Genomic DNA, 57315 nt, shown 5'->3' with positions numbered 1-57315 from the left:
CGGCTGTGCGATACCCTGGGCCTGGGCGTGCCCTATCCCGGCGCCGCGCTGCCGCGTTCCATCCCCCGGCTGGTGCGCACCTTTATCGAGGAGGCCGGCATCCCCGGCGAAAACCTGGAGTTCCACGGCCACAACGATCTGCACAAGGCCCTGGTAAACACGGTGACGGCATGGCTGTACGGCGCGGCCGGCGCCAGCGGCACGCTGCTCGGTTTCGGCGAACGCACGGGCAACGCCCCGGTGGAAGCGCTCTGCCTGGAGCACGTCTCCCTCACCGGCCAGGATGCGGACTGCGATTTGACCGCCGTGCCGGAGATCGCGCGCGTGTTCGAGCAGCAGCTCGGCCTCTCCGTACCGCCCAACTACCCCCTGGCCGGCAGCGAGGTCTCCACCACGGCCGCCGGCATCCACGCTCACGGCATCGCCCGCAACCCTGAAACCTACGCCGCCTGGGACGCCGGCGCACTGCTGAACCGCCCGGCCCGCGTGGCTCTGACCGACCGCTCCGGCCTTGCCGGCGTGGCCATGTGGCTCAACGACCGCTTCGGCCTGGAAGGCGCGGCCATGGTGGACAAGTCCCACCCCGGCGTAGCCGCCATGCAACGCGCCATTGTGGAAGCTTACGGCGACGGCGGCCGCGGCCGCCTGACAGACGACGAGCTCGTGCACATTGCGCGCGCCAGCATGCCGGAGCTCTTTTCGCCCCCGGAAACCCCTGGCCTCAACGGAGACTGATGACCATGCGCCCTGTCCCCGGAACCCTTCGGATTCCCGCCCTTCTCCTCGCGCTGCTCGCCCTGGCTCTGCTCGCCTCGGCCTGCGGCTCCTCCAGCGTCCGCTCCACGCCGCCCAGCCAGAAGCCCGGCACGTACAGCAAGGCTACGCAGCGGCCCTACACGATCAAGGGCACGACCTACCACCCCATCGCCTCGGCCGACGGCTTTACGGAAGAAGGCCTTGCCTCCTGGTACGGCCACCCGTTCCACGGCCGCAAGACCTCCTGCGGCGAGATCTACAACATGAACGACATGACCGCGGCGCATAAGATTCTGCCCATGGGCACCGTGGTGCGCGTACGCGACCTCAGCTCCGGGCGTTCCGTGGACGTGCGGATCAACGATCGCGGCCCCTTTGTCCGCGCCAGGATCATCGACCTCTCCCGGGAGGCGGCCCGCCGGCTGGGCATGTTGGAAAAGGGTACGACGCGGGTGCGCGTCTCCTCGCTTTCCAGCCTGCCGCAGCTCAAGGACGGCGACCTGCAGGGCCGGTTCTACGTGCAGATCGGCTCGTTCACCGTGCAGCAGAACGCCAACAGGCTGCTCGCGCAGATCCGCAGCCGCTACCCTGGCAGCCGCATCCAGTACGCCGTGGTGGGCGGCATGTCCTTCTGGCGCGTACAGGCGGGCACGTTCTCCAGCCTGCATGCCGCGGAACGCCAGAGCGACATGCTCGAGTCCAGCTACCCGCAGTGCTTCGTCATAGCGGAGTGATGTATGGAAGATACGCCGCGGCGTCCTGCGCCGGGCTTTCTGTCTAGCGGCAAAGAGATGGCGCGGGGATAGACTCGGCCAGCGTACGGCCTGGCCCGGCTCTCAACCGACAGAAACACGACAAACGGCCTCCCGGCGCCGCACCGATGGCGGTTCCGGGAAGCCGTCTCCTGCACCCAAAAAATACGTGTCCTCAGACGCGACCGGTAAAGGGCGCGCCAGCGCTGTGCGTCATACCTCTACAGTGGCGTCGCACAGCGGACAGCGTCTCCTACTGGTTGTTGAGCTCCGAACGGAACTTTCTGGAAAGGCGGAAGACCACCACCTTGCGCGGCGGCAGAGTTATGGTCTCGTCCGTCTGGGGGTTGCGTCCCTTGCGCGCCTTTTTGTCGTACGCCTCGAACTTGCCGAAGCCAGAAATCAGCAGCGCATGGTCTTTTTTGATGGCCTGCTTCATGATGCCAAGCAGGGATTCCACGATGGCCTTCACTTCGGCGCGGTTGCGCTGTGTCTTTTCGTAGATGGCGTCGACGATGTCGGCTTTGGTCAGTGTCTTGCTGCTCATGGATTACCTCCGATACACGAAATCCACAGAAGGCCGTTATTTGGTGATGGTTGCTCGCATTTTGTCGGCCACTTCCTGCATGGCCGCGTCACTGTCATACGGGCTCTGCGCCCAAAGGGAAAGCCCGTCGTCCTCATGCCGAGGTATGATATGGTAATGCACGTGAGGCACAAGCTGTCCTGCAACCTTATGCGTGTTCACCTGCAAGTTGAAGCCCTTGGCGCCCGTAGCCTCCATGGCTGCGGCGGCGATCTTCTGGACGGCCTCGTGCATCGGGCCGGCCAGGGCCGCGTCCATCTCCAGCAACGTGGCGAAGTGCTCCTTGGGAATCACAAGCGTGTGGCCCGGTTTGACCGGTGCGATGTCCAGAAAAGCAAAGACCGTGTCGGTCTCGAACACCTTCTGGCTCGGTATCTCGCCTGCCACTATCTTGCAGAAAATGCAGTCGGCATCACGTTTCATGTCGTGTCTCATTCCGGCCTGCTTCAGGAAAATCATAGCTCCCTAGCGGCCGTCACAAACAAAAACTCTGTGCCTCCGTCCCGTCTCGAAAACCGTTCCGGGAACACTGGACGGAGTGCGCGTTTTCAACCATTTTTGACACATCCGGACACGGTGGAGGGCTACCGGCCATGCTTCCAATGTTACCCGTTGACATAACTGAACCTTTTAACAAGATCAAGCGTTTCTGTGAAAATTTCCAGGACGATGTATTCTCCCAAATCTGCAAAAGCCTGTCCCTCTTACCTTTTAGCCTGTTTTACCGCATTGAGTGCTGAGAACATACCCACCATGTCCCCTTCTTCTTCAGATTTCTTAACAATTCGTCATCCAGAGCCGAAACCCCTCGCGCACCCACCCGTATATCCGGTGTTTTTGCCTTTTATTGGCTGTAGTTATCGCTGTATTTACTGCGCCCAGGACGTCCAGACCGGTGTGGGAAATCGTGCGATCGCGCCCGGCAGCCTCCGCAGCCTTCTCTTCAAGGAGCTCGCAGGCAGCGAACCCGTTGAGCTCGCCTTTTACGGCGGCACCTTCACTGCCCTACCGCAGGAGCTCATGCTCGCCTACCTGGACGTGGCCGCCGAGCTGCGGCAAGCCGGTCTTGTCTCGCGGGTGCGTTGCTCCACCCGGCCGGACTGCCTGGCCCCCGAGGTACTGGCATTGCTCGCCCGCTCCGGCATGGACCTTGTGGAGATCGGCATCCAGTCCTTCGACAACGACGTGCTCGCCGCCTCCGGACGCGGCTACAAGGCGGACGCCGCCGTACAGGGCTGCAAGGCCGTCCGCGCATCCGGCCTGGAGCTTGGCATCCAGCTTTTGCCCGGCCTGCCGCGCATGACCCCGGCCGTCTTTGCCCGCGATGTGGCCGCCGCCGCGGCTCTGGCGCCGTCCGTGGCGCGGCTCTACCCCTTGCTCGTTCTGGAGGGCACAGCCCTGGCCAGGCGCTGGCGCGCCGGCTCCTACACGCCCTGGGACGTGGACCAGACCGTGGACGCCCTGGCCGACGCATTCCTCACGCTCTGGCGCGCCGGCATTCGTGTCATCCGCGCCGGACTCGCCCCGGAATCCACGCTGGACGACGCCTTCCTTGCCGGTCCACGCCACCCGGCCATGGGCCAGCGCGCCCGCAGCCTGGCGCTCTTCCGGCTGCTGGAGCCCGCCCTTGCCGCATGGCAGGGGCCTGTCCGGCTCGACTATCCCCGCCGCTTCCAGGGCGAGCTCTGGGGCCATCGCGGCGAGCTTGTGCCGGCCTACGCCGCCCTGGGCCTGATACCAGGGGCCACGACGCCGCATCCCGAACCCTGGGAGCCGGACTGCTTCCGCCTCTCTGCGGTCGAGGCCCCAGCCGGCAAGCTCCCAGACTAACCGCGATGACCGCCAGCATTCTCATATATAATGATATCGGTCCGCTTTGAATGTGCGTTGCGCCGGCCCCGGAGCCGGCGTTGAGTTGCGCATGAAGAAATATTAGATTGCCGGCAATGAACATCCTGACCATCGAAGGGAGGCGGCTGGTGCGCGACCTCCGCGCCCTGGGCTGCGACGTGCTCGACATCAGCGGCTGCGACCGCGCAGCCGACGTCCTTCTGGAGCGCCCCCTCTATTATAAAGGGCTCCGGGCCCTGCTCGACTCCCGCGGGTTCCGGCCTGACGCCGTGATCTGGATGGACCAGGGCAACCTGCCCGTGGTCTTCGGCCTGGAAGCGCTGGACTGCGTGGTCCTGGGCTACACCATCGACGACTACTGCAACCCGTGGCACGTGCCGTTCAGCGCCTGCTTCGACGCCGTGTTCGTGGCCCAGCGCGACTATGTGCCGCTGTTCGAGGCCGAGAACCTGCCCCGGCCTGCGCGCTGGACCCCGCTTTTCTGCGACCACGAGCGCGACGTGGACGCCGGCGCAACCCGCGACATCCCGGTTTCCTTCGTGGGCACGCTCCAGCCCAAAAACATTCCGGACCGCTTTCCCTTTCTGGAAGCCTTCAAGAAGCGCCACCCTCTCTATACCAGGCAGGGCGACTACCGACCCATCTTCCACCGCAGCCGCATCGTGCTCAACCAGTCCGCCATCGGCGAGCTCAACTACCGCGTCTTCGAGGCCCTGGGCTGCGGCGCCGCCTGCCTCACCGAACAAACCGACAACGGCCTGGACGACATCTTCACCGCCGGAGAGACCATTCTGCCGCCCTACCCCAAGGGCGATGTGGAGGCCGCGGCTGCCGCCGCGCGCTTCTGGCTCGACCGGCCCGAGGCGCTGGCCGCCATTGCCCGCGCCGGCCGCGACCTGGTCCGCGCCGAGCACACCTCCCGTTCCCGCGTATCCCTGCTCCTCGAATGGGCGCAACTGTTGGCCCGCGAAAACGCCCCGGCGCGGCGTCTCGCCATCCGCCAGCGCGCCGCCGTGGGCGTAGCCACGGCCATGGCCTTTATCGCCGCCGAGCTCCTCGATCCCGCACTGGCCCGCAGCCGCCAGACCTACGAGAACCTCGCCCAGGGCTACACCTCTCTCTGGAGCAGGCTGTAATATTTATAGTATTCAGCACTTGGTGGTCGAGGGGCGAGGAATGCCTCCGGCGGGGAGATCGAGGGGCAGAGCCCCTCGGCTATTTACTTGCCCCCTTTGAAGGGCTTGGGTATTGAATCAAATATGAACGCGATCGTACTATTGACGGATTTTGGATTGGCGGATGCGTATGTGGCGCAGATGAAGGGCGTGCTGCTCTCGGAAGCGCCGGACATCCCGGTGGTGGACCTGACCCACGAGGTGGAGCCGCAGAACGTGGCCCAGGCGTCCTTTTTGCTGGCCACCACGCTGCCCCATTTCCCGGAGGGCGCGGTGTTCTGCTGTGTGGTGGACCCCGGCGTGGGCACGGACCGCCGATTGGTCTGCGCGGCCAGCCGCGGCCGGATCTGCCTGGCGCCGGACAACGGGTTGCTTTCGCTGGTGCTGGAGCAGGACCCCAACGCCCGTACGTACGATCTGACCCGCTTTGCCCGGCGGCGGCCGGATACCTGCGCGACCTTCCACGGCCGGGACATCTTCGCCCCGCTGTCGGCACGTCTGGCGCGGGGATCGTCGCCGGACTCCATCGGCTCGCGCATCGACCGGAACGAGCTGGTGACGCTGGAACCGTCCAGGGCAACAGCCGACGGCGACGCCGTGGACTGCCATGTGTTGCATGTGGACCGTTTCGGCAACGCGATTCTTTCCCTGCCGGTCGAACCGTGGAACGAGACGCTGGGCGCATGGCCGTCCGTCAGCCTGCACGGCTCCGAGCCCGGCCCGGCGGTTCGGGTGTCCTCGTATGCGGAGCTGGGCCGGCAATCGCTGATCCACGTGGCCACCTATGCGGAGCTGGCCTCCGGCCAGGCCGGCATCCTCGCCGGCAGCCAGGGCTTCATGGAGATCGCCATGAACGGCGTCAGCGCGGCGCAGCAGCTCGGCTTGCACCCGGGCGGACAGATACGGCTCTCCTCCACCAGCGCATGTGGGACGGGGAGCAAATGACCCCCGGCGAGCAGCCCACACCCGATTCTTCATCCACTACCGACAAGACGGCGCCTCCCGCGAGCCGGATGGACGGCGCGGCCATTGCCCTCGGCTTCCTGACGCGGCTCGGCCCGGCGCGGGTCTTCTCGCCCGGCGCTCTGGCGCGAAGCATCGTCTGGTTTCCGTTCGTGGGCCTTGTCGTAGGCGCGATCTGCACGGCCGCGGTCTACGGCCTGGAGATCCTTGCCGCCGGAGCACCCTTGGGGGCGCGAGCAACGGCCGGCGCGGTTCTGTACGTAGCGCTTGCGGCGTGGCTCACGCGCGGCTTGCACTGGGACGGCTTGGCCGACGTGGCCGACGCCTGGGGCAGCGGTGCGCGCGGCGAGCGGTTCTGGGAGATCATGAAGGACAGCCGCAGCGGGGCATTCGCCGTGTTCGGCCTGGTGCTGGTCGGCGGCGGGCAGCTTCTTCTGGTGCGGGAGGTGATCTCGCTTGGCGGATGGGGCGCGCTCGTCTTCGCGCCCATTGCCGGCAGAGCGGCCTGTGTCTGCCTGGCGTGGGCCGGGCGCACGCTGGGACGGCCCGGACTGGGCCAGATGCTTCTGGCCGGAGCCACGCCGCTGATCACCATATTCTGCGTGCTCCAGGCCAAGGTGGTGGGGCTCATGCTCATCCGCTGGGAAGCATACGTACTCTCGTTCATCCTGGGCCTGGTCGTTGTCGGCGGGCTGGCGCGGCTGGGCAAGCGCAACGGCGCCATGAACGGCGACCTCATGGGCGCGTCCATTGTCTGCATGGAGACGGTCGTCTTTTTCTCGGTCTGCGTTTTTGCGTGATCGTCGCGGCCGGACGATAGGTGCCTGAATGTTTTCCACCCTGCTGGGCGGCAAACCGGCGGCCGGAGTCTGCGCAACAGGATTTCAACCGTCCCCCCAGGCTTTTGGGGGGATTGACCGCCTGAAGTTTTTTCGGCGCATCGTTCCTCTTGGAAAATCTCAAATCTCGGTGTACTCTTCCGCGAATTTGCATAGGGCTCCAAACCCCTGTTTTCCACAGCACCGGCGCACGTCTTTCGCATGCGCGGAAACACGCCGCCAGAGCACCCGACATGAACGAAACCAGCACTGCGTCCTGGCCACACAAAGACCTCCTCGACGTCTCCCAGCTTTCCGTCGCCGAAACGCTGCATCTGCTCGATACGGCGACGTACTTTCAGGAGATCAACACCCGGCCGGTCAAGAAGGTCCCCACCCTGAAGGGCAAGAGCGTGGTGCTCTTTTTCGCCGAGCCCTCCACGCGCACCAAGACCTCCTTTGACATGGCAGGCAAGCGCCTCTCCGCCGACACCTTCTCACTCGGCGGCAGCTCCTCGTCCATCGTCAAGGGCGAGAGCCTCAAGGATACGGCGCTGACCCTGCAGGCCATGAACCCGGACGGCATAGTGATCCGCCACTCCTCCAGCGGGGCGGCGCAGTTTCTGGCGGAGCGGCTGCACTGCTCCGTGGTCAACGCCGGCGACGGCTGGCACGCGCATCCCACGCAGGCCCTGCTGGACGCCTTCACCCTGCGCGAGCAGTGGGGCGAGTTCAAGGGCAAGACCCTGACCATCCTGGGCGACATTGCGCACAGCCGCGTGGCCCGCTCCAACGTGCTGCTGCTCAACAAGCTGGGCGTCAACGTCCGGCTCTGCGCGCCGCGTACCCTGCTGCCCATGGGCGTGGAAAGCTGGCCCGTGGATGTGTACGGCGATCTGCACAAGGCCGTGACCGGCGTGGATGCGGTGATGTGCCTGCGGCTGCAGCTGGAACGCCAGGCCGCCGGCCTGCTGCCGGACCTGCGCGAGTACTCCCGCCGCTTCTGCCTGACGCCGGACGCCATGGCCAAGGCCAAAAAGGACGCCAAGGTGCTGCACCCCGGTCCCATGAACCGCGGGCTGGAAATCTCCTCGGTCCTGGCGGACGCCGACGGCAGCCTGGTGCTCAACCAAGTGGCCTCCGGCGTGGCCGTGCGCATGGCCATTCTCTACCTTCATCTCATGCGGCCGGAACGTTCCGGCGATACGCGATGACCACGGAGCGACCGATGCCCGATCTCATAGTACGCGGCGCGCGCTGGAAGCAGCAGGAGGTGGACCTCCTCATCCGCCGCGGCAAGGTGCTGGAGCTCACGCCGTACGAAAAGAGCGGCACCCCGGCCAAGAACGCCCGCGTGATCGACGCCAAGGGGCTGACCCTGCTGCCCAGCCTGATCGACGCCCACACGCACATGCGCGAGCCCGGCCAGGAATGGAAGGAAGACATTGCCAGCGGCCTTGACGCTGCAGTGCACGGCGGGTTCGGAACCGTGCTCTGCATGGCCAACACGGACCCGGTGAACGACAACGCCTCCGTGACCGAGCTGATGCTGGAGCAGGCGTCCCGGAGTTGGCCCAAGGGTCCGCGGCTGGCGCCCATCGGTGCACTCACCAAGGGGCTTGCCGGCCAAGAGCTCGCGCCCATGGAGGAGCTGGCCCGCGCCGGATGCGTGGCCTTTTCCAACGACGGCGTGCCCATAGCTTCTACGGAGCTCTTCCGCCGCGCCATGGAGTACGCCAGCGACCTGGGCATGGTCGTCATCGATCATTGCGAGGACCCGTTCCTGGGCAAGGGCGGCTCCATGAACGAGTCGCCGGTCTCCGGCCGGCTCGGCCTCAAGGGCCAGCCCTGGGCTGCCGAGACCATCCAGATCGCACGGGACATCGAGCTGGCGCGGTATCTGAACATTCCGGTGCACATCGCCCACGTCTCCACGCGCCAGTCCGTGGAGCTCCTGGCCTGGGCCAAGGACAAGGGCGCGCCGGTCACGGCCGAGACCTGCCCCCACTATCTGGTTCTGGATGAGAGCAGCGTGGAGGGCTACAATACCCGCGCCAAGGTGAACCCGCCTCTGCGCACGCCGGACGACTCGGCCGCGCTGCTGCAGGCCCTGCGCGACGGCGTCATCGACATTCTGGCCACGGACCACGCGCCGCACGCCGCGCATGAGAAGGAAGTGGAGTTCGACCACGCGCCGTTCGGCATCTCCGGCCTGGACACGGCGCTGAGCGTGACGTGGGGGCTGGTGGCAAGCGGTGACCTCGATCTCGACACCTTCCTGCGGGCCTGGTGCTACGGCCCGGCCTCCATCTTCAATATTGCGGCCAACACGTTCGAGCCTGGTTCGCCGGCGGACTTCGTGCTGTTCGATCCCGATGCGACGTGGACCGTGTCCGCCGAGACCATGCATTCCAAGAGCGCCAACACCCCGCTCCTGGGCCGCACGCTCTCGGGCCGGGTGGTCTCGCACTTCATCGGGGGCAAGAAGATCGTGTAGCGCGAGCTTGACCAGAGCCGCCCGATTTCTACAGAATGCTTCTGGCAGCCTCCGGCGGCCAGGGGATCGATGATCCCCTGGACCCCTTATATGGGGTCCACGATTCTCCAGAACAGGAGAATCGGAACGATGAGCAAAGCGAATCGGCCGAAGGCGAACCCCAGGACGGGGCGAGTCAGGGAGCATTGCTCCCTGGTGGGAGCCCGAGGGCAAGGCCCTCGGAATACTATACTTTGTAATTTCATAGCACGAGCCAAGGAGTGACGGGGATGCCCGATCCTTTCAAATCGGCCATAGGCCTTTGCAACACCATCGCCCGCAACGGGTATGAAGCGTACATCATCAATGCGCGTATGCAGCAGCGGCATCTTGCATCCGGCAACGGCGACAACGTGGAGATCGCCCTGGCCTCGGACCTCGCCTTTGACGAGCTGATCAAGATCTTTCCCCATGCCCTGCCCGCCAAGAGCAACGACCACGCCGTGGCCGTGGTGGACCAGGAAGGCATCCGTTTTCGCTTCTACCCGGCCGACTTTGTTGAAGGATCGCACCCGGAGATCACCGTGGCCCGCGTTACGCGCGGCTTGCTGGACAAGGGCGGCCCTGAGGCCATCAGCCTGACATGCCAGTATCTGCCCCGTCCCGCGGATCAGCACGAGGACTTCGAGGACCTGCGCGATGGCGAGATCGCCTTCAGGGGCATCCCGGACGAGACCCTGCGCCGCAACTATCTGCTGGGCATCCGCGCCATGCGCTTTGCCGCCAACTATCAGTTGCCCATCGAGGCGAACTCCTGGATCTCCATCATCCGCAACCGCCGGCGCATCCTGGACTACACGCCCATCAACGAGATCATGGACGAGTGGCGCCAGGTGGAGGCCGAGAACTTGCACTACTTCGTGGAGCTGCTCGATGCGAGCATGGTTCTGCACTCCCTCGTGCCGGAGGTGGCCGCGCTGAAAAAGCTGACCCGAAAGAGCGAGGACAACGAGCTGGCCACCGAGTTCGAGCTGACCCTGGAGATCATGCGCCGCTACCCCGAGGAGCTGCCCTACGACTGGTATGGCACCATGGCCTGCATGTTCCACGCTGTGGGCAAGCTGTACACGGCCGAGCTGTTCGAAGGCGAGTGGATGTTCCACCAGTACCCGCGCGTGGGCTCCAAGATCGCCCGCAAGATACTGCGCAGCCTCGGTATGGACCCGCAGGACACGGACCTCATCTGCCATCTCGTGCGCTACCACGACCGCTTCACGTACATGCTCAACGACAAGGGCATCCGCCGTTTCCGCGCCCTGGACGAGTATCCGCGGCTCATCGAGATCGCCCGCGCCATGATCAAGGCGTCCGGCGGCAACTACGCCGCGTTCAACCACAACATGAAGCTGCTCGACCGCGCCGACATCCCCGAGGAGATGCTGGAGCCCCTGCTCAACGGCAACGAGATCATGGACTTTGCCGGGCTCAAGCCCGGGCCCATGGTCGGCCGTCTGCGCGACGCCCTGCTGCAGGCCCAGATCGCCGGCGACGTGACCAATGTTCCCGAGGCCGTGGCCTTTGTGCAACAGCGCGCCGGGAGCTCGGAATAGGCTGCCGTATGGCCGACCTGTTGGATTATCCGCTCCCAAAGCTGGAAGAACGATTCGCCGCCATGGGCGAGCCGGCATACCGCGCCAGGCAGGTGTACCAATGGCTGTGGCAGAAAGGGGTGGTCGATCCCGAGAAGATGACCAACCTGGCCAAGCCGTTGCGTGCGCGCCTGGCCGAGGAATTGTCCGTTGTCCTGCCTACGGTCGCACGCCTCCAGGAGAGCGGCGACGGCACCATCAAGCTGCTCCTGGAGCTTGCCGACGGCGAGGCTGTGGAGACGGTGCTCATCCCGGAGAAGGACCACTACACCCTGTGTTTGTCCACGCAGGTGGGCTGCGCCATGGCCTGCGCCTTCTGCGCCACGGGCACCCTGGGCTTTATCCGGCAGATGCGGCCCGGCGAGATCCTTTCCCAGATTCTCCATGCGCGGCGCGTTCTGGAGGAGCGGGGCAGCGAGCTGGCCCTGCGCAACCTCGTGTTCATGGGCATGGGCGAGCCCCTGAACAACCTGGACAACGTGCTGGCCAGCCTGGAGACCATCACCAGCGAGCTGGGACTGAACTTTTCCACGCGGCGCGTCACCGTTTCCACCGTGGGCGTGCCGGACAAGCTGGAACGGCTCGGCGAGGCCGGGCTCGCATCACTGGCTGTGTCCCTGCATGCGCCCACGCAGGAGCTGCGCGAGCGGATCATGCCCCGCGCGGCCAGGGCCTGCCCCCTGCCGGAGCTCATGGACCGGCTGATGCGCTACCCGCTCAAGCCCAGGCAACGCATCACCTTCGAGTACATTCTGCTAGGCGGGATCAACGACTCCCCGGCCCATGCCCGCGACCTGGTGCGGCTTTTCTCCAGCTTCCGCGGCTCCAAGCCCAAGATAAATCTCATCGCCTTCAACCCCCCGGCCCAGGGGCCGAGCCTGGGGTTCCGGGCGCCCTCGCCGGAGGATGTTGAGCAGTTTCAAGAGCTTTTGCGCAACAAGGATATTACGGTTATGCTGCGCAAATCCAAGGGCCAGGACATCGGCGCCGCGTGCGGCCAGCTTCGCGCCGCGCACGAGTTCGCCCCGGAGCCATGACGTCTTGAAATCGTCACCGCCTCCAGATACCGTCTCTGGCTTATCGCCAATACTTGCGTAAATCGCCGCGCTTGGTTACAGGCGCAGATACTTTTCGTCACGTAAACACTAAACGATCACGACCATGACCCAACAGACGACAGATTTCGCGCCCGACTTCGAGAAGATGCAGGGCCTGCTCCCGGCCATCGTTCAGGACGCCGCCTCCGGCGAGGTGCTCATGCTCGCCTACATGAACGAGGAGTCCTACAACAAAACCCTCGAAACCGGCGAGGCCCATTACTGGTCCCGCAGCCGCCAGACCCTCTGGCATAAGGGCGGCACCTCCGGCCATGTGCAGAAAATCTGCTCCATGCGGCTGGATTGCGACTCCGACACCCTGCTGCTGCTCGTAGAGCAGGTGGGCGGAGCCGCCTGTCACGAAGGATATCGCTCCTGCTTCTACCGGGAGCTCAAGGGCGATGTGTGCGAGACGTGCTCGCCATTGGTTTTCGATCCCAAGGAGGTCTACAAATAAATGGCCAATCAACCCATTCTCAAGCTCGGCATTCCCAAGGGTTCACTCCAGGACGCCACCATCAAGCTCTTTGAGCGGTCCGGCTGGAAGATTCGCCAGCACCACCGCAACTACTTCCCGGAGGTCAACGACGACGACCTCAAGCTCTCCATGTGCCGGGCGCAGGAAATGTCCCGCTACGTGGAGGACGGCACCCTGGACGCCGGCCTGACCGGCAAGGACTGGATTCTGGAGAACTCCTCCGACGTGGTCGAGGTCGCGGATCTCGTCTACTCCAAGGTCTCCAACCGTCCGGCGCGCTGGGTTCTGGCCGTGGCCGGGGACTCCCCCTACAAGCGGCCCGAGGACCTCAAGGGCAAGAAGATCGCCACCGAGCTGAAGAACTTCACCCAGCAGTACTTCGACAAGGCCGGCATCCCGGTGGATGTGGAGTTCTCCTGGGGCGCCACCGAGGCCAAGGTGGTGGAAGGCCTGGCCGACGCCATCGTGGAGGTGACGGAGACCGGCACCACCATCAAGGCGCACGGCCTGCGGATCATCGCCGAGCTTCTGCTGACCAACACGAAGCTCATCGCCAACAAAGAGGCGTGGGAAGATCCGTGGAAGCGCGAGAAGATCGAGACCCTGAACCTCATGCTCCAGGGCGCGCTCTGCGCTGAAAAGCTCGTGGGCCTGAAGATGAACGTGCCCGAGGACAAGATGGACGCGATCATGGAGAAGCTGCCGGCGCTCACCGCGCCCACCGTGGCCCATCTCTACAACACCTCGTGGCTCTCCATCGAGATCGTGGTGGATGAGGGCGTTGTCCGCGACCTCATCCCCGAGCTCAAGCGCCTGGGCGCCGAGGGCATCATCGAGTACGCCCTGAACAAGGTCATCTAGGCGTTTTCGCCATCAGTGTGTCAGCCGCCTGCGGCCGGGCCACATCGGCTCCGGTCTGCGGGCGGCTTCTTTTTTATATACGTTTGGCCACATGGCTTGATCGGCTCGCCCAAAGATCGTATCCTTTTCCAAACTCAATGATCGGGAGAACGCCATGAGCGAAGACGTCACCACTGACCGCAACCAGTACCTGACTTTCACGCTGGAGGACGAGCTCTTCGCCCTCGACATCTTCTCGGTCCGGGAGGTCCTGGAGTTCACCAGCATCACCCGCGTGCCACGCACGCCGGAGTACATGCGCGGCATCATCAACGTGCGCGGCAACGCCGTTCCCGTCATCGACCTGAACATGAAGTTCGGCCGCACCAGGACCAGCCAGACCATCAGCACGGCGATAATCATCGTGGAGGTGGAGCTGGAGGGCGAGTCCACCATCATCGGCGCGCTGGCCGACTCGGTTCAGGAGGTCTTCGAGCTCAAGGAGGACCAGATCGACCCGCCGCCCAAGATGGGGACCTCCATCCGCACCGACTTCATCCGCGGCATGGGCAAGCACGGCGACGGCTTCATCATGCTCCTCGACATCGACAAGATTTTCTCGTCCGAAGAGCTTTCCACCCTGCAGAGCGTGGCGTGCGGCCAGCGTCCTTCTGAGGCCATCATGGCGGAATAACGCCGGGCGGCCACGGAGCATGTGCGGGATACCTGCCTCCGGCCGCGCCTGCACGGCTGGAGGCCTCGCAAAGACATCCTGTGAAAGGCGGCCTTACTCCCCGGCCAGCTGCAGCATCTGCTTGATGAAAAGATAGAGGTTGGCCGGCGGCACGTCCTGGCCATCCACATAAAGCGCGGACAGCACAACGACGTCGTTGCCGCGGGGCGTGGTGGTGCGCTCCAGCTCCAGGCGGTAGCTCTGGCCGGTGCTCTGGTCCAGACGCAGGGTCCAGGCCGGACCGGAAGCGCCCACCGCCTCTGACGCAGGCGCATAGCGGACCTCGAAAGGCATGTTGGCAGGCGGCGTAAATGTCCTGTCCACCAGGGCCGTCAGATCCTCCAGCGAGAACGCGCCCAGGTTTTTGCCGCCCACGCCCAGGTACTCCCCCATTTCCGAACGGACCACCAGAGGCAGCTCCCTGTAGTCACGCGGCGGCAGAGGATGCGCACCGGCTTCTGCATCCATGGCCATGGATTCCGCGGCCTGCTCGCCCTTTTCAGTGGCAGAAGTGGGCTCTTCCTCCATTTCCATTTCCTCGTCTTCAGACGCCTGTGGCCGTCTCGCCGCGTCCTCCTCCGCCTGATCTGGAATATCGGCGGGAGCGGATGCATTCGCGTCTCCAGGAGAGGCGGGCGGTGGCCCTTCCTGACGCTGCTCCTGCTCTGCAGCGGCTGCGGGTGGGCCGGCTTCCGTCGCCTTGTCCGACGTCTGCACATCCGGCTCGCCAGTGGCCAGGGTATAGCGCTGCACGTCGCCATACGCATTGCGCACGGCCACACGGGTGACGCGGCTCCGCACCGCGTTTTCGCTTGTGTCGGAACCGTCCTCGGGCTGCTCCTGATCGACGGGCATGGCGGTTTCCTCCCAGGCAACGCGTGCCTGGATAGCGGCCAGCCCGTCCAGAATCTCATGCTGCCGCCGCGTCAGCGCCTCGATCATCGTGTCCTGCTGACCGGCGCGGTCCTCAAGCATGGTAAGCGCCTCGGACATCCGGCGCTGCATCTGCTCCATCTGCGCCGCGCTCTCTTCGTGCAGCCGCACCAGCCGGCTCTGCACCTCGGCGGTCTGGGCGAGGGCGTTTTCGTAGCGCTCCAGGAGCTCCGCGCCCATGGCCGGGACGGCCTCGGCAGATGCGTCCCTGCGTGCGCCGCCGAGTTCCCTGGGGTCGTTCGCGCCTGCCTTGTTCAGCTCCGGCATGATCTCGCGGAGCCGATGGCGAATATCGACCTCGGACAGGGACTCCTGCCTGCCGTCGCGAATGACCCGGCACACCTCCAGGGCAGACGGCGCATACCGCAGGGGCTTGCCCTGGTGTATGAGCTCGAAGAACTCGGGAAATGCGCGGCGGTAGCTCTTGACCGTGGCCTCTGCGATGTCGAGGGCGCGGGCAATGTCCTTGTGGGTCAGCGTGGCGGCGTTCATGGCAACATTCTGCAAATCGTTATGGTACCGATATGCCAGCCAAGGCCCCTGTCGTCAATACTGCGTGCTAGTAAAATCTAGTTATTGAGTGCTTTGCGGGCCGCCACCAGAGAAGCCCCCTTGTACATCGACTTCGCATCGATACGTCATCGCACAAAAAAACCGGCGGATGAGTCGCCCCACCCGCCGGTCGTCTGTCGTGTTCTGTTCGCTGCGTTTACTGCTGCGCCATGTCGGAGGATTCCATGGCACTTGCGGCATCGGCCAGCTGGCTGGTCATCTCGGCCTGGCGCTCGGCCACGACCTGCTTGAACATATCCATCTGATCCCTGCCGATGCCCTCGGAGCGCACGTTTTCGATCTTGGTCGGGTTCACGTACTTCCCGGCCTTCTTCATGCGGAAGTCGAGATGCGGACCCGTGGCGAGGCCGGTGGCGCCTACGTAGCCGATGACGTCGCTCTGGCGGACCTTCTGGCCCACGGCCAGGCCCCTGGCAAACTTCGAGAGGTGCATGTACGCGGACTCGTAGCCGTTGGGGTGGCGGACCTTGATGTAGTTGCCGGCCCCATTGCTGTATTTCTTGGCCGTCACGGTGCCGTCGCCGATGGCCATGACCGGCGTGCCCGTGGGCGCAGCGTAGTCGATGGCGGGATGGGCGCGGACAACGTGGAGAATGGGGTGCATGCGATGCAGGTTGAAGCCGGAGGAGATGCGGCGGAAGGAGAGCGGGGCCTTGAGGAAGGCCTTCTGAAGGTTCTTGCCCTCTGCCGTGTAGTAGCCGCTGTTCTCGTCCGCGTCGGTGTACAGGTAGCCCTCATAGAGCTCGTCTTGGTTCACGAACTGGACGGCGAAGATGCGGCCGTAGCCCATGTCCTTGCCGTTGCGGGAGCGCTTTTCCACGAGCACACGGAAGGAGTCGCCTTTGCGGATGTCGCGGATGAAGTCGATTTCCCAGGCAAATATCTCGGCGAGCCGGACGGCGAGCTCCGGCGTTTCACCTTCGTCCGTCACCGACTTGAACAGGCTGGAGTTGATGGTGCCTTGGACGAGCCGCGTCCTGAGGTCGAAGTGGAGCTTCTTGTTTTCGGCTTGGAAACCGTCCTCGGTCTTCGTGACGATGAGCTTGTTTTCCTGGTCGATCTGGTACTCGAAGGACTTGAACGCGTCGTTTTCCGTAACGATGGTGTACGGCTTGCCCACCCGGAGACAGGTGAGAGAAAACGTATCCTTGCAGGAATCGGCCATGGCGATGATCTCGGGATACGTCAGATAGTCGGACAGAATGGAGGAGGCCGTGTCCCCTTTCTCAACCTTGGCGGTGATGTGCTCCACGCCAAGCTCGTCCGGCTCCGGAATACCGCCGGCTACGATGTCATTGACGTCGGCCATGCTTTCCGGATTGGTGACCTTGGATGTGGAGGCAAAAAGCACGCCATTGTTCAGGGACACATTGCTCTTTGGCGGACACGCCTTGGGCTCTACAACGGGTGCTTCGGAAACGGCCTTGGCAGGCTCCATGACAGCCGGAGCAGGTGTCGCGCTGGCCGATTTAAACCAGGAGAGTGGATCGAGGAAGAGCGCACCGGCAATCAGCGCAATAAGACACGGCAGCAAAAGCACTGAACCACGCATCTTCCTTGCAGGAGCGTACCGATTGCGGGAGATGTAGAGGGATTTGCCATTACGTTTGCTTGAGAACATGGGTCGCCTCTGTTCGTTGCGAAGGAGGACTCTGGTTGTACAAAATCCCTATAGACCTCTATTAGACTTCCTTCGCAGTACAACTTTTTTGTAGAAAGGTCCAGGGTAGTTAAAGAAAAAATAGATTTTATTAAAAAATTGTCTAGAAAATCTCGCTATCGCCGCGTACCCGATTCAACAGGAAATGATGCGGCTTATCAACCTGAAATTACACGTTGAAAAAACACCTCGAAGATCTGATGTACCCAAACTGTGCGCTTTTGAACATTCGTTCAAGAGAATAGCGGTCTGACTTCGCGCCGGATTGCTACTCAAGTACGACGCGGCTGTCACGTTAAAAAACGCCAATACTCGCCGTATCCCTTGTGCTGCACGCCATTATTGCAATCTCCGTGCAACGTTTCCTACTCTCCTGAAATCCATACTTTCTTCGGCGTAGATTTAAGAAAACTGAACAGAATAATAATTTCAACGACGGAATCCCGTCGCTCCTCGCTTTCCGGATATTCGCCAGGAAACAGAGCCCCGTCCCTTCTCCGCACTTGCTCTCCGGCCGCCATTCTGCAATCTTCCATCCTCCGCAACGCTGTAATTCCAACGCGCTTTTTCGTGATTCACGTTCTTGTTGAAGGAGGCTCCATGCGCATCATCGGCGTCGACACCGGTGGCACGTTCACCGATCTCATCTATAAGGACGGCGAGGCGTGGAAAGTTCACAAGCTGCTTTCCACCCCGTCCAACCCGGCCGAGGCCGTGCTCGCCGGCCTGGCCGCCGTGGCGCCGGATGCGGGCCGCATGGTCGTCCACGGCTCCACAGTGGCTACCAACGCGATCCTCGAACGCAAGGGCGTGCGCACCGCCCTGGTCACCAACGACCGCTTCACGGACGTCATCGTCATCGGCCGGCAGAACCGCTCGCGGCTGTACGACCTCGCCTATCGCCACGAGTCGCCCATCGTGCCGGAGGAGCTGCGCTTCGGCGCGCCGGGCCGCATCAACTCCGCCGGCGAAGAGCTGGAGCCGCTCACCGAGGAGGACGCCAAGCGCGTGGCCGATCTGGTGCGCGAGTCCGGCGCAGAGTCCGTGGCCGTATGCCTGCTCTTCTCCTTTGCCCGGCCCGAGCACGAGCAGCGCCTGGGGCAGGCCCTGGCAGAGCTCGGCATCCCCGTCTCCCTCTCGCACGAGATCGTCAGCGAGTTCCGCGAGTTCGAGCGCATGTCCACCACCGTGGTCAACGCCTACGTCTCGCCCAAGATGCATCGCTACCTCTCCTTCCTGGAGGACCGGCTCTTCGAGGGAGACTCCCTGCGCATCATGCAGTCCAACGGCGGCTCCATCTCCGCGGCCACGGCCATGCACGAGTCCGTGCGCACCATCCTCTCCGGCCCGGCCGGCGGCGTGGTGGGCGCGCTGGAGATCGGCACCCTGGCCGGCCACCCCAAGCTCATCACCTTCGACATGGGCGGCACCTCCTCGGACGTGGCGCTCATGGACGGCGCGCTCTCCCTGACCATGGAGTCCTCCATCTCCGGCTACCCGGTGAAGACGCCGATGATTGACATCCACACCGTGGGTGCGGGCGGCGGCTCCATCGCGGCTGTGGACGCCGGCGGCTCCCTGACCGTGGGGCCGGAGTCCGCAGGCGCCGACCCGGGCCCCATCTGCTACGGCAAGGGCTCGGACATCACGGTGACGGACGCCAACCTTTTCCTGGGCCGGCTCATTCCGGAGCACTTCCTGGGCGGGAACATGGAGCTGGATCTCAAGGCGTTGGACAAGCCCTTTGCCGAGATGTCAGCCAAGCTGGGCCTGACGCCGGTGGAGCTGGCCGAGGGCATCCTGGCCGTGGCCAACGCGAACATGGAGCGCGCCATCCGCGTGATCAGCGTGGAGCGCGGCTTCGACCCGCGGGAGTTCACGCTCTTCTCCTTTGGAGGAGCCGGTGGCCTGCACGCCGCCTCCCTGGCCAAGCTCCTGAACATGGAAAAGGTCTTCATCCCCAAGAATCCCGGCATCCTCTCGGCCGTGGGCATGCTGCTGGCCGACATCGTCAAGGACTACTCGCACACGGTGATGTTCGAGGCCGCGGCATGCACGCCTGCCACCATCTCCGAGGCCCTGGCTCCGCTGGAGGCGCGCGGCTCCGAAGACCTCGCGGCCGAGGGCGTGGAGCCGGAGCGCATGACCTTCGAGCGCTACCTGGACATGCGCTACGAGGGGCAGTCCTATGAGATCCTCACGCCGTTCGATCCCGACGCCGCGGACATCGACACCGTGGTGGAGGCGTTCCACGAGCTGCACGAGCGCACCTACGGCTACCGCAACCAGGCCAAGCCCGTGCAGGTGGTCAACGTGCGGCTGCGGGCCCGCGGCACGCCCATCAAGCCCACCTTCGCCAAGATGGAGCTGGCCGGCGAGACGCCCCCCGAGGCCGCGGACCTGGGCGAACGCGAGGTCATCTTCGATGATGTGGCCCTGCCCACCCGCGTGTACCGACGCGAGGAGCTGAAGGCCGGCAACGTCATTCCGGGCCCGGCCGTGCTCGTGGAGTACACCTCCACCCTGCTGGTGCCGCCGTACGCCACGGCCGTGGTGGACGAGTACGAGAACCTGATCCTGACCATCTCCTAACGATTGCGGAGCACGATAATGGACGTGAACCCCATACTCATCGAAGTCTTCAAGAACCGCTTCGCCTCCATCTGCGAAGAGATGGGCATGACCCTGATGCGCACGGGCTTTTCCCCGAACATCAAGGAGCGGCGGGACTTTTCCTGCGCCCTGTTCGACGCGCAGGGGGAGATGATCGCCCAGGCCGCTCACATTCCGGTGCATCTGGGCTCCATGCCGCTTTCCGTGCAGGCGGCCATTGCCGCGCAACCCATGGAGCGCGGGGACATGGTCATCCTCAATGACCCGTTCAAGGGCGGCACGCACCTGCCGGACATCACCCTGGTTGCCCCGGTGTTTGCGGATGACGAGGCCACCGAGCCCTCGTTCTACGTGGCCAACCGCGCGCACCACGCCGACGTGGGCGGCATCTCGGCCGGCTCCATGCCCCTGTCCACCTCCATCTTCCAGGAGGGCATCATCATTCCGCCGCTCACCTTCGTGAAGGGCGGGGAGATCGTGCAGCCGCTGCTGATATTCTTCCTGAACAATCTGCGCACGCCGCAGGAGCGCGAGGGCGACTTTGCGGCCCAGGTCATGGCCAACGTCACGGGCGTGAAGCGCGCCCAGGAGCTCATCGCCAAGTACGGGCTGGACGTGGTGCAGCAGTACGCCGACGTGCTCTTGGACTATGCCGAGACCGTGACTCGCACGGCAGTATCTCGCATTCCGGACGGCGAGTACGAGTTCGAGGACTTCATGGACTCCGACGGCATCACGGACGAGCTCGTGCCCATCCGCTGTCTGCTCTCCGTGCAGGGTGACACCGCCACGCTGGACTTCTCGGCCTCGGGCCCGCAGGTGCAGGGCAGCGTAAACGCCGTACGCGCCATCACCCTTTCGGCCGTACTCTACGTATTCCGCGCGCTGATCACGGAGAACATCTCCACCAACGCCGGCTGCCTGCGGCCGCTCACCGTGGTCACCCAGCCCGGCACCATTGTGGACGCCAGGTTCCCGGCTGCCGTTGCCGGCGGCAACGTGGAGACCTCGCAGCGCATCGTGGACGTGATTCTGGGCGCGCTGGCCCAGGCGCTGCCCCAGGCCATGCCCGCGGCCAGCCAGGGCACCATGAACAACATCACCATCGGCGGGTACGATCCGCACAAGGACCGGCCCTTTGCCTACTACGAGACCCTGGGCGGCGGCATGGGTGCTACCAGGCACGCCGACGGCGAGTCCGCCGTGCACTCGCACATGACCAACACCCTGAACACGCCGGTGGAGGCCATGGAGTACGCCTACCCCTTCCTGGTGCGGGAGTATGGCATCCGCCGCGGCTCCGGCGGGGCGGGCGCGCACACGGGCGGCAACGGCATGGTGCGGGAGATAGAGCTCACGGCCGACGCCGAGGCCACCGTGCTCTCGGAGCGCCGGCGCATCGGCCCCTACGGCCTGCAGGGCGGCGAGGCCGGCGGCAAGGGCCGCAACGTGATCATCCGCCGTCAGGACGGCACAGAGGTGCTGGATGAGCAGCCCGGCAAGTTCAACGCATGCCTGCACGCCGGCGACCGCATCCGCATGGAGACGCCCGGAGGCGGTGGCTGGGGGGAGAAGTAGCCGAGCTTCGTCAATGATTTGTTAAAATTCAGTAAGCGCATTCCGTTCCGGCCCCAATATGTGTATGGTTTTTCACATTAAGGCCGGGCGAACGTTTTCTTGCCCGGCGGAAGCTCCAGGTGGAGGACTCCCCCATGCGCTCCGCACGCGGCGTTACAATCGGCATCATCCTTATTCTGGCGATCTTCGTCTTCATCTTCTTTACAATGGAAGACAAGGGACCGGCCGGCGCCGCCGTGGTCGCCACGCAACCCCTGCCCGACCCTTCCTCCCTGAAGATCGTGGCCATGCTCAACGAGGCGCCGGGCAACATCGCCGTCACGCCGCAGGGCCGCATCTTCCTGTCACTGCACCAGTTCTTCAGCCCGCACGTGCGCGTGGTGGAGCTGGTGAACGGCGAGCCCGTACCCTATCCCACCGCTGCCTGGGCCTCCGCGCCCAACCAAGACAGCGGCGTGGGCCTGCAGGCCGTGCTCGGCATCCAGAGCGATCCAGACGGCGTGCTGTGGATGTTGGACAACGGCGGCGACTCCAGCACGCCCAAGCTCGTTGCCTGGGACACCGTGCACGAGAAGCTCGTCCACTCCTTCTCCCTGCCCAAGCCGGAGGGGGTGGGATACTCTTTCCTCAACGACCTGGCCGTGGACCCGAAGCACGGTCTCATCTACATCACGGACGCGGCCGGCGACCTCCAATCCGCCCTCCTGATCGTAGACATGGAAACCGGCGCTATGAAACGCGTGCTTGTCGGCCACGAGTCCGTGCTTGCCGACCAGAACGTGACCATCGAGTTCGAGACCGGCCGAACAGTGACGCGCATCGGTCCTGGCGGCGGCGTCGAGGAGTGGAAGGTTCCGGTGGACCCCATCACCATCGACGCCTCGTACGACTGGCTCTACTACGGTCCCATGCACGGGACCTCCCTCTACCGCGTCCGCACCAGCGATCTTGCCGAGGTCTTTGCCGGCAAGCGGACGGAAGAATCCCTGGAAAAGCGCGTGGAGAAGTACGGCCCCAAGGCGCCGTGCGACGGCATCACCATGGACGCGGACGGGAACATCTACATAACCGACATCGGCAACGCCGCCGTGGGCGTGCTGGATACGACGGACAAGTACCGCATCCTCTACCGCGACCCCTCCCTGCTGGACTGGGTGGACGGTCTGGCCAACGGCGCGGACGGCTACATCTACGGCACCGTGAACAAGCTCCACCGCTCGGCCATGCTTTCCGGCGGGACCAACAGCGCCACTCCGCCATTCTATGTGGTGCGTTTTCCCGCGCTGGGCAAGACGGCTCCGGGTCGCTGACAAAGGCCTCGCCAGCGCGTATACAGGCCGTCTTGATCGCCGAGACGGCTCTTTTTTTCCGCCCTCTGGTGCAACCCGCAAAAACACGATATTGGTAAAATATACGTCAATGAACTTTCCAACGACTGAAGGAGTACAAACATGCGTTCTCTCGGCGCGAAGCCACTGGCCCAGCCCGCTCCGGTGTGGGTCATCGGCACGTATTTCGAAGACGACCGGCCCAATATGATGACAGCGGCGTGGGGCGGCATCTGCTGTTCCGATCCGCCATGCGTGCAGGTCTCACTGCGAAAGGCCACGGCCACCTACCACAACATCATGCGCAACAAGGCCTTTACCGTGAACGTGCCCAGCACGGAGTTCATGGAGAAAAGCGACTACGTGGGCATGGTCTCCGGCAAGGACGCCGACAAGTTCAAGGTTACCGGGCTGACGCCCCAGAAGAGCGACCTGGTGGACGCGCCGTACGTGGCCGAGTTCCCCTTGGTGCTGGAATGCAGCCTGATCAAGCCTGTGGAGATCGGCCTGCACACCCTCTTCATCGGCGAGATCAAGGACGTAAAGGTGCAGGAGCAGTTCGTGGACGGCTCCCACGCCGACATGGCCAAGATCAAACCGATCATCTTCGCCCCCGGCTCCCGTCGCTACTACACCGTAGGCGACCAGATCGGACAGGCCTTCTCCTCGGGCCGGGCGTGCATGCGCAACGGCGAGTAACACCTCCGAGCGGCCTGCGCCTTCGTCCGAACCCCGGCGATGCGGCGCGACGCTGCTGCAAACGTCCAGGGGCACAGCCGTGACGAATCAGAATCCGCCCGACTCTCTGTCCGGGACCATGACCATATCGACAACAGCCGTGCCATTGCTTCTCGATGAGCACGGCGTCATTCGCAACGTTCTGGGTCCGGTTCCGGGCAGGAATGTCCAGGAGCTGCCCGGCGTCCCTCTTGCGGACCTCTTCGACCCGGCAGCCGCCACGGCTGTCCGCTCCTTGTTGGGTTCCGAGCAGGGGGGCGCAGGCCTCGCCTGCACGCTGACTCCTGGCGGCGAAACACGCGTGCTCGACCTCTACCGCTGGGAGAGCGGCTACCTCGCCCTGCTACGGCCCCTCTGCGAGCCATGCCCGGACAGCGGCGCCGCCCAAACGCGCTACCCAATGGACAACCCCCATCCGGTGCTCAGCGCCAGCGTGGACGGCGAGATCCGTTTCGCCAACCCGCCGGCCATGGCCCTGCTCAACGCCATGCGCACGGCCGAGGACAATCCGCACCGTGTTCCCTCGTGCCTTCTGCCGCAGCTGAAAGACACACATCACACCCGCCGTCGCCGGGACGTGGAAATGCCCGTGGGCAACACCGTGTACATGCTCTCCATGGTACCTGTTGCCGGTGAAAACCATGTGCACGTCTACGGCCTGGACATCACGGCGCGCATCCGCGCCGAACGCGCTCTGGCCCGTTCGCACGAGGAGCTTGAGGCGCGCGTGGAGGACAGGACGCGGTCTCTGACCGAGCAGGTTCAGGAGCGCGAAAAGGCCGAGGAGGCGCTCAGGCTCGCATCGCTCATCGTGGAGGAGAGCCCGGTGATCCTCTTTCGGCGCAGTGCCGACGAGGAGCGAACGCTTCTCTACGTCTCCAAGAACATCGCCCGCTTCGGCGTGACGGCCGAGGACATGCTCGCGGGCCGCGTGCATTTCTCCAACCTCATCCATCCGGACGACAAGGAGCGGCTGCGCGCCGAGGTAGATCACCACGCCAACGAGCGCACTTCCGAGTACACCCAGGAGTACCGCATCCTCACACCGCAGGGCGAGACGCGCTGGGTGCACGACGAGACCAGGGCGGAACCCGACGCCAACGGAGAAATCTGCCATTACCAGGGCATCGTGGTGGACATCACGGAGCGCAAAAAGGCGGAAATCGCCCTGGCCATGGCCAAGACCATTGTGGAGCGCAGTCCGGTGGTCCTGTTCCGTCGCTCCGCCGGCACGGACGGCCGACTGCTCTATGTCTCGGAGAATGTCTCCCGCTTCGGCTACAGCGCCGCGGACTTCATGAATGGACGCACCGAATTCGTCGACATGGTGCATCCGGACGACCGGGAGCGCCTCTCCCGCGATGTGGCCCGGGCGGCCGAAAAGAAGCTCGACCAATACTACCTGACCTACCGCATCCGCACGGCCTCTGGCGATGTGCGTTACATCGACGACCTCACCTCGGTGGAACGCGGCGAGGACGGCGAACCGCGCTTCTACCAGGGCGTGCTCAACGACGTAACCGAGAAAGCCCTGGCCCAGAAAGAGCTGAAAAAAAGCGAGTACAAGTACCGCCGCATCGTGGAGACAGCCGGCGAGGGCTTCCTGCTCATGGACCGCGACCTGGTAATCACCGATGTGAACGCGGCCTACTGCCAGATGCTGGGCTACACCCGCAAGGAGATTCTCGGACTCACGCCGTTCGACCTGGCCACCGAGCGACACGCCGCGTTCATGGAGGCCAACCGCCACACCCTGCTCTCCCAGGAGTACCGCACCTTCGAGGGCTCCGTGGTGGCCAAGGACGGCCGGGAAGTGCCCATACTCGCGCACGGCAACACCCTGAACGATGACAAGGGCCGGCTCATCGGCAACGTGGCCTTTGTTACCGACCTGACCGAGCAGAAAAAGGCCCTGGCCCTGGCCGAAGAGGTCCAGAAGAGCCTCCAGCCCGCCAGCCCCTTCATCCAGCCCGGCCTGATCATCGCCAGCCGCTCCGTGGCCAGCCAGAGCGTGGGCGGCGACTACCTGGACGTGCTCACCGACCTCGGCCTGGGCGAAAGCAGCATCGCCATCGTCGTGGGCGACATCTCCGGCCATGGCGTGGACTCCGCCCTCCTGATGACCTCGGCGCGCGCCTTCATGCGCATGCGCGCCGCACGTGGCGGCACCATCAGCGAGATCGTCGATGACATGAACCGTTCCCTGGCCCAGGACATGAGCCAGTCCGGCCGCTTCATGACCCTCTTTTTCCTGGCCGTGGAGCCAAAAAGCGGGCGTATGGTCTGGATACGCGCCGGCCACGACCCGGCCCTGATCTACGACATCGAGAACGACAGCTTTGACGAACTCCGCGGCTTCGGCCTGCCCCTGGGCGTGGAGGCCAACTTCCTCTACCAGGAGAACGTGCAGCCGCCTCTGCCGCCCGGACGGCTCGTGGTCATCGGCTCCGACGGCATCTGGGAAGCCACGAACCCGGAGCACGAGATGTTCGGCAAGGACCGGCTGCGGCAGGTGGTGCGGCGCTACGCAGCGGACGGCCCGGAGGCCGTGGTCAAGAACGTCTTCAACGAGGTCTACCTGTTCTCCCGCGGCGTGCCCCTGGAGGACGACATGACCCTGGCCGTGCTGCAGCTTGGCGGTGTGGCGGGCAGCAACTGACGGGTTGTTGAAAGACCTGCCGATTGATTGCCGCAATACGCCGGCCTCGCGCGCCGCTGTCTAAGCTACGGCCGCAACCCCTTCCTGCTCCTCGTTTCCGCCGTTGCCAGAGCGACGGCGGATCTGGGTCTATGGAATCTGTCCCTTCAGATACTTGGCGGCGTTGGCCGCCAGATCCGTACTAAAGCGCTCCAGAATGTCCGACCTGATGTTCCAGGAATGCCAGTACAGCTGGACATCGACGTTGCAGCCCGGGGCCGCGTCGACCATTGCCCCGGATGCAAGGTGGGGGGCGCTGTGCTGGTCCGGAACCGAGCCGTAGCCCAGACCGGAGAGGATGGCGCGGGTGAAGCCATCCGTGGACGGAAGATAGAAGATCGGGGCTTTTTCCGGGTACACGCCGATAGCCTGGCGCAACAGGTTGACCTGCAGGTTGTCCTTGCGGTTGTAAGTCAGGAGCGGCGCTTTCTCCGCATGTTCTTCGTCCAGGCCTTCCGGAAACCATTCGGCCATGAACCTGGGCGACGCGAGGAGCCGGTAGCGCATTCCGCCAAGGTGAAGCGCACGGCACCCCTGCATGGGACGCGGCTCCACGCTGACGCAGCCCACGACCTCGCCGTCCCGGAGCATGCGCTGGGTTTGCTCCTGGTCGTCCACGCGCAGGTCCAGCACAACCTTTTCCCGCCGCATGAACGGGCCGACCGCGTCGAGGAACCAAGTGTCGAGGCTGTCCGCGTTGACGGCCACGGGCAGGGAGACCGGCCCGGAGTCCCGGCCCAGGCCCACGGTTGTCTGGAGATCGTTTTCCAACAGCTTCACCTGGTTGTAATGGCGGAGCATCTCTCTTCCTGCGCGGGTCGGCTCGGGCGGGGAGGTCCGCCGGACAAGCACCTGCCCGGCCTGCTCCTCAAGCTGCTTGATGCGTTGCGATACGGCCGATTGCGTCAGGTGCATGGTCTCAGCCGCCTTTTCGAACCCTTGCTCGCGGACGACAAGGGCCAGCGCTTCGAGCAATCTGTAGTCCAGCATGGGAGTACATTAGCAATATTTATACAGAATAAAAACAATGAATTTCATTTATCACTTTGCGCGCTCTATGGTCTCGAAAAAACGGAGACCAACCCATGCTGCTTCCATTTTTCCAGGGCTTCGGCGTCAGCGGCGGCTTGATTGTCGCCATCGGAGCGCAGAATGCCTATGTGCTGTCCCAATCCATGCGGCGCAACCACCATCTGGCCGTCGCCGGAATCTGCATCCTGTGCGAAATCCTGCTCATCGGCACAGGCGTCGCCGGGGTGGGCACGGCCGTGTCCGCCAACCCCGTGCTGCTGCATATGGCCACCTGGGGCGGCGCCGCCTTTCTGCTCTGGTACGGCTTCGGATCGCTACGCTCCGCCTTCCGGGGCGGCAGCCTTGCCACCGGCGCGCATCAGGATAAAACGCTCAAGGCCGCCATCGCAGGCGCACTGGCCGTCACGCTGCTCAACCCCCACGCCTACCTGGACACCGTGGTCCTGCTGGGCGGCATCAGCGGCGGCTACGAGGGCCCCGGCCGCTACGCCTTCGGCGCCGGAGCCTTCACGGCGTCCCTTGTCTGGTTCCTGTCCCTTACCTTGTTCGGCCGGGTTCTCGCCCCGATCTTCAAACGCCCCCAGGCTTGGCGCATCCTCGACACGTTCGTGGGTTTCACCATGTGGGCCATCGCCGCAACCCTCATCATGGACTGACCATCGACTACCACAACGGTCAGCTTCATCTTGACCGGCAGCGCACTCCTCGCCTACGTTTTCGAAACAGCACCCCGCTGGAGACGTACACCCCACGAGGAAGACAGAGCAGTAATGATCAACATCTATCAAGCCGGCCCCCTGTTCACCCAGGCCGAGCAGGACTGGCACCGCAAGGCCAAGGCGGCCATGGAAGAGGCCCTTGCGGCCGAAGGCATTCTCGCCCGCATCTCCTGGCCCGGCGAGTTCTTCTCGGCCGAGGAGATCCGCGCCTGGGGCCCCATGGCCAAGTTCCACATCTTCAACCGCTGCATGGAGGACCTGCAGAACGCCCAGCTTGTGGTGGCCCTGCTGGACGGCGTGCAGGTGGACGACGGCACGGCCTTTGAGATGGGTGCCTTCTACACCCTGGGCCGCGGCCCCATCCTGGGCATCCGCACCGACTTCCGCAACGCCGGCGACACGGACGACTCCTGCGTCAACGTCATGCTGGAGTGCTCCTGCAAAACGGTCTACCGCTCCCTGGACGCCCTGACCAAAGGGCTTGTCGACACTATCAACGAGCTTTAATCCGCTTCCGACGGTCTCTTTCGCGCTTTCGGTGCCCCTATTTGCGCCTCCAGCGCCCCCTTCGTACGATGCCAGCTTGTCTTGAGACGACTTCTGCGGCAAGTTGGCGCTCCAGGAGGTGGCGATATGGCACTGCTGCGGCGCGGGACTTCGAAATCTTTGGACAATAGCGGCGGAAGGGCCGACGCTCCACTCCAGGAGCGCAGAATCAGCCCCCGCAAGGACATCAAGCGCTTGAAGGAGCACCTCAAGCGGGAAAACCCTTTGCTTGTGGAGGCGTTGGAGAGCCTGCAATCCCTTGACTCGGCCGCACGCAAGGTCGGCCTGCTCAGCTCGGACGAGACCTACGCCCGCTACATCGCGTGGTGGCCGCTCATCTCCGTGCTCGGCCCCTACTCGGCCGGCAAGTCCAGCTTTCTCAACCATTTTCTCGGCTTCCCCCTGCAGGAGACCGGCTCCCAGGCCGTGGACGACAAGTTCACCGTGGTCTGCTACGCCTCGGACGGCAAGGCGCGCAGCCTGCCCGGCTCCGCCCTGGACGCCGACCCCCGCTTCCCCTTCTACAAGATGAGCGAGGAGCTGGAGAAGGTGGAGCCTGGCGAGGGCATGCGCGTGGACGCCTACCTGCAGCTCAAGACCTGCCCTTCGGACAAGCTCAAGGGCATGATCCTCATCGACTCCCCGGGCTTTGACGCCGACGCCCAGCGCACGTCCACCCTGCGCATCACCGATTACATCATCGACCTCTCGGACCTCGTACTCGTCCTGTTCGACGCCCGCCGCCCCGAGCCCGGCGCCATGCGCGACACCCTGGAGCACCTGGTCAAACGCACCGTGAAGCGCAAGGACGCGGCCAAGTTCCTCTACATCCTCAACCAGATCGACCTCACCGCGCGCGAGGACAACCCCGAGGAAGTAGTGGGCGCATGGCAACGCGCCATCGCCCAGGCCGGCCTTACGGCCGGACGCTTCTTCCGCATCTATAACGAGGACTGCGCCGCACCCATTGTGGATCCGGCTCTGCGCGAGCGCTTCCAGCGCAAACGGGACAAGGACATGGCCGAGATCACCGGCCGCATGTCTCAGGTTCGCGTGGAGCGCGCCTACCGCATCGTGGGCGCGGTCAAGAAGATCGCCCTGGAGATTCGCGACGCCGAGCTCTCCCGGCTGGCCTCATTGCGCGCCCGCTGGCGGCGGGGGGTCTTCATCCGCGATGGCTTCTTCCTCGGCGGGCTCGCCGCGGTCGTCATAGCCATACTCATCCTGGGCGTGACCTCCGGCGCCGACGGTGGCTCGGCCGGCTGGTGGCGCTGGCTGTGGAGCGACTGGTGGCAACCCTCCGTCCTCGCGGCCCTGGTTCTGGGCGCCGGCGGCTGGCTGCACTTCAAGGCCCGCGCCATGGCCGGACGCGCCCTGGACGCGAAGCTGGAGAACGAGGAGAAGGACCCCGAGCACCGCCACCGCATGCGTACGGCCCTGCGCCACAATATGAAGCCGTGGCACAGCGTGCTGCACCCGGCTCCGGCGGGGCTCAAACCCAAGGTGGTGGACACTCTGAACCGCGTAATCGAGGAGGCCGAGGGCCTGGTGCAGAAGCTCAACGACACCTACGCCGACCCCACGGGCGAACGCGCCATGCAGCGGGAAATGCAGGAGAAAAGTGGAGATAGCTGCGGCTGATACACCGCCGCTCCCCTTACGTATTGTTAACCCTGCGGACATCTCGCTTTCATGTTCTTTTCGTACAACTGCAATCATTGATTCAGCGGATCAACCGACTGGATTCAACATCCCCCCTCCCTCCAAGGCAGACCCCCGCTCCCCGGCGGGGGTTTGTCGTTGTGGCGCGGAGCCACGGGCGACTTTCCTTTTTCCCTCCGATCCGGTATTCTTTTTTTCAGACGGAGATCTCATGCCCTTTCGCAATGATACCGCCGCCAAGAAGAATATCCTCGTCGTCGATCCCGAAAAGGTGACTCGGCTCACCTTTGAATCCATCCTGACGCGCGCCGGCTATAACGTCACCTCCGTGGGGGGCGTGGGTAGGGCCATGGACGCCATGGATCAAAACCATTTCCACCTCGTCCTCGCCGACCTTGCCCACGGCAAGGGCCCTGCGCTGGACCTGCTCGCCGTCAAGCGGTCCATGGAATCGGATGTCCCCATCGTTGTGGTCGATCGTGACGAAAATTCCAAGTCGGCGGACACCTGCTTCGCCCTTGGCGCATGCAGCTACCTTGGCAAACCCGTGCAGGCCCAGGAGCTGCTCCGCGTGGTGCGCCAGGTGCTGAAAGCGTACGAAAACTGACGGCCCCGGCTGTTTCCGCTATTTCCACAACCGCTTTTTGTCTAATTTTTGGGACGATCACTGCCGCGATTCCACGACGTCGCGCGGCAGCCTACATCCTTCAGTCCTGCTCGCCTCCCCTTGCGCTGCGCCGCGGCTGCGGCTAGATACTGGGATATGCCAGCACACGACACCACTCCCCAGTCCTTTGCATCGGCCGAAGACGCCATGGAAGCCGTGGACCTCTTCAGCGAGCTCGAGCCCGACGCCCGGAGCCGCCTGGCCGCCGCGGCCAGCTTCGTACGCGCGCCTGCCAAAAAGCTGCTCTTCGAGGCCGGGGCCGAGGCCCTGGGCTTCTACGCCGTGCTCGAAGGCCGCGTCCGGCTCTACCAGATGTCCCCGTCCGGCAAGGAGCACACCATCCATGCACCCGGCCCAGGCGATGTTTTTGCCGAGGCGGCCGTGTTCAAGGGCAGGAACTATCCGGCATCGGCCCAGGTCCTGGAGGACTCGCTGCTGCTCTTTTTCGACCGCCACAAGCTGCGCCGCGCCATTGCCGGCGACCCGGACCTCGCTCTCGCCATGCTCGGCCTGCTGGCTCAGCGCATGCGGTTGCTCGTGACCAAGCTGGAGACCCTGACCCTCAAGGAGGTCCCGGCACGGCTGGCCAGCCATTTGCTGCTGCTCGCCGCGGCCCAGCTTCCGGAGCAGGCGGGTGATCTGCCCGAGCCCGAAACCACGGTGACCCTGAACCTGGCCAAGGGCCACCTGGCAACACTTCTCGGGGCCACGCCGGAGACCCTGTCCCGCGCGCTCAAGTCCCTGGCGTCCCAGGAGCTCATCGAGATTCACGGACGGCGCATCACCCTGCTTCACCCGGAAGGGCTCGCCGAGACGGCCGAAGGGCTTGTCTAGCGCATTTTCGTCTTGAAACAAGACTCCCATCTGAAACAAGTTACTATTGTTTCAGATAAATGCATAAGAGCGTCTAAACCTTTCCAAGGTTAAGATGCTCTAAAATTTTGGACTGATTAGACTGGTTGGCGCGGTCAGACGCGACCGGCCAGATAGAGCAGGACGAGCAGCGCGAAGCCGGACAACCACTCCACGGCGTGTACGGGCATGGGCACGCGCCAGGCCTCCTCGCGGTCCAGGCCCCGCGCTGCAACAGCCATGGCCTGGCTCGACGCCTCCCGCGAAAGCCCACCCAACCACGACGATACGCGCAGCTGGAAGCGCACCCAGCGCGACCGCTCCACCCGGCGCGCGGCCATGGCCACGGCGGTGCGCTCATGCAGGGCCATCGCCACGGGCAGAAAATGGATCATCAACGCCAGTGAAAGGGCCGGACGCCACGCTCGCTTGCCCAGCACCGGCCGCAGCATGGAGGCCACACCCAGGGCCATCTCCCGCGGCGATGCCGAATCGGCCAGGGCGAACCCGATTCCCATGAGCACCAGCAGCCGCAGGCCCAGCACCCCGGCGTCCACGGACGCCGCCTGCCAGCTTGCACCTTCCCACACTGTCAGCAGGAGCTTGGCTACGGCCCAAAACCCGGCGAACACAGCCCCGCGCCGCAGCGCTGTCTGCAGCGGTACGCGGCCGCCGCGCAGCACCATTGCCAGCCCGGTCAGAACCGCCAGGTACACGCCCAGACCGACAACGCCGGAATGCCAGGCGAGAAAGCCGGCCACCGCCGCAAGCACTATCTTCAGCCGTGGGTCGCGCAGCCCCGGCCGTCGCTTCGAGGCCTTTCCATCCATGGTCTTTGGGGTCATGGAAGACCGCTATCCCAATGCGCACCACCAACGCAATGCGCGATTTGGATGTTGTCTTTTGAACACTCGCAACCCGACACACAACAACGGCGGCGCCGCCGCCCGGCCAAAGCCGATCCAGCATGCGCCGCCGAAGAAGTCGTTGGCGCGCTTGGGCGCGATCGATACGTCCGGCCAGGGTTATCCGTCCCTGTTGCCTTCGGGACCGTCTGCCGGGCCGTCGTATGTGCAGAGGTCGGGCAGCTCGCGCAGCTGGTCGCGCCGGCCCTTGAGCTCTTCGAGGCTGGGGACATCGACGCCTTGAGTACGGGCGAGGCTGATGAACATGTCGGCCAGAGAAACCAGCGCCGGAACGCCGACGCGCAGGATTGTCTGGATGAGAGCGGTCTCCATGAGTTACTCCTCCTTCCCGGCGATGATGTCCGATATGGCGAGGGCCGCCTCGGTCAACGCGGCCTTGACCCCGGACAGGTCCTGCTCCCGCACTTCCTGACCGGCGATGGCGGTGGTGAGCGCCGCATCCAGAAGACGTTTGGCCCTGTCCATAGATGGCGCGACCTCACTGCGCATCCAGGCGCGGCCGCTTGCATCCGAGGCGTCGAAGGCCGTCACATAGTCCTCGTGCAGATCCATGTACGTGTCGGCCATCTCGTAGAGCGCGTAATCGGTCCGGTCCTGAAGGGCCGCACATCCGGCGGCGGACATGGTTGCCAGCACTGCGCTCGTGGCGAGGACAGCCACCAGGCCCCCCGCTACCCGCCCGGATTGCCCAGACTGCCCGGATTTGGCGTCGATCTTGCCGCCACCGAAGAGTCTGGTCCACCAGGCCATGGGACCGGGCGCCTTGGCGCGGCCAACGAGGATGTAGGCAAGGGCCGCCAGCATCACCACGTTGGCGACGTCCTGCTCCACTAGCTCCACGCCGGCCATGCGTCCGATGCTCATGATCCCAGCAACGATGACGGCCAGGTACGTTGTCGACACGCTTGAACCAGCGCGCGACACGATGGACTTCAGATCCATGGTCCCTCCTTATGATTGCGGCCACTCGCCGCCGAGCGCCGCGAGGACCTTGTGTGGGTATTCGGGATTTGTGGCGTGGATGGCCGCGTACGGTCCGCCGTTGTAGGCGCGGCAGACCCCGGCCCAGCCGAAGCGTTCGAGGTAGCGGCAGGCGTAGGCGTAGTGGGCGAGGTGGAGGCAGCCATACTCCAGGCCGATCTCGGGTTCGCATAAGGCGCTCAGGAAACGGGCGGTGCAGCCGCGCTCCCGCGCCACCGCGCCCATGATCTGCATGAGGCCCCAGCTCGTCTGCTGGTGCTGCCACTCGGTGTGCCGGCCCAGGCCAGGCGGCGCCGGAAAATCAGACGGCGCCTGCTCACTGCGGGATTCGGCCGCAGTCAATCGCCGGAATGGCGCGTTAACGAGCACGTCCCAGAGGTAACGGTACTGCGGCTCCAGCCGACAGGCCGTGGTGTCCCAGCCGGACTCCACAGTGACTACGGCGCATACCAACGCCGGCGGCAGGCTGTGCCGTTGTGCTGTCTCGGCGACGAGCGCCTGAAGTTGATTGCGGGTTGCCATGCCCTGCAGAATACGCAGGGCAGCGCAGGTAAGGAGGGAGGAAGGTTTTCCGGCGGATCTCGGCGTGTTGAGCGAGGGGCTCCGCCCCTCGGGCACCCCGCCAGGGAGCTTAGCTCCCTGGACCTATATTAAAGATCTTAGGGGTCCGGGGGATCGCGATCCCCTGGCCCGCCGGAGGCATCCGGACAGCGTCCCCCATCAAGAGCATTGCAGACATGTGCAAACCGCCTGGGATCGTGCTAGGAATCGACAAGGAATTGCTATCAGCAACCAATGATGGAGGCAGTCATGACTTCCACCGTCGAGATCGAGACATACACCCCGGAATCGCTCAGGACGTTCATGCGGCTGCACAAGGAAGGCAGCTACGAGCTCGTGGATGTGCGTCAGCCCGAGGAGTACGACCAGGGGCACATTCCGGGCGCGCGGTTCATTCCCCTGCCGCAGCTGGAGACCGAGCTGAGCGCCGGACGTTCTCCATTGCAGCCCGGCACGCCGACGATTTTCTACTGCGCCAAGGGTTACCGCGGCAACGTGGCCGCGCAGATGGCGCGTGATGCGGGCCTGCACCCCATCGGCAACCTGGAAGGCGGCATTGCGGCGTGGACAGGCAGGGCCGTGCCCCAAGCGCCGCGCATTGCCGTGTTCCGCGAGGACAGAGACCTGACCGCCATGCTGCGCCGCGCCTTCAGCCTGGAGAAGGCGGCCTATGCGCTTTACAGCGACGTGCGCGCCAGGGCCAGGGAGCTGGGCCGGGAGTCCATGTGCCGGCTCATGGACCGCATCGTGGGTATGGAGCTGGCCCACGCCAGACAGGTGTACCACCATCTGGCCGGGCGAATTCCGGAACCGCCGCCGTTCGAGACCATGTTCGAAGTGGCCGGCGGTGACGTGCTGGAGGGCGGGTTCACGGTGGAGGACCTGGCCGCCTGGGTGGACGACGTGCTGGACAAGGACGCCACCTGCCTGGAGACGGCCGAGCTGGGCCTGGAGATCGAGTATGCGGCGTACGATCTGTACAAGTCGGCGGCCCTCGCCATCCAGAACCGCGCCGAGACCGGCCCCAGGCTGCCCGACGGCGAGCGCGACGAGGCTGCATCGATCTTCCTGACGATTGCCGAGCAGGAAAAGCAGCACGGCCGGATGCTTCTGGACGCCTTTGACGATCTGATGGCCCAGGGGACCATCGCGCCCTCGCCAAAGCTCAACCACGGACCGGCTTCGTCATGAGCCTGGGATTCCTTTCCACGCCCGTCCCCGTGGCCCTGATGCACGCGGACGGGTATCGCGACGTATTTCTGCATGAGACGGCCGCCGGCATGCTGGAGGCCATCGACGGGATACCGCGCTCCGGCGCGCGGGTGCTGGTGAAGCCGAATCTGCTGTCCGCCGGCAACGACGGCCTTGTGTGCACACATCCCCTGGTGGTCCGCGCCGTGTGCCTGGTGCTGCTGGAGGCCGGCTGCAAAGTCACCGTGGGGGACTCCCCCGGCTTCGGTACGGCCTCGCGTGTGTCGCGCAAAATTGGGCTGGAGAAGGCTCTTGCCGACCTCGGGCTGAGCGTCATCACCCTGGGACGGCCCACACCTATGCACACCTCGTTCGGTGCGCGTATCGGCGTCTCTCGCGACGCGCTGGAGCAGGACTGCATCCTCAACCTGCCGCGGCTCAAGGCGCACAAGCAGATGCGCATCTCCGGCGCGCTGAAAAACCTTTTCGGCGTGGTGGTGGGCGTGCGCAAACCGCTCATCCATCATCTGTACGGAGACAAGGGCGAGCGTTTCGAGAGCGTGTTCGTGGAGATCGCCGACCACCTGCCGCCGGTGACGAGCCTGATGGACGCCGTGGTCTCCATGCACGGCACCGGCCCCATCAACGGAGAGCCCTGCCCCACGAGCCTGTTGGCCGCGAGCCTGTCGCCCGTGGCCCTGGATACCGCCATGTACGCCATGCTCGGCCTGACGCCGGCCAGGGTCCCGCTGTGGAACGAGGCACGGCGCAGACGGCTGCCCGGTTCGGAGACGGCGGACATCGCCTATCCCCTTGCCCAGCCGGAAGATTTCGACCTCTCCGGGTTCCGCGCGCCCGCCGAGCTCAGCCCGCAGACATTCAACCCGCTCCGGCTTGCACATGGCGCTTGCCGGCGCGTTCTCGCGCGGATAATGTAACGTCCCATGTCCGATCTCACCCCCCTGCAAAAGACCCTGTTGGACTGGTTCGAAGAGAACCGACGCGACCTGCCCTGGCGCAAGCGCTACGACCCGTATGAAGTGTGGATCTCGGAGGTCATCCTCCAGCAGACCCAGATGGATCGCGGCGTGCAATATATCGAGCGATTCCTGGAGCGCTTCCCCACCATGGAGTCCCTGGCCGAGGCCGACGAGGAAGAGGTGCTGAAGCTCTGGGAAGGGCTGGGCTACTACGCCCGCGCCCGCAACCTGCTGCTGGCTGCACGACAGATGGTGGCGGAGCATGGAGGCACGTTCCCGGAGGACGTGCAAACTGCACGCGCCCTGCCCGGCGTGGGACGCTACACGGCCGGCGCCGTGCTCTCCCAGGCGTACAACCAGGAAGAACCCATCGTGGACGCCAACGTGGAGCGCGTGCTCTCCCGGCTGTTCGACGTGGATGCGCCCATCAAGTCCAGCCAGGCGCAGTCCTTTCTCTGGGAGACGGCGCGATCGCTCATCCCCAAGGGCCGCGCGCGGGAGTTCAACCAGGCGATCATGGAGTTCGGCAACCTGATCTGCGGCAAGAAGCCGTCGTGCATGCTCTGCCCGCTCACTGAGCAGTGCGAGGCGCACTACCTGGGCATTGTGGACCACCGCCCGGTGCCGGCCGAGCGCAGACCTGCCGTGCCCGTGGAGGTGGCCAGCGGCGTGCTGGTGCACAAGGGCTACATCTTTATCCAGAAGCGGCCGGAAGACGGCGTCTGGCCCGGCCTGTGGGAGTTTCCCGGCGGCAACGTGGAAAAGGGCGAGACCCCGGCCGAGTGCGTGGTGCGCGAGTTCATGGAGGAGCTGGAGTGGGACGTGGAGACGGCGGAGAAGATCGCCATCATCCGCCACGGCTACACGACCTTCAAGGTCACGCTCTCGGCGTTTCTGCTACGATTCAAAGACGAGCACGAAGGCTGGCCCGAGCCGGTGCTGCATGCGGCCACCGAGGGCCAATGGGTGAGCTTTGCCGAGCTGGGCAAGTATACGTTCCCGGCTGGCCACCGCAAGCTCATCGACATGATCGCGCGGGATATGCGCTACGCTTGGTTTGTCTAGTTTTCTAGACGCGAAGGGTGAAGCGCCGTAGGAATATCAGTATCGCGGCTTGTCCCTTGTCTCTTCCCTGAACTGCTCCGGGCCCACCTCGGCCATGCGCGCGTTGGCCTTTTTCCAGACCTCTCCCACCCGGCCCGGCAGGCCGTGGTCCGGACAGGGGAAGTCCGCGCACTCGTAGCAAAAGCCTATCCCTTTCTCCTGCACGCAGCGTTGCACGTGGCAGTTGCCCAGCAGGCACGTGCCCGTGCGGCAGCCGGTGCAGCTTCCGGACGCCAGGAACTCGGCCACCTCGCTGAAGGCTTCATAATGGGCAAAGGCCGGGTTCATGGACGCGAAACGCTCCGCGTGCTTTTCGAACCCACGCAGGCCGTGCAACAGCGCGGCCGCCGCCGTCTGGATGCTGCCGCCCTTCATGGCCAGACATTTCTCGCAGGAAAGCCCGCAAGGGGCTATGGCCTCGCGTACGTCCATACAATGCCTCCTCTTCTGGGATGTATGCGCACAACGTAGGGCACGCGCACGTCTTTGCCAACAGAAAAGCCCCCCGGCACGATGCCGAGGGGCTTTGTACAGCGGCGTAACTTCCTTCCTGCTTACAGAACAGGGAGGTACTTTTCGATTTCGAAGTCAGAGACGTGGGTGCGGTACTGATCCCACTCGATGAGCTTGTTCTCCACGAGGTTCGTGTGGAGATGGTCGCCCAGGACGCGCTTCATGAGCTCGGAGTTCTTGAGCTCCATGGCGGCCTCGTACAGGGAGCCGGGGAGCGCATCGATGCCGTGCTTGGCGAAATCCGCCGGGCCCATGTCGAAGATGTTCTCTTCGACCGGGTTCTGCAGATCGTAGCCCTTCTCGATGCCTTCCAGGCCGGCGGCCAGCATGACGGAGAAAGCGAGGTAAGGGTTGGCGGCCGGATCCGGGTTGCGCAGCTCGACGCGGGTGGCGGCTTCCTTGCCGGGCTTGTACAGCGGCACGCGCACGAGGGCGGAGCGGTTGCGCTGAGCCCAGGCAATGTACACCGGGGCCTCGTAGCCGGGCACCAGGCGCTTGTAGGAGTTGACCCACTGGTTGGTCACGCAGACGATCTCCTTGGCGTGCTTCAGCAGGCCGGAAATGTAGGCGCGGGCTTCAGCGGAGAGGCTGTTCTTCTCGCTGCCGTCGAAGAAGGCGTTCTTGCCGTTCTTGAACAGGGATTGGTGCACGTGCATGCCGGAGCCGTTTTCACCGAAGAGGGGCTTGGGCATGAAGGTGGCGTAGCAGCCGTGCTTGCGGGCGATTTCCTTGACGATGACCTTGTAGGTGATGGCGGTGTCGGCCATGGTCAGGCCGTCGGCATAACGCAGGTCGATCTCGTGCTGGGACGGAGCCACCTCGTGGTGGGAGTACTCAACCGCGATGCCCATGGCCTGGAGGTTGAAGATGATGTCGCGGCGGACATCGTTGGCCAGGTCCAGCGGCGGAGCGTCGAAGTAGCCGCCGACGTCGAGGATCTCGGGGTTGGTGGGCGAGGAGAACAGGAAGAACTCGAGCTCGGGACCGAAGTAGGCGGTGTAGCCCTTCTGGGCGGCCTTATCGAGGATGGACTTGAAGATGTAGCGGGAGTCAGCCTCGTAGGGGGTGCCGTCGGGGTTCTTCACATCGCAGAACACGCGGGCGACGGGACGATCCAGCGGGCGCCAGGAGCAGATCTGGAAGGTGGTGGGATCCGGCCAGGCAACCATGTCGGACTCATGGATGCGGGTGAAGCCGAGGATGGACGAACCGTCGAAGCCCATGCCTTCCTCAAAGGCGTTTTCCAGCTCACTCGGGGTGATCTGGAAGGATTTCAGCGTGCCCAGGATGTCAACGAACCAGAACTGGATGAAGCTGACATTATAGTCCTTGACGGCTTTCAGCACGTCGTCGGCGTTCTTGCAGTTAAAAACGGGAATGTTCTCCATCGGGGTTTCCTCCGTTTCCAGATTTCAAGGTTTGAAAAGGTGGCAGCACCACCCAGTGCGCATGAACCCATGGGTATACAAAATGGGGACCAGTACTAACATATGCAACAAAATCAATCGGGTATATTAAAAGTAGATGTCTCGAAGCGTATATTTTTTTCTCAAATTTGTAAAACGCCCATGTTTTTGGACCGGGCGATTTGTCGATTTTGTGTAATAACGCGGTATCGCGGGCCTGAGCCGCCGGCGAGAAGCGCCGCTCACTGCCGGCGTTTGAAGAACCGCTCCATGAGCTCAAGTACTCGCGCCGGATTGCGCTCGTCCAACCTCCTTATCCCTGCCTCGTGCGCCGACGTCAAGGCTGCGGAGTACTCCTCGCCGGATAGATGGCGCGAAAGCTCCTCGATCCCTCCGGCCATGTGGCAGGGCCGGTACTGATCCATGATGTTGACGTACATATTTGTGGAAAGGGAGGCGAGGAAGTCCATCCATTCCCGCGTGGACGCGAGGTCGCCGGGCATGACCAGATGGCGCACCAGTACGCCGCGCAATGCCCTGCCCTTCTCATCCAGCACGAGGTCGCCCACCTGGGCGTGCATGGCGGCGATGGCCTCCCTGGCGCGATCCGGATAATCCGGCGCGGCGCAGAACCTGGACGATGCGTCACGACTCATGAACTTGGCGTCCGGCATGTAGATGTCCACCACGCCGTCCAGCAGCTCCAGCGTGGACAGGGCGTCGTAGGAGCTGGTGTTGTACACCAGAGGGATATTCAGACCGGCTTTGGCCGCGAGGACCAGGGCTTCGAGAATCTGCGGCACCACATGGGAGGGCGTGACGAAGTTGATGTTGCCGCACCCTGCCTGCTGCAGGGCGAGCATGGCGTCGGCCAGCTCCTGCGCCGTGGTCTCGGCCACGCTGGCCGGACATTGGCTGATCTCATAGTTCTGGCAGAAGACGCAGTGCAGGTTGCAGCCTGCGAAGAAGACGGCGCCGGAGCCGTGCTCGCCCACCAGGGGCGACTCCTCGCCGAAATGGGGAGCGGCGGAGTCCACCCGCACCCGGCGGCCCACCTGGCAGAAACCGAGCTCGCCGCGGGTGCGGTCCACGCCGCAGTTGCGCGGGCAGAGACGGCACTCCTGCAGCGCGGCCAGGGCTCTTTCGGCCCGGGCTGCCAACCCGTCGCTTTCCACAAGGCCCAGATATGCGGGCCGGAAATCCTGGCTATTCATCGTGGCCGCTCCTTGCGCCGCCGCCACCCTACCCCTTCTCTTTCAGCATCACGCGCTCCAGGACCTCCTGGAGGTTCTCTATATCCACCGGCTTGGCCATGTAGTCGTCCATGCCTTGGCCGAGCAGACGCTCGCGGTCGCCCTTCATGGCGTGGGCCGTGACGGCGACAATCGGAATCTTACGGTTCCAGTTGCCCCCGCCGGCGCGGATACGCCGTGTGGCTTCAATCCCGTCCATCTCCGGCATCTGGATGTCCATGAGCACGAGATCGAACACCTTGTCCCGCATCTGCTCCAGCACCTCGAAACCGTCCGCGGCCACAGCAGGCCTGTGGCCCAGCTTCTCCAGGGTTCGGCAGAGCACCAGCTGGTTCACCGTGTTGTCTTCGGCCACAAGAATATGCAAGGAGCCGACGCTCTTGGCTTCCTCTGGCTCCTTCACGCGCGGCTTGGCCGCCGTTCCGTCGGAAAGCTCGATGGGGATGCAGAAGTGCATTGTGGTGCCGGCGCCCGGCTCGGTCTCCACGGCGATGGTGCCGCCCAGCATCTGCACCAGCCGTTTGACGATGGAGAGGCCAAGACCGGTGCCCTTGATATGCCGGCGGTAGTTCTGCTCATCCACTTTCGAGCCTACCTGGAAGTAGGCCTGGAAAATATAACGGAGCGAGTCCTCATCGATGCCGGGTCCGGTGTCCGCAACGCTGAACAGGATGCGCGGTCCACCGGATCCATGGAGGATGGGGTGGACGTACAGCCGTATGGAGCCGCGCCGTGTGTACTTCACGGCGTTGCCCACAAGATTGAACAGAATCTGCCGTAACGCGCCTTCGTCGGTGTTGATGATCTGCGGCGTGCCCTTCTCGATCTCGTAGCTCAGGTCGAGATACTCTATGTTCTCGTTCCCGGAGAAGCTGTCCATCACCGTGCGCACGAGGTTGTTCAGATCAAACTCCACGGGCTGGAGCACGATCTTGCCGGACTCGATGCTGGTGACGTCGATGACGTCGTCCACGACGTCCAGCAGGCCTTCCGCCGAACTGACGGCCACGTCCAGGTACTCGTGCTGCTCGGCGTTCACAGGGGTGGAGCGCAGCAGCTTGAGCATGCCGATGACGCCGTTCAGGGGGGTGCGTATCTCATGGCTCATGTTCGCCAGGAACTGCGTCTTGGACTTGTTGGCGAACTCGGCCTCGACCTTGGACTTCAGCAGCTCGTCGCGGGACCGCTTCATGTCGGTGACGTCGGTGAACACGCCCATGATGCCTTTCACCGTGCCGCGTGTATCCCGGTACACAGCCTTTTGGATCACTACCTCACGCAGGATGCCACTGCCGTTCATCAGCGGCATCTCGTACTGCTGGGACTCCTGCGTTTCCAGCACCTTCTTGTCGTGCACCTCGTACTCGCCGGCATAGGCGCCCGGAAAGATCTCGCGCGCTGTTTTGCCGAGGATTTCCTCCCGCTTTCTGCCGCAGAACCGGACGAAGGCGTCGTTGCACATGACGAACTTCAGATCCCTGTTCTTGTAGTACAACGGCAGGGGGATGGTGTTGACGAGGGAGCGCAGGAACACGTCGCTCTCGCGGCGTATGTGCTCGTAGCGTTTTTTCTCGATGGCCTCCTGCACCCTGCGCGACAACAGGTTGTCCTTCTCGTAGCGGTGCTTGTCGATGTAGTCCGTGGCTCCCATCTCCATGGCCTGGGCCACGATGGCGCGGTCGCCCTCGGCCGTGATGAAGATAATGGGCCGCTCGATGAAACCGTCCTTCAGCCGGACTCTGTTCATGAACTCGAGGCCGTCAAAATCCGGGAGGAGATAGTCGAGAATCACGCAATCGATGTCGTGCTCGTGGTAGAGCTCGACGGCCTTCTCGCCGTACGCGGTCTCGATGAGCTCGTACTTCGTCCCCGTATCTCTTTCGAGGACATAACGAATGGCCATGCGCTGCACTTCGCTGTCCTCGACGATCAGAACAGTCAGCGTGTCTTTGTCCGGGTAAAAATCAGATAACACATCGATGAGCATAGGCCCTCCTGCCTATTCTCAGAGTACCCCAACGATGAAGCATGGTGCAAGGGCAGCACCGTCAATTGAATATCAATTATTGTTTCATCTGCTTGAGATGTTTGAGGCGTGTGTCGACGACAAGCGGATTGGGATACGTAAGTCGAATTGATTCAAGAATGTCTATAGCTTCTGCGAATTTTTCCTGGTCTTCCAGAACATCGGCAAGAAGGAATGCCGCAAGGGCGCGATCCTCGTCGGCTATCTCGGGGTTGGCCATGATGGAGCGGAGAATCTTCTTGGCGTCCTCCACGCGGCCCATGAAGATGAGGTTCTGGGCCAGGGTGTAGCGGCACTGCTGGGCCAGCTCCGGCTTCTGGGCATCGCGGATGCAGAGGTTGAGCTCCTGCACGGCCTGTCCGTACGCCTTCATGGCCTGGTGGTCGCGCGCGACGCGGTAGTGGAGCCGCGCCGATTCGGCAGGGTCGATTCCCGGGAGGCTCAGGCACTTGCGCCACGCCTCCACGGCCTTGCCGTAGTTGTTCATATCCTCGTAGATCTCGGCCAGCCGGGAGAGGAGCTCGAAGGCGCGCTGCCCCGAGTCTCCGAACTCCAGGTACATGGCGTCCAGGATGGATGTGGCGCGTGGCCTGTCGTTGCGCACGGTCAACGCCATATCCAAGAGCCGGTTCCACGCTTCCCAGCGCGCGTCACCCTGCGGCTCTGCCTGGATGTAGCTCTCGTACAGCCGCTCGGCCTCGCTGTAGTTGCCGTCCAGAAAGGCCTGGCGTGCGCTTTCCAGAACAGGCTTGTTCTGTTCCTGGCTATTGCATGCGGCAAGGCTCATCAGGGAGACAATGCACACCGCGAGAATCGCGGCGCGGAGCACCTGGACAAGCGAACCGGACGTGGCGGTTGTTTCCGGACGAATTGGTGCCATGAGAACGGTGTGCTGTGGCGGCTGGGAGCCGGTTTGCGTCCGGCTCCCAGCGCCTTTCGGCTAGATCGTATTTTCCTGCACGATGTCGAAGGCCACGGCCGTTCCGCCGTTGTCCAGGCGAACGACGCGCACGCCCTGCGTGGCGCGGCCCACAAGGCTGATGTCCTGGACCGAGGTGCGGATGATCTTGTTGGTGGAGGTGAGCAGGACGATCTCGTCCTCCTCGTTCACGGCGGTTGCTCCGAGCACGCTACCTGTCTTGGAGGTGGTCCGCATGTTGATGATGCCCTTGCCGCCGCGCGACTGCAGCCGGTAGAGGTCAAGCGAGGAGCGTTTGCCGAAGCCCTTTTCCGAGATCGTCAGGATCTGGGGACGGGTTTCCTCGCTCGGGATCACGGCGGAGACGACCTCGTCCTTCTTGCCCAGGGCAATGCCCTTCACGCCCATGGAGGAGCGGCCCATGGGCCGAACGTCCTTGAGGCTGAAGTGGATGGACATGCCCTTGGCCGTGGCCAGGATCACCTCGTCGGCGCTGCTCACGTTGCGCACGGTGATGAGTTCGTCCTCATCGCGCAGGCCCACGGCAATGAGGCCGGTGCGCCGGCAGCGGGAGTACTGGTCCGCGCTGGTGCGCTTGACCACACCCTGCCTGGTGACGAAGAGGAAGAAGCGGTCCTCGCTGAACTCGCGGATGGAGAGCACCGTGGCAGCCCACTCGTCTTTTTCCAGGGGCAGCAGGTTGGCGATGTGCGCGCCCTTGGCCGTGCGCGAACCTTCCGGCACCTGATGCGCCTTGAGCTGGTACATGCGGCCGCGGTTGGTGAAGAGCAGCAGGTACTGGTGGTTGGTCGTGACGAGGAAGTTCTGGATGATGTCCCCGTCCGACGTGGCCACGCCGGCGATGCCTTTGCCGCCGCGGCGCTGCTGTTGATAGGTGTCCAGCGGCGTACGCTTGATGTATCCGCGGCGAGACAGGGTGATGACCACTTCCTCGTCCGGAATGAGGTCCTCGATGTCGATGCCGGTGGCCTCCTCGGCCATGATGCGCGTGCGGCGCGGCGTGACGTAGGCCTTCTTGATCTCTTCCAGCTCGTCGCGGATGACGCCCACGAGCACGCCCTCGCTCTGGAGGATGGAGTTCAGGTACTCGATGCGCTTGATGAGCTCGGCGTACTCTTCCTCCAGCTTGTCGCGCTCCAGCCCGGTGAGGCGCTGCAGGCGCATGTCCAGGATGGCCTGGCTCTGGACCTCGGAGAGCTCGAATCGCTCCATGAGCTTTGCCTTGGCGGTGGCCGGATCGGGCGCGGCGCGAATCAGCTCGATGATCTCGTCGATGTTGTCGATGGCGATGCGCAGGCCTTCGACGATGTGCAGCCGCTCCTCGGCCTTGCGCAGGTCGTAGCGGGTGCGGCGCAGGATGACCTCGCGGCGGTGCTCCAGGAAGTGCTCCAGGATCTGTCGCAGGCTCAGAAGCTGCGGCCGGTTGTTGACCACTGCGAGCATGTTGAAGCCGAAGCTCGTCTCAAGCTGGGTGTACTTGTAGAGCGAGTTGACGACGATATCCGGGATGGTGCCCTTCTTGAGGTCAATGACCACACGGATGCCCTTGCGATCGGACTCGTCGCGCAGGTCGCTGATGCCCTCGATCTTCCGGTCGTTGACCAGCTGGGCGATCTTTTCCACCAGCGTGGACTTGTTCACGGCGTAGGGGATCTCGGAGATGATGATGGACTCGAAGCCCTTCTTGCGCTCCACCACCTCCACCTCGCCGCGCACGCGCACGGAGCCGCGGCCCGTGGTGTAGGCGTCGCGCAGACCCTCGCCGGCAAAAACGGATGCGCCGGTAGGGAAGTCCGGTCCCTTGATGAGCTGCATGAGTTCGCCCACCGTGGTTTCCGGCTTGTCCAGGATCAGCAGCAGGCCTTCCACGAGCTCGCCCAGGTTGTGGGGCGGAATGTTCGTGGCCATGCCCACGGCGATGCCGGACGAGCCGTTGAGCAGCAGGTTCGGCACCTTGGTGGGCAGGACAACGGGTTCCTGCAGGGTGTTGTCGTAGTTGGCCCGGTAGTCGACGGTTTCCTTCTCGATGTCCGAGAGGAACTCGCTGGTCAGCCGGGTCATGCGGACTTCGGTGTAACGCATGGCCGCCGCGGCGTCGCCGTCGATGGAGCCGAAGTTACCCTGGCCGTCTACCAGGAGATCGCGCATGGAGAAGTTCTGCGCCATGCGCACCAGGGCGTCGTACACAGCGCTGTCGCCGTGGGGGTGGTACTTACCGATGACGTCGCCGACCACGCGGGCGGACTTCTTGTACGGCCGGTTCCAGGAGTTGCCCAGGTCGTACATGGCGTAGAGAATGCGCCGGTGCACGGGCTTGAGGCCGTCGCGGACGTCCGGAATGGCGCGTCCGATGATGACGGACAGGGAGTACTCCAGATACGACTTGCGTATCTCTTTCTCGATGGAGATTGAATCTGTCACGTACGTGATCCTGTTGTTGCTTGGATTTTAAACGGCACCCGGGTGGGCGCCGTGTTCCATCGTTTATATGTCGAGCTCCTCGACGAGGAGTGCGTTTCGTTCGATGAACTCGCGCCGCGGCTCCACCTTGTCTCCCATCAGGTCGGAGAAGATGGAGTCCGCCTCGATGGCGTCGTCCACGGAGACCTTAAGCATGCTCCGGTTCTCGGGGTTCATGGTGGTGTCCCAGAGCTGCTCGGCGTTCATCTCGCCCAGACCCTTGTAGCGCTGGATGGAGATGCCCTTCTGGGCCTCGTCCAGAATGGCGTCCAGCAGCTCGAACATGCTTCCCATGGGCTTGGCCTCGCTCTCCTCCTCCTTTTTCCTGCGCATGGTGAAGGTGAGGCCGCCGCAGATGCCGCGGATGTCGGCAAAGGACTCATAGGCGGACTTGTAGAGCCGGGAGTTGAAGAACTCCACGCCGATCTGCGCGCGATGGCCCTTGTCGTCGATGAGGAAAAGCCAGGCCCGGCGGTCTTCCTCGTCCTCCTCCACATGGAGGTTGACCACGTAGCCGCGTTCCTCCAGATACTTCATGAACTCCTGGCCCTTGTCATCTTCGATGTCGGTGGGCACGAGCTTGATTTTGTACTGAAGAAAATCCAGGAACATGTGGCGTGCGATGCCGATGTTCTCCACCTCGTCGATCTTGTCGCGCACGAAGCTGACACCCTTGAGCAGATCCACGATCTGCGATCCGGTAAAGCTCAGGCCGTTCTCGGAGACCACCACGAGGTCGTCGCTGACGCGATCCAACAGGAACGCCTTGAGCTCGGGCTCGTCCTTGATGAACCGCTCCGTCTTGGAGTTGAAGGCGCGGAACAGCGGCGGCTGCGCGATGTACAGGTAGCCGCGCTCGATGAGCTCGGCATATTGGCGGAAGAAGAAGGTGAGCAGCAGGGTGCGGATGTGCGCGCCGTCCACGTCGGCATCGGTCATAATCACGATCTTGTGGTAGCGCAGCTTTTCCAGGTCGAGGTCTTCCTCGCCGATGCCCGCGCCCATGGCTGTGATAAGCGCCTTGATCTCCTTGTTGTTGAGCATCTTGTCGAAGCGTGTGCGCTCAACATTAAGGATCTTGCCGCGCAGGGGGAGGATGGCCTGGTTGGAGGGATCGCGTCCCTGCTTGGCCGAGCCGCCGGCCGAGTCGCCCTCGACGATGAACAGCTCGGACACGCCCGGGTCCTTGGACTGGCAGTCCGCCAGCTTGCCGGGCAGGGAGTTGTCCGACAGGGCGCCTTTTCTGCGCACCAGGTCCTTGGCCTTGCGCGCCGCCTCGCGGGCGCGGGCCGCGTCCACGGCCTTCTCCACGATGATCTTGGCGTCCTTGGGGTTCTCCTCGAAGAACGTGTTGAGCTTGTCGTAGACCAGGCCGGAGACCAGGCCGGTAACCTCGGAGTTGCCGAGCTTGGTCTTGGTCTGGCCCTCGAACTGCGGCATGGGCACCTTGACGCTGACCACGGCCGTGAGGCCCTCGCGCACGTCGTCGCCGGAAAGCTTCTGCTTGAGCTTCTTGGGCAGGTCCGCATTCTCCACGTACTTGTTCAGCGCGCGGGTGAGGGCGGTCTTGAAGCCGGCCAGGTGGGTGCCGCCTTCCTTGGTGCGAATGTTATTGGCAAAGGTAAGGACGTTTTCCTTGTAGCCGGCGTTGTACTGCAGGCCGAACTCGATGGCCACGTCGTCGGCCGAGCCTTCGCCGTAAACGATGGAGTGGATGCCGGTCTCGCCGCTGTTCAGGTCCTTGATGAACTGCCGGATGCCGCCTTCGGCGTGGTAGGTGAACGACTCGCCGCTACGCTCGTCGATAAACTCGATCTCCAGGCCCTTGTTCAGGTAGGCGAGCTCTTCGAACCGCTTGCGCAGGGTCTCGGCGTTGTACTCGTTGGTCTCGAAGATCTCCTCGTCCGGCCGGAAGCGGATGGTGGTTCCGGTGTACTCGGCCTCGCCAAGCTCCTCCAGAGGAGAGACAGGCGCGCCGCGCTCATAGCGCTGGCGGTAACGCTTGCCGTCGCGCTTAACCGTGACCTCCAGGAACTCGGACAGGGCGTTGACCACGGAAACGCCCACGCCGTGCAGGCCGCCGGAGACCTTGTAGGTCTCGTTGTCGAACTTGCCGCCGGCGTGCAGCACGGTGAGCACGACCTCCACGGCCGGCTTCTTCTCCGTGGGGTGCATGTCCACGGGGATACCGCGGCCGTTGTCGCTGACCGTGATGGAGTTGTCGAGATGCAGCTTGACCCGGATCTTGTCGCAGTACCCGGCCATGGACTCGTCCACGGAGTTGTCCACAACCTCCCACACGAGGTGGTGCAGGCCGCGGATGTCCGTGGAGCCGATATACATGGCCGGCCGTTTGCGAACGGCCTCCAGGCCTTTGAGGACCTTGATGGTCCCAGAGCCGTACGAATTGGAATGATCAGTCATTTAAATGTCTTCCTCACTATAATACGTCTCCTCGACTATCTTCATCGGCATGATGATGGTGAGATAGTCGGGATCATCCTCGCCTCGAATGCCGCACGGACCCTCGGCCCCGGTCAGGGTGAAGCCCACAGACTCAGAGGCGAAATGGCCCAGCATTTCTATGAGATTGCGCGTGGGGAACGCGATGCGCTTGAGATCGCCCTTGAAGTCGGCTTCCAGGGTCTCCTTGGCCGAGCCCACTTCCTGGCCCTGGGTGGTGAGCACAAGGCCATCGCCGCCGAAATCAAAGTAGGTGCAGCGGTTGTTCTCGGTGTTGAAAATGAGCAGGCGCTCCAGGGAGTCGGCCAGGGCCGCGCGGTTCACGCCCAGGGTGGAGACCGAGTCTTCCTTCAGCTTGGAGAGGAAGTTCCGGTAGTCCGGGTACTGGTAGTAGGAGAGCGGCAGGCTGAAGGTCTCCCGGCCGTCGCCGCTGCGGAAAAAGAGGCGCTTCTCGCTGATGGCGAGCTCTACGGAGTCGCTGGCCAGCCACTTCTTGAGCTCCATGATGTACTTCTTCTGGATCAGGATGCCTTCTTCCGGAATGATCTCGGCAAGATCCTGATTGACAAAGGAGACCATGGAGAACTGGTGGCCGTTGAGGCCGCACGCCTCCAGCTTGCCGTCGGCGCCTTCCTCGGGCGAGGGCTTCATGCTCATGCAGGCGATGGCCTCCATGGTGTCCTCGTCCGAGATGCAGTAGGCCACGCGGTCGATGAGCTCTTCGAGGTAATCGCCCGACCAGACCACTGTCTGCACGTCCGGGAAGGCGTTGAGGTTCTGGAACCAGGTAACGTCGTTGGTGGGCAGCTTGTAGTTCCGCTGGTTCTGCTCGATGATCATGGTGCGGCCGTCGCTCTCGAGCTTGAGTGTGATCTCGCCTGGAGGCAGCCTTTTGACGAGGTCGTAGAAGGAGCGGCCCTGCACGCCGGCGAGACCTTCCTCGACTATCTCGGCCTGGTAGGAGCCGGCGAACTCGAGGTTCGAGTCCGTGGACATCAGGGAGAGCTGTCCGTTCTCCGCCTTCACCCAGATGGTCCGCAGATATGCTGCGCCAGTCTTGGCCGGTATGATGTTGGCCGACTTCTGGAGACCTTCGAGGATGTCCTCTTTATAAACTTTAACAATCATACAATCTCCCTCGTCGTTGTTATTAGGTCTGTCCAATGTGTTCGCAACTGGCGTAACCAGTTGAAAGGACAGAAACTTTATTTGAACAATCGTGTCGACACAAAATCGTCATCACGAACACGCAAATGCCGGACGCTTCCTACCGGGTGCATACATGTTCATGGAGCGACAGGTTACGAACATTTTTTCTTCAGCTGCGTGACAAGGTGTTTCACGGCCGGATCATCGGCCATGCGCTCGTCGATCTTCTTCACCGCGTACATCGCCGTGGAGTGGTCCTTGCCGCCGAAAAGACGTCCCAGCGCCGGGTAAGATAACCCCAGCAACGAACGGCACAGGTAGATGCCCATCTGCCTGGCGAAGACTATGTTCTGACTCCTTTTGTGTCCAGCCAGCTCATGCACGGGCACCTGGAAGTGGTCGGCCACCACGTGCATGATTTTATCGGGGTCCACGCGGCTCGCCGGGGTTTCCTCGGCATACTGCAGGATGGACTGGAAGTCCTTGTCCTGAATCTCCTTGTGCACCAGCTCCTTGAAGGCAAAGAGCTTGAGCAGGATGCCCTGGAGGAAGCGGAAGTCCTCGAACCGTTGGGCCAGGGTCAGCATCTGCGTCTTGGTGAGCTTGAGCCGCTTGGACTGGCAGAGCCGTTTCACGTAGCGGGTGCGCACGTCGAGATCGTGCTGCTTGAGCGTAATGACCAGCCCGCCCTCCACGCGGGACTTGAGGCTCGTGGGCAGGTTGTCCATGCCGGCCACGCCCTGCGTGCTGGCAAAGAGCATCTGCCGGCCGGAGTCGTGAAAATCGTCGAACAGCTCAAGCAGGGCCTCGTGCACTCCGGGCAGATCCTGCACCCTGTGGAAGTCGTCCAGCACCAGACACACGTGATCGTTGAACCGCTCCTTGAGCGTGCCGCTATTGGAGCCTACCATGACCCGCAGATCATCCGGCGTACCGTAGAAGATGGCGTTGGAATCCACGGTCTTGCTCATCTCGTTGGCCATCGCCTTGAGTAGGTGCGTCTTTCCCGATCCTGAGGGACCGCAGATGACGAAGGGGTTGTACTGCGTTTCGCGCGCTTTCGCCACCTGCCTGGCCGTGGCCAGGGGGAAGTGGTTCTTCTGGTTGGCTATGTAGTTTTCCAGGGTGAAGGCGTGGCCGAAGGGGAAATCCGTGCGAGTGGACGCGCCAATGGCGGCGGCGCCGGCAGCGGTCCTGTCGTGGTTGTTGTCGGCATAACGCAGGGTATAGCCCGGTCCCAGGAACAGGGACAGCTGCTCCTCGAACTTGTCGCGCACCGTGGTGGAGAACCATTCAGCGAAAAAGCGATGCGGAAACCGGATGGTGAAGCATCTCTCCTCGTCGCACGGCGTAATCACAAGCGGGTCGAACCACCGCTTGAGCTCTTCGTCCGTGCACGACTGGCGGAGATGTTGGCGCAGGCTGTCTTTCAAGTTTGAATCGGGGGGACCGGTATGCGTTCGAGTAAAGGTAAAAAGAGGCGTATCAACAGCGACCGGCTCGCCGTTCTCGCCATGGCTCGACCATCAACACGGGAGTAGCGTCGGATTAGTACGTGGATGGGACGTAGCGGCAACCGGCGTCTTGTCCGGCGCTACGGCTCTTCCGCGAATCCGGCGCCGAATTCGCAACGTGTCAGGCCGTGCCGCCGCCCACTGTGGACGCTCGCGGAGTCATACCAGATTTTCGCAGGAATTCAAACTCTAAACTGCTGTGAATACAAAATAACGCCAGAGTAATTATCCACAATTGTTATCTATTTCGAAGCAGCATCCCACGGCGTCACCGCTGCTCCAGACAACGTGGACCTCAAGGTTGGAAAGAAGCTGGCAATACGGCTCCACGTTGCACCGCTCGATGTACAGGCGTTCGCCGTGTTTGAGGGCAGGGCAGGGCAGGGTGCACTGGCCTTCCTCGTCCGAGCAGAGAAGCTTCAGACCGCCCAGGCTGAAGTCTACGATTTTGGCGTAAAACGGCTCGTGATTGTCGCGGTGGATGATGACCTGATTGTCGCCCTGGGAATCGGAGATGACGACGCGCATCCAGCGGCGTCTTTCCTCGTCGGAAACATTACTCACGAGAACCTCCCATTTCTGGTTTGGTCCGTCAGTTGATGCGCCGTAACAAAACCCCAAAGGCAGCTTCACCCTTTGGGGTATAATTCCTGACCTAGAACGAATAGGCGATGATGTCCAGGAAGTGAATAATATATAACAAAATAATAGGGAATAGATTTTTTGGATACAGGATATTTTCAACGTTTCCGGCCAAGTTGCAATGCCGGAAAGGATTGCTCCTCGGATCGTTTCGTCTCTCCTATCTGCAGCGGCTCCACATGCTCGGCCAGGTCCTGCTTCATGATCGTCATGAAAACGACCGAGATGGCCTGCAGGCCGTCCTCCAGCGAAAGAAGCTTGCCCACCAGGAAGTTATAGGCCACCGAGGCCGGTATGGCCACGAGCAGGCCGGCGATGGTGGTGCCCAGCGCTTCGGCCAGGCCGGCTCCCACCACCATGAGGCTCGCTTGCTTCATGGCGGAAAACCCTTGGAATGAGTGGAAGATGCCCCAAACCGTGCCGAACAGGCCCATGAGCGGCGCAGCGTTGGCCGACATGGCCAGGAAGTCCAGGCTCTTGGAGAGCCGGCGCGAGCTGGCGATGCCTTCCTCCTGCATGGCCTGCCGCACGTTCTCCAGCAGGATGCGCGCCCGTTCCCCCGGAGTGGCCTCCACCCGCTGCAGCTGCTCGTACTCCAGCACGCCTTCACGGATGAGCTTGCGCGAGACCGTGTCCGAGCCGTTGCGCATATCCTGAACCAGCTCGTCCATGGAGCGGATATTGTTGATGGCGTCGAGGTCGCGCTCCACGTCCTTGCGCGCCCGGTAGAACTGGATGGCCTTGGCGAAGATTATCGCCCAGCCTGCCAGGGACATGACGAGCAGCAGGATATACTCTGCCTGGATGAGGGGCGATGCGCTGTCGAAAACCGCGAAGATGTCGATGGTGTCCATGGCTGTCGATTCCAAATACGTTGTGTCTGGTTGAGCGCAGTGATCGTATTGTGAACGATTCAAGCGCAAGGAATCAATAGAAACATGCAGGAGAAAAGATCAGGCGGCTCAGCCATGCCGTGTACGCAGGTTCGTGACGGGCATGAATGCACAACGATTGGTAATTCCTCTAAATAGCCTTGCCCGCCAAATTCATGCGCTCTATAGTGCGTTCCTCGGTTTTGCAGACATTGATTCACTGGAGGATGATTTCGATGAACTGGAGTTACTTGCTCCTCGCGCTGGCCGCTGGCATGTGCGTTCCTGTGCAGGCCGGCATCAACGCCCGGCTGGGTACGCATATCGGCGGTCCTGTCCCCGCCGCCTTTATTTCTTTCCTGGTGGGCACGCTCGCTCTGGCGATCTACCTGGCCCTGGTCAAGACCGGGTTTACCCTCCGCGGCGCAGCGGATCAGACATCGTGGTGGTACTGGTCGGGCGGTGTGCTTGGCGCAATTTTCGTGAGCGTCACCATCTTTCTGGCCCCGCGCCTGGGCGCAACCACCATGCTCGCCACCATCGTCTTTGCGCAGATGCTGTCTTCGCTCATCGTGGACCACTACGGCCTGCTCGACTTCCCGGTCAAGACAGCGTCGCCCATGCGCATTCTCGGCGTAGTTCTGGTGTTCGCGGGCGTATTGCTCGTTCGCAAGTAGAGCCCAATCCACGCGTTCACTATATCCAAAATTTTGGACATAAATCGTCCAACTGCTTGGACACGAAAAAAGGCGCGCTCCCCTCAGTCCGGGCGGCGCGCCTTTTTGTTGGTGCATCAGAATTATTCAGGTCAGCGCTGTGACTGGCGGCGACGCCCCATGCGCGAATCCCATTCGAACTCCCGGCTGGTGACCACGTCCTCCATGCGGCGGATGCGCTGCTCCAGACGGTCAAACCGCTTCTTGAGCTGCTGGGCCCGGGAGGGCTGCGGTCCACAGGAAGTCTGACTGTACCGGCCGGATTGGGCGGATTGGCCAGACTCGTAGCTACCCTGGTTGCCGCAGGGCTGTGCATACTCCCGGGGCGTGGGCTTCATGATCAGCGCCACGATGAGGTACACGAAGACCGCCGGCCAGAAACCGGTTGCCAGCATGAAGAACACGCCTATCACCCGCATCCAGAAGACCGGGAAGCTGAAGTACTCCGCAAGCCCCTTGATCACGCCGAGAATGGCGCCGTCGCGGGCGCGGTATGGTCCACGTCGTCTTCCATAGTTCATCGTTGATCCTTGTTATGGGGCGGCGGTGGAGGGGCGTCCTCCTCGCCGGTTGGGGTCATGTGGTCATGCAGAATCGTTTCTAGCGACTCGATGCGCCGTTCCAGCCGATCCATGGAATCGACAAGCTCATGATTGAGGCGCGCCTCTTCATCGCGGGCCGCTCGTTCCTCTGTGTCGCTCTTTCTGAAGATCCGGGCCATGCCATAGACCACGAGCATCACCAGTCCGACTGGCAGGACGACGAACCAGATGAGGAACATGAAGGGAAAGTGGTGGAACATTGCGCGTTACTCCGATCTCGCTGCGTGAGCGTTGATCGTCATTCCTTAGTGCCCTCGGCGGCCTGTTGTCCAGACGCAGGCTTCTTCGCGCCTTCCTTGATGTTCCGGAGCTCTTCCTCGATGTCGCCGTCGGACTCCAGTATGGCGAACTCTTCCTCCAGGCTGCTGTGGCGGCGCGGCTTGGAGATCTCAGCCTCGGCCTCCATGCGCTCGATGCGCTGCTCGAACTGCTCGAAGCGCAGCATGGCGTCCTGGCTCTCGGCGCGGCGGATGTCCTCGTTGGCGCGCTTCTGCGTATTGGCGCGGATGTGCCGCTGCACGAGCAGGCGCTTCTTCTCGCGGGCGTGCTCCAGCTTGTCCTCCAGGGCGTGAATATCGTCCTGGGACTGCTCCACGAGGGCGTCCAGCTTGGTCAGCTCCTCGTCCAGATGGTCGGCGCGTTCCTGATGCCGGCGCTTCTCCATAAGCGCCTCGCGGGCCAGGTCGTCGCGGCCCTTTTGCACGGCCAGCTCAGCCCGGGCGGCCCAGGTGTCCACGCGTTCCTGCACGTCGTCCATCTCCCTCGCGGCGCGTGAACGGTCCGCCATGGTCGCGGCGCAGGCGGACTTCAACTCCACAAGGGTGTCCTCCATCTCGCGGACCATGAGCTTGATGAGCTTCTCAGGGTCCTCGGCGCGGTCGAGCATCGCGTTGATGTTCGCGCTGACGATGTCCTTGAAGCGTGTGAAGATACCCATACCGTCCTCCGTTCTCGCCGCGCTCAAAGCGGCGGTTGGCGTTCATCCTGTGCCGCTCTACAGGCAGGATGTGTGCCAACGTCCTGTAACTAAATCTATCATACTGAAAAGCAAGGAGCTGTTGCACGTGAAACTTTTGTGATGGCGTCATTTTCTATGGGTTAATAAACCGTAATATGGTTTTTTAAACCAAAGTAGGGCATACATAACCATATGGAGCTTATTCGAAACGACCCGGCGTCCATGGACCTCGTAGGCAGCAGCGAGACCTTTCTCGCCTTCCGCGACGAGCTTGCCCGCGTGGCAAAAGTAGACCGCCCCATCATCATCGTGGGCGAGCGCGGCACCGGCAAGGAGCTTGCCGCGGCACGGCTGCACTATCTCTCCCAGCGCTGGCAGGCGCGGTTCGTCACCCTTAACTGCGCGGCCCTCGCACCATCGTTGCAGGAGGCCGAGCTCTTCGGCCACGAGCCAGGCGCATTCACCGGCGCGGCCGGCAGACGGCGGGGCCGGTTCGAGGTTGCCGACCGCGGTACGCTGTTCCTGGACGAGCTCGCCAACATGCCCATGACTTTGCAGGAGAAAATTCTGCGCGTGGTGGAGTATGGCGTGTTCGAGCGCCTGGGCTCATCCGAGCCCACGGCTGTGGACGTGCGCGTCATCGCAGCCACCAATGTGGATCTGCCCGCCATGGCCGCGGCCGGCCGGTTCAAGCGCGATCTGCTGGACAGGTTGTGCTTCGAGGTGCTGACCCTGCCGCCACTGCGGGAACGGGGCGAGGACGTACAGCTCATCGCCACGCACTTTGCCGCGCGCATGGCGTCCGAGCTGGGCCGGGACGAGTTGCCCGAGTTCTCCCCCGACGCCATGGACCGCCTTGCCGAGTACTCCTGGCCTGGCAACGTGCGCGAGCTGAAGAATGTTGTGGAACGCGCCGTGTCGCGCAGTCCGAACGGTACGATCCAGGCAGTCGATCTCGTGTTCGACCCCTTCGAGTCACCGTACCGGCCCAAGGTAGAGGAGGGCGGCCATACTTCCGTTGCCGGCCATCACGCCAAAACGCACAGTGTGGAGAACACCGCGTCCGAACTGATCGCAGCTCCACAGAAAGACAGTGACCCGGATCCTCTGGACACGCTGCCGCTCAAGGAACGGATCGCCGAGGTGGAGCGCACCGCCTTGCGCGGCGCCCTGGCCGAGTCTCGATACAACCAGCGCCGGGCGGCCGAGCTGCTGGGTCTGACATACGACCAGTTCCGCGGCTTGTACCGCAAGCATCAGTCATCGCTCTCTGAAGATGGGAATGACCAATGAAACAAGTGTGATGCCCACACGGACCGGACATCGTACAGCGTACCGAGTCAGAACTTGTGACCCGAACGCCTTTTCCATAGAGTATTTCTCTTTTCCGAACCATCGGAATCCGACTTAAACAGGGAGCAATTGTGACAGACACGCAAGCCCGCGACGTAGCGAGCGGTACCGAGGCGGACGCGGGAAAACGCCTGATATTCGACCGTAACCTGATGATATGCTTCGGCGTCACGCTCATGGTGGTCATGGGTGTCACGTCCATCACGCCGGTCCTTCCCAAGGTCATGGAAGTGTTCGGCATCTCGGCCAGGCAGATCGGCCTGCTCATCACCTCCTTCACCATCCCCGGCGTCGTTCTCACCCCTGTCATGGGCGTGCTTGCGGACCGCTTCGGCCGCAAACGGATCATCGTTCCCTCGCTCTTCCTCTTTGGCATTGCAGGAGCCGCGTGCTGCTTTACGCGAGATTTCCACCTGCTGCTCACGCTGCGCTTTTTCCAAGGCGTGGGCGCCGCTGCGCTGGGTCCGCTGAACATTACCATCATCGGCGATCTTTTCTCCGGGCAGCGCCGGACCGCCGCGTTGGGGCTCAACGCCAGCATCCTGGCCCTGGCCGTTGCCGCATATCCCGTGGTGGGCGGCAGTCTGGCCATTTTCGGCTGGTACGTGCCGTTCTTCCTGCCAATTCTGGCCGTACCGCTGGGATGCATCGTGCTCTTCAAGCTCGGCAACCCGGAGCCAAAGGAGCAGCAGCAGATAGGGGAGTACTTCCGCGCCATTCTTGCCGGCATCCGCAACCCCCAGGTGCTCGGCCTGCTTCTGGCCACCGTGGCCACCTTCATCATTCTCTACGGCCCGTTTCTGACTTACCTGCCCGTGGTGCTGCACCGGGCTTTTGGCGCCACAAGCTTCACCATTGGCTGCATCATCTCGGTGGCATCCTTGATGACGGCCGTGGTGGCCTCTCAGCTGGGCCGGCTCATCGCGCGTTTT

General features: G+C 63.3%; 52 protein-coding genes (2 of these 52 cut by a window edge). 29 read left to right on the top strand and 23 right to left on the bottom strand.

What is annotated here, in order from left to right; genetic code table 11:
• A protein-coding gene (locus E8L03_RS14735) for a histone-lysine N-methyltransferase (RefSeq protein WP_171267740.1) crosses the window boundary here: on the top strand, positions 1-735 show its 3' portion. 615 nt of this gene lie to the left of the window's left edge; only the last 735 of its 1350 coding nucleotides appear in the window; its start codon lies beyond the left edge, outside the window; it ends in the stop codon at positions 733-735.
• 5 nt (positions 736-740) lie between these two features.
• Positions 741-1490, top strand: coding sequence for a septal ring lytic transglycosylase RlpA family protein (locus E8L03_RS14730; protein ID WP_171267739.1), 750 nt, complete (start codon positions 741-743; stop codon positions 1488-1490).
• 271 nt (positions 1491-1761) lie between these two features.
• Here the strand turns inward: E8L03_RS14730 and E8L03_RS14725 are convergent, their stop codons facing one another.
• Both E8L03_RS14725 and E8L03_RS14720 read right to left on the bottom strand, forming a co-directional pair.
• Positions 1762-2055, bottom strand: a complete 294-nt coding sequence (locus E8L03_RS14725; protein WP_144234121.1) for an integration host factor subunit alpha — start codon at positions 2053-2055, stop codon at positions 1762-1764.
• 36 nt (positions 2056-2091) lie between these two features.
• A complete protein-coding gene (locus tag E8L03_RS14720; protein ID WP_144234122.1) occupies positions 2092-2517 on the bottom strand; it encodes an HIT family protein in 426 nt (141 codons plus the stop codon).
• A 474-nt stretch (positions 2518-2991) separates the two neighbouring features.
• Between E8L03_RS14720 and E8L03_RS14715 the strand changes: the two genes are divergently transcribed.
• The 11 genes from E8L03_RS14715 (at position 2992) to E8L03_RS14665 (ending at position 14135) form a co-directional block, all read left to right on the top strand.
• Entirely contained in the window at positions 2992-3924 is a 933-nt protein-coding gene (locus tag E8L03_RS14715; RefSeq protein ID WP_244963537.1) for a radical SAM protein, read from the top strand.
• 116 nt (positions 3925-4040) lie between these two features.
• The gene (locus E8L03_RS14710; protein WP_144234124.1) at positions 4041-5081 is read left to right on the top strand and encodes a glycosyltransferase family protein; all 1041 of its coding nucleotides are present in this window, start codon (positions 4041-4043) and stop codon (positions 5079-5081) included.
• Positions 5082-5261: 180 nt separating this feature from the next.
• Positions 5262-6065, top strand: coding sequence for an SAM hydrolase/SAM-dependent halogenase family protein (locus E8L03_RS14705; RefSeq protein WP_244963731.1), 804 nt, complete (start codon positions 5262-5264; stop codon positions 6063-6065).
• Complete coding sequence (locus tag E8L03_RS14700) at positions 6062-6883, top strand: adenosylcobinamide-GDP ribazoletransferase (protein WP_171267736.1); 822 nt, start codon at positions 6062-6064, stop codon at positions 6881-6883. The genes E8L03_RS14705 and E8L03_RS14700 overlap by 4 nt, the downstream gene beginning before the upstream one ends.
• 272 nt (positions 6884-7155) lie before the next feature.
• Positions 7156-8115 carry an aspartate carbamoyltransferase catalytic subunit gene (locus tag E8L03_RS14695; RefSeq protein ID WP_171267735.1) on the top strand — a complete coding sequence of 320 codons (960 nt, stop codon included), beginning with the start codon at positions 7156-7158 and terminating at the stop codon, positions 8113-8115.
• A gap of 14 nt (positions 8116-8129) precedes the next feature.
• On the top strand, positions 8130-9398 hold the full coding sequence (locus tag E8L03_RS14690; RefSeq protein ID WP_171267734.1) for a dihydroorotase: 1269 nt from the start codon (positions 8130-8132) through the stop codon (positions 9396-9398).
• 269 nt (positions 9399-9667) lie between these two features.
• On the top strand, positions 9668-10987 hold the full coding sequence (locus tag E8L03_RS14685) for an HD domain-containing protein (protein ID WP_144234131.1): 1320 nt from the start codon (positions 9668-9670) through the stop codon (positions 10985-10987).
• An 8-nt stretch (positions 10988-10995) separates the two neighbouring features.
• Entirely contained in the window at positions 10996-12063 is a 1068-nt protein-coding gene (gene rlmN, locus E8L03_RS14680; protein WP_144234132.1) for a dual-specificity RNA methyltransferase RlmN, read from the top strand.
• A gap of 124 nt (positions 12064-12187) precedes the next feature.
• A complete protein-coding gene (gene hisI / locus E8L03_RS14675) occupies positions 12188-12580 on the top strand; it encodes a phosphoribosyl-AMP cyclohydrolase (RefSeq protein ID WP_144234133.1) in 393 nt (130 codons plus the stop codon).
• Positions 12581-13462: an ATP phosphoribosyltransferase gene (hisG, locus tag E8L03_RS14670; RefSeq protein WP_144234134.1), complete on the top strand. Its 882-nt coding sequence runs from the start codon at positions 12581-12583 to the stop codon at positions 13460-13462.
• A 154-nt stretch (positions 13463-13616) separates the two neighbouring features.
• A complete protein-coding gene (locus E8L03_RS14665) occupies positions 13617-14135 on the top strand; it encodes a chemotaxis protein CheW (RefSeq protein ID WP_171267733.1) in 519 nt (172 codons plus the stop codon).
• A 93-nt stretch (positions 14136-14228) separates the two neighbouring features.
• On the opposite strand, the gene E8L03_RS14660 is transcribed toward E8L03_RS14665, so the two are convergent.
• A complete protein-coding gene (locus E8L03_RS14660) occupies positions 14229-15599 on the bottom strand; it encodes a helix-turn-helix domain-containing protein (RefSeq protein ID WP_144234136.1) in 1371 nt (456 codons plus the stop codon).
• 217 nt (positions 15600-15816) lie between these two features.
• Positions 15817-17232, bottom strand: a complete 1416-nt coding sequence (locus E8L03_RS14655) for a peptidoglycan DD-metalloendopeptidase family protein (protein WP_171267732.1) — start codon at positions 17230-17232, stop codon at positions 15817-15819.
• A gap of 708 nt (positions 17233-17940) precedes the next feature.
• Here E8L03_RS14655 and E8L03_RS14650 point away from each other — a divergent pair.
• The 5 genes from E8L03_RS14650 (at position 17941) to E8L03_RS14630 (ending at position 26256) form a co-directional block, all read left to right on the top strand.
• Positions 17941-19932, top strand: coding sequence for a hydantoinase/oxoprolinase family protein (locus E8L03_RS14650; RefSeq protein ID WP_171267731.1), 1992 nt, complete (start codon positions 17941-17943; stop codon positions 19930-19932).
• Positions 19933-19950: 18 nt separating this feature from the next.
• Positions 19951-21531, top strand: a complete 1581-nt coding sequence (locus E8L03_RS14645; protein ID WP_171267730.1) for a hydantoinase B/oxoprolinase family protein — start codon at positions 19951-19953, stop codon at positions 21529-21531.
• 134 nt (positions 21532-21665) lie between these two features.
• Positions 21666-22841, top strand: coding sequence for an L-dopachrome tautomerase-related protein (locus E8L03_RS14640; RefSeq protein ID WP_171267729.1), 1176 nt, complete (start codon positions 21666-21668; stop codon positions 22839-22841).
• Positions 22842-22982: 141 nt separating this feature from the next.
• The gene (locus E8L03_RS14635) at positions 22983-23558 is read left to right on the top strand and encodes a flavin reductase family protein (protein ID WP_144234141.1); all 576 of its coding nucleotides are present in this window, start codon (positions 22983-22985) and stop codon (positions 23556-23558) included.
• Positions 23559-23637: 79 nt separating this feature from the next.
• A complete protein-coding gene (locus E8L03_RS14630) occupies positions 23638-26256 on the top strand; it encodes a PAS domain S-box protein (RefSeq protein WP_171267728.1) in 2619 nt (872 codons plus the stop codon).
• 129 nt (positions 26257-26385) lie between these two features.
• Here the strand turns inward: E8L03_RS14630 and E8L03_RS14625 are convergent, their stop codons facing one another.
• On the bottom strand, positions 26386-27285 hold the full coding sequence (locus E8L03_RS14625) for a LysR family transcriptional regulator ArgP (RefSeq protein ID WP_171267727.1): 900 nt from the start codon (positions 27283-27285) through the stop codon (positions 26386-26388).
• A gap of 95 nt (positions 27286-27380) precedes the next feature.
• Between E8L03_RS14625 and E8L03_RS14620 the strand changes: the two genes are divergently transcribed.
• The 5 genes from E8L03_RS14620 (at position 27381) to E8L03_RS14600 (ending at position 31755) form a co-directional block, all read left to right on the top strand.
• Positions 27381-27983, top strand: coding sequence for a LysE/ArgO family amino acid transporter (locus E8L03_RS14620; protein ID WP_171267726.1), 603 nt, complete (start codon positions 27381-27383; stop codon positions 27981-27983).
• Positions 27984-28097: 114 nt separating this feature from the next.
• Entirely contained in the window at positions 28098-28553 is a 456-nt protein-coding gene (locus E8L03_RS14615) for a nucleoside 2-deoxyribosyltransferase (RefSeq protein WP_342356073.1), read from the top strand.
• A 126-nt stretch (positions 28554-28679) separates the two neighbouring features.
• Entirely contained in the window at positions 28680-30233 is a 1554-nt protein-coding gene (locus E8L03_RS14610; protein WP_171267725.1) for a dynamin family protein, read from the top strand.
• Positions 30234-30465: 232 nt separating this feature from the next.
• Positions 30466-30861: a response regulator gene (locus E8L03_RS14605; RefSeq protein ID WP_144234146.1), complete on the top strand. Its 396-nt coding sequence runs from the start codon at positions 30466-30468 to the stop codon at positions 30859-30861.
• 156 nt (positions 30862-31017) lie between these two features.
• Positions 31018-31755 carry a Crp/Fnr family transcriptional regulator gene (locus tag E8L03_RS14600; RefSeq protein ID WP_144234147.1) on the top strand — a complete coding sequence of 246 codons (738 nt, stop codon included), beginning with the start codon at positions 31018-31020 and terminating at the stop codon, positions 31753-31755.
• 134 nt (positions 31756-31889) lie between these two features.
• Here E8L03_RS14600 and E8L03_RS14595 read toward each other — a convergent pair whose 3' ends face one another.
• From E8L03_RS14595 to E8L03_RS14580, 4 genes are all read right to left on the bottom strand, one after another.
• Positions 31890-32618 carry an energy-coupling factor transporter transmembrane component T family protein gene (locus E8L03_RS14595; protein ID WP_171267724.1) on the bottom strand — a complete coding sequence of 243 codons (729 nt, stop codon included), beginning with the start codon at positions 32616-32618 and terminating at the stop codon, positions 31890-31892.
• Between the two features lie 180 nt (positions 32619-32798).
• A complete protein-coding gene (locus E8L03_RS14590; protein ID WP_171267723.1) occupies positions 32799-33011 on the bottom strand; it encodes a hypothetical protein in 213 nt (70 codons plus the stop codon).
• Positions 33012-33014: 3 nt separating this feature from the next.
• The gene (locus E8L03_RS14585; protein ID WP_171267722.1) at positions 33015-33641 is read right to left on the bottom strand and encodes a hypothetical protein; all 627 of its coding nucleotides are present in this window, start codon (positions 33639-33641) and stop codon (positions 33015-33017) included.
• Positions 33642-33650: 9 nt separating this feature from the next.
• Positions 33651-34202: a transglycosylase SLT domain-containing protein gene (locus E8L03_RS14580; RefSeq protein ID WP_144234151.1), complete on the bottom strand. Its 552-nt coding sequence runs from the start codon at positions 34200-34202 to the stop codon at positions 33651-33653.
• Between the two features lie 288 nt (positions 34203-34490).
• Between E8L03_RS14580 and E8L03_RS14575 the strand changes: the two genes are divergently transcribed.
• The 3 genes from E8L03_RS14575 to mutY are packed head-to-tail and all read left to right on the top strand — an operon-like array spanning position 34491 to position 37477.
• Positions 34491-35432 (top strand): rhodanese-like domain-containing protein, encoded by a 942-nt coding sequence (locus E8L03_RS14575; protein WP_144234152.1) that lies wholly within the window; start codon positions 34491-34493, stop codon positions 35430-35432.
• Positions 35429-36370, top strand: coding sequence for a DUF362 domain-containing protein (locus E8L03_RS14570; protein WP_171267721.1), 942 nt, complete (start codon positions 35429-35431; stop codon positions 36368-36370). The genes E8L03_RS14575 and E8L03_RS14570 overlap by 4 nt, the downstream gene beginning before the upstream one ends.
• A 6-nt stretch (positions 36371-36376) precedes the next feature.
• Positions 36377-37477, top strand: a complete 1101-nt coding sequence (gene mutY / locus E8L03_RS14565; protein ID WP_171267720.1) for an A/G-specific adenine glycosylase — start codon at positions 36377-36379, stop codon at positions 37475-37477.
• Positions 37478-37513: 36 nt separating this feature from the next.
• On the opposite strand, the gene E8L03_RS14560 is transcribed toward mutY, so the two are convergent.
• The 11 genes from E8L03_RS14560 to E8L03_RS14510 all read right to left on the bottom strand — a co-directional run bounded on the left by E8L03_RS14560 (position 37514) and on the right by E8L03_RS14510 (position 52736).
• Positions 37514-37948: a DUF3795 domain-containing protein gene (locus E8L03_RS14560; protein WP_144234156.1), complete on the bottom strand. Its 435-nt coding sequence runs from the start codon at positions 37946-37948 to the stop codon at positions 37514-37516.
• A 122-nt stretch (positions 37949-38070) separates the two neighbouring features.
• On the bottom strand, positions 38071-39417 hold the full coding sequence (locus tag E8L03_RS14555) for a glutamine synthetase family protein (protein WP_144234157.1): 1347 nt from the start codon (positions 39415-39417) through the stop codon (positions 38071-38073).
• 260 nt (positions 39418-39677) lie between these two features.
• The gene (locus tag E8L03_RS14550) at positions 39678-40649 is read right to left on the bottom strand and encodes a radical SAM protein (RefSeq protein WP_171267719.1); all 972 of its coding nucleotides are present in this window, start codon (positions 40647-40649) and stop codon (positions 39678-39680) included.
• 28 nt (positions 40650-40677) lie between these two features.
• Positions 40678-42675: a hybrid sensor histidine kinase/response regulator gene (locus E8L03_RS14545; protein WP_144234159.1), complete on the bottom strand. Its 1998-nt coding sequence runs from the start codon at positions 42673-42675 to the stop codon at positions 40678-40680.
• 76 nt (positions 42676-42751) lie between these two features.
• Positions 42752-43594, bottom strand: coding sequence for a tetratricopeptide repeat protein (locus E8L03_RS14540; protein ID WP_144234160.1), 843 nt, complete (start codon positions 43592-43594; stop codon positions 42752-42754).
• A gap of 60 nt (positions 43595-43654) precedes the next feature.
• Positions 43655-46075, bottom strand: a complete 2421-nt coding sequence (gene gyrA, locus E8L03_RS14535; RefSeq protein ID WP_171267718.1) for a DNA gyrase subunit A — start codon at positions 46073-46075, stop codon at positions 43655-43657.
• Positions 46076-46138: 63 nt separating this feature from the next.
• The gene (gyrB, locus tag E8L03_RS14530) at positions 46139-48538 is read right to left on the bottom strand and encodes a DNA topoisomerase (ATP-hydrolyzing) subunit B (protein WP_144234162.1); all 2400 of its coding nucleotides are present in this window, start codon (positions 48536-48538) and stop codon (positions 46139-46141) included.
• Positions 48539-49705, bottom strand: coding sequence for a DNA polymerase III subunit beta (dnaN, locus tag E8L03_RS14525; protein ID WP_144234163.1), 1167 nt, complete (start codon positions 49703-49705; stop codon positions 48539-48541).
• Between the two features lie 173 nt (positions 49706-49878).
• Positions 49879-51159 (bottom strand): helix-turn-helix domain-containing protein, encoded by a 1281-nt coding sequence (locus E8L03_RS14520; protein ID WP_171267717.1) that lies wholly within the window; start codon positions 51157-51159, stop codon positions 49879-49881.
• A gap of 306 nt (positions 51160-51465) precedes the next feature.
• Entirely contained in the window at positions 51466-51804 is a 339-nt protein-coding gene (locus E8L03_RS14515) for a PilZ domain-containing protein (protein ID WP_144234165.1), read from the bottom strand.
• A 176-nt stretch (positions 51805-51980) separates the two neighbouring features.
• Positions 51981-52736, bottom strand: a complete 756-nt coding sequence (locus E8L03_RS14510; RefSeq protein WP_144234166.1) for a MotA/TolQ/ExbB proton channel family protein — start codon at positions 52734-52736, stop codon at positions 51981-51983.
• Positions 52737-52990: 254 nt separating this feature from the next.
• On the opposite strand from E8L03_RS14510, the gene E8L03_RS14505 reads away from it, so the two are divergent.
• Positions 52991-53431: a DMT family transporter gene (locus E8L03_RS14505; RefSeq protein WP_144234167.1), complete on the top strand. Its 441-nt coding sequence runs from the start codon at positions 52991-52993 to the stop codon at positions 53429-53431.
• Positions 53432-53562: 131 nt separating this feature from the next.
• Here the strand turns inward: E8L03_RS14505 and E8L03_RS14500 are convergent, their stop codons facing one another.
• From E8L03_RS14500 to pspA, 3 genes are read right to left on the bottom strand one after another with little or no spacing between them, the layout of a single operon-like run.
• The gene (locus tag E8L03_RS14500; protein ID WP_144234168.1) at positions 53563-53991 is read right to left on the bottom strand and encodes a PspC domain-containing protein; all 429 of its coding nucleotides are present in this window, start codon (positions 53989-53991) and stop codon (positions 53563-53565) included.
• Positions 53988-54272: an envelope stress response membrane protein PspB gene (locus E8L03_RS14495; RefSeq protein WP_144234169.1), complete on the bottom strand. Its 285-nt coding sequence runs from the start codon at positions 54270-54272 to the stop codon at positions 53988-53990. The genes E8L03_RS14500 and E8L03_RS14495 overlap by 4 nt, the downstream gene beginning before the upstream one ends.
• A 38-nt stretch (positions 54273-54310) precedes the next feature.
• The gene (gene pspA, locus E8L03_RS14490; RefSeq protein WP_171267716.1) at positions 54311-55009 is read right to left on the bottom strand and encodes a phage shock protein PspA; all 699 of its coding nucleotides are present in this window, start codon (positions 55007-55009) and stop codon (positions 54311-54313) included.
• Between the two features lie 213 nt (positions 55010-55222).
• On the opposite strand from pspA, the gene pspF reads away from it, so the two are divergent.
• Positions 55223-56323 (top strand): phage shock protein operon transcriptional activator, encoded by a 1101-nt coding sequence (gene pspF, locus E8L03_RS14485; protein WP_171267715.1) that lies wholly within the window; start codon positions 55223-55225, stop codon positions 56321-56323.
• Between the two features lie 131 nt (positions 56324-56454).
• On the top strand, positions 56455-57315 hold the 5' portion of the coding sequence (locus E8L03_RS14480) for an MFS transporter (RefSeq protein WP_244963536.1). Its footprint extends 345 nt past the window's final position; 861 of the gene's 1206 nt are visible here — the first part of the coding sequence; it begins with the start codon at positions 56455-56457; the stop codon falls past the right edge of the window.

Origin of the sequence: Oceanidesulfovibrio marinus (assembly GCF_013085545.1) — a bacterium.
Classification (GTDB): Bacteria; Desulfobacterota; Desulfovibrionia; order Desulfovibrionales; family Desulfovibrionaceae; genus Oceanidesulfovibrio; species Oceanidesulfovibrio marinus.
The sequence above is the reverse complement of the archived record's forward strand: the minus strand, read 5'-3'. Positions and strand labels throughout refer to the sequence as shown.

Bases quoted from the DNA above. Each gene is read 5' to 3' on its own strand.
- E8L03_RS14730 (WP_171267739.1), top strand. From the start codon at position 741: ATGCGCCCTGTCCCCGGAACCCTTCGGATTCCCGCCCTTCTCCTCGCG.
- E8L03_RS14725 (WP_144234121.1), bottom strand. From the start codon at position 2,055: ATGAGCAGCAAGACACTGACCAAAGCCGACATCGTCGACGCCATCTAC.
- E8L03_RS14720 (WP_144234122.1), bottom strand. From the start codon at position 2,517: ATGAAACGTGATGCCGACTGCATTTTCTGCAAGATAGTGGCAGGCGAG.
- E8L03_RS14710 (WP_144234124.1), top strand. From the start codon at position 4,041: ATGAACATCCTGACCATCGAAGGGAGGCGGCTGGTGCGCGACCTCCGC.
- E8L03_RS14705 (WP_244963731.1), top strand. From the start codon at position 5,262: ATGAAGGGCGTGCTGCTCTCGGAAGCGCCGGACATCCCGGTGGTGGAC.
- E8L03_RS14700 (WP_171267736.1), top strand. From the start codon at position 6,062: ATGACCCCCGGCGAGCAGCCCACACCCGATTCTTCATCCACTACCGAC.
- E8L03_RS14695 (WP_171267735.1), top strand. From the start codon at position 7,156: ATGAACGAAACCAGCACTGCGTCCTGGCCACACAAAGACCTCCTCGAC.
- E8L03_RS14690 (WP_171267734.1), top strand. From the start codon at position 8,130: ATGCCCGATCTCATAGTACGCGGCGCGCGCTGGAAGCAGCAGGAGGTG.
- E8L03_RS14685 (WP_144234131.1), top strand. From the start codon at position 9,668: ATGCCCGATCCTTTCAAATCGGCCATAGGCCTTTGCAACACCATCGCC.
- rlmN (WP_144234132.1), top strand. From the start codon at position 10,996: ATGGCCGACCTGTTGGATTATCCGCTCCCAAAGCTGGAAGAACGATTC.
- hisI (WP_144234133.1), top strand. From the start codon at position 12,188: ATGACCCAACAGACGACAGATTTCGCGCCCGACTTCGAGAAGATGCAG.
- hisG (WP_144234134.1), top strand. From the start codon at position 12,581: ATGGCCAATCAACCCATTCTCAAGCTCGGCATTCCCAAGGGTTCACTC.
- E8L03_RS14665 (WP_171267733.1), top strand. From the start codon at position 13,617: ATGAGCGAAGACGTCACCACTGACCGCAACCAGTACCTGACTTTCACG.
- E8L03_RS14660 (WP_144234136.1), bottom strand. From the start codon at position 15,599: ATGAACGCCGCCACGCTGACCCACAAGGACATTGCCCGCGCCCTCGAC.
- E8L03_RS14655 (WP_171267732.1), bottom strand. From the start codon at position 17,232: ATGCGTGGTTCAGTGCTTTTGCTGCCGTGTCTTATTGCGCTGATTGCC.
- E8L03_RS14650 (WP_171267731.1), top strand. From the start codon at position 17,941: ATGCGCATCATCGGCGTCGACACCGGTGGCACGTTCACCGATCTCATC.
- E8L03_RS14645 (WP_171267730.1), top strand. From the start codon at position 19,951: ATGGACGTGAACCCCATACTCATCGAAGTCTTCAAGAACCGCTTCGCC.
- E8L03_RS14640 (WP_171267729.1), top strand. From the start codon at position 21,666: ATGCGCTCCGCACGCGGCGTTACAATCGGCATCATCCTTATTCTGGCG.
- E8L03_RS14635 (WP_144234141.1), top strand. From the start codon at position 22,983: ATGCGTTCTCTCGGCGCGAAGCCACTGGCCCAGCCCGCTCCGGTGTGG.
- E8L03_RS14625 (WP_171267727.1), bottom strand. From the start codon at position 27,285: ATGCTGGACTACAGATTGCTCGAAGCGCTGGCCCTTGTCGTCCGCGAG.
- E8L03_RS14620 (WP_171267726.1), top strand. From the start codon at position 27,381: ATGCTGCTTCCATTTTTCCAGGGCTTCGGCGTCAGCGGCGGCTTGATT.
- E8L03_RS14615 (WP_342356073.1), top strand. From the start codon at position 28,098: ATGATCAACATCTATCAAGCCGGCCCCCTGTTCACCCAGGCCGAGCAG.
- E8L03_RS14610 (WP_171267725.1), top strand. From the start codon at position 28,680: ATGGCACTGCTGCGGCGCGGGACTTCGAAATCTTTGGACAATAGCGGC.
- E8L03_RS14605 (WP_144234146.1), top strand. From the start codon at position 30,466: ATGCCCTTTCGCAATGATACCGCCGCCAAGAAGAATATCCTCGTCGTC.
- E8L03_RS14600 (WP_144234147.1), top strand. From the start codon at position 31,018: ATGCCAGCACACGACACCACTCCCCAGTCCTTTGCATCGGCCGAAGAC.
- E8L03_RS14595 (WP_171267724.1), bottom strand. From the start codon at position 32,618: ATGACCCCAAAGACCATGGATGGAAAGGCCTCGAAGCGACGGCCGGGG.
- E8L03_RS14590 (WP_171267723.1), bottom strand. From the start codon at position 33,011: ATGGAGACCGCTCTCATCCAGACAATCCTGCGCGTCGGCGTTCCGGCG.
- E8L03_RS14585 (WP_171267722.1), bottom strand. From the start codon at position 33,641: ATGGATCTGAAGTCCATCGTGTCGCGCGCTGGTTCAAGCGTGTCGACA.
- E8L03_RS14580 (WP_144234151.1), bottom strand. From the start codon at position 34,202: ATGGCAACCCGCAATCAACTTCAGGCGCTCGTCGCCGAGACAGCACAA.
- E8L03_RS14575 (WP_144234152.1), top strand. From the start codon at position 34,491: ATGACTTCCACCGTCGAGATCGAGACATACACCCCGGAATCGCTCAGG.
- E8L03_RS14570 (WP_171267721.1), top strand. From the start codon at position 35,429: ATGAGCCTGGGATTCCTTTCCACGCCCGTCCCCGTGGCCCTGATGCAC.
- mutY (WP_171267720.1), top strand. From the start codon at position 36,377: ATGTCCGATCTCACCCCCCTGCAAAAGACCCTGTTGGACTGGTTCGAA.
- E8L03_RS14560 (WP_144234156.1), bottom strand. From the start codon at position 37,948: ATGGACGTACGCGAGGCCATAGCCCCTTGCGGGCTTTCCTGCGAGAAA.
- E8L03_RS14555 (WP_144234157.1), bottom strand. From the start codon at position 39,417: ATGGAGAACATTCCCGTTTTTAACTGCAAGAACGCCGACGACGTGCTG.
- E8L03_RS14550 (WP_171267719.1), bottom strand. From the start codon at position 40,649: ATGAATAGCCAGGATTTCCGGCCCGCATATCTGGGCCTTGTGGAAAGC.
- E8L03_RS14545 (WP_144234159.1), bottom strand. From the start codon at position 42,675: ATGCTCATCGATGTGTTATCTGATTTTTACCCGGACAAAGACACGCTG.
- E8L03_RS14540 (WP_144234160.1), bottom strand. From the start codon at position 43,594: ATGGCACCAATTCGTCCGGAAACAACCGCCACGTCCGGTTCGCTTGTC.
- gyrB (WP_144234162.1), bottom strand. From the start codon at position 48,538: ATGACTGATCATTCCAATTCGTACGGCTCTGGGACCATCAAGGTCCTC.
- dnaN (WP_144234163.1), bottom strand. From the start codon at position 49,705: ATGATTGTTAAAGTTTATAAAGAGGACATCCTCGAAGGTCTCCAGAAG.
- E8L03_RS14510 (WP_144234166.1), bottom strand. From the start codon at position 52,736: ATGGACACCATCGACATCTTCGCGGTTTTCGACAGCGCATCGCCCCTC.
- E8L03_RS14505 (WP_144234167.1), top strand. From the start codon at position 52,991: ATGAACTGGAGTTACTTGCTCCTCGCGCTGGCCGCTGGCATGTGCGTT.
- E8L03_RS14500 (WP_144234168.1), bottom strand. From the start codon at position 53,991: ATGAACTATGGAAGACGACGTGGACCATACCGCGCCCGCGACGGCGCC.
- E8L03_RS14495 (WP_144234169.1), bottom strand. From the start codon at position 54,272: ATGTTCCACCACTTTCCCTTCATGTTCCTCATCTGGTTCGTCGTCCTG.
- pspA (WP_171267716.1), bottom strand. From the start codon at position 55,009: ATGGGTATCTTCACACGCTTCAAGGACATCGTCAGCGCGAACATCAAC.
- pspF (WP_171267715.1), top strand. From the start codon at position 55,223: ATGGAGCTTATTCGAAACGACCCGGCGTCCATGGACCTCGTAGGCAGC.